Source organism: Blastopirellula retiformator (assembly GCF_007859755.1).
Classification (GTDB): domain Bacteria; phylum Planctomycetota; class Planctomycetia; order Pirellulales; family Pirellulaceae; genus Blastopirellula; species Blastopirellula retiformator.
This window is the reverse complement of record NZ_SJPF01000003.1, coordinates 403,478-461,148: the sequence shown is the minus strand read 5'-3', so window position 1 is coordinate 461,148 and position 57,671 is coordinate 403,478. Positions and strand designations below refer to the sequence as shown.

Sequence of the window (57,671 nt, the reverse complement as noted above, 5' to 3'; positions counted from 1 at the left end):
GCTCGCAGCAGCTGGAGCACGACGTTGGCGGCGTCCATCGTCATTTCGTCGGCGTTGTCCAACAGCAGAATCGCCGGGCGACGTTCGGCCGCCAGGACGGCCAGTTGATCGGCCAGGGCCATCATTGGGTATTGTCCCGGCTTCAGCCGACCTCCCCACGCTTCGACCAGCATCGCGCCCAGGTCGTAGGCGGCCAGTCCAGTCGCCGCGATTTGGGCGACGGCGACGTGCCGCTTCTCCAGCTGAGCGCCATAGTGCGACAGCAACGTCGACTTGCCGACCCCGGACGGTCCAATCACCACCGCGCAGCGGCGACTAGATTGCCAGACGTAGTCGAGCCGCGCCCAGGCTTCGGCAAACGGCGCGCTACGAAGCAGTTGCTCGTCGCTCAGGTGGTTTGTAGGAAAGTCGTGCTGCGACATGTGCGCTCAACGCAACGGAGGGTATTCGTCCACCTTCGTTATTCGGTAAAATCGGCAGGCGCCCTAAAGCCATTCTCCCAACCAATTCGAGCTAGCACATCGCCGAATGTCGCACCGATTCTTCCTAGACGCCCCAATTACTAGCGAAACCGTTGAAATCGACGGCGCCGAAGCCCATCATCTCTTGCATGTGATGCGGGCAAAAGTTGGCGATAGCGTGACTCTGTTTGATGATAGCGGCGCTCAGTTCGCCGCCGAGATCATCGCCGTCAGCCGCAAATCCGCAACCGCCAAGGTGCTGGAGCGGCAGGAGGTGAGTCGCGAACTGCCGATCACCCTCACCATCGCCGCCGCGCTCCCCAAAGGAGATCGCCAGCGGTGGCTGGTCGAGAAATGCGTCGAGTTGGGCGTCACCGATCTCGTGCCGCTCGAAACCGAGCGAAGCGTTTCGCTGAAGAAGGAAAAGTCGCTCGACAAACTGCGAGGGTATGTGATCGACGCTAGCAAGCAATGCGAACGAAACCGCCTAATGCGGATCGTCGATTCAACTTCGCTGGCGGCACTGTACGAGGCGGCCCCGGCCGACGCCCTGCGACTGATCGCCGATCCAGTCGCCACACTTGGCGTTAGCGAGATTCTGCCGAGCGAGCCGACCAACGTGATCATCGCGGTTGGGCCTGAAGGCGGCTTCTCGCCTGCCGAATACGAAACGGCGATCGCGGCCGGTTGGCGGGGGTTTCGCCTCGGGAAGCGGATCCTGCGGATCGAGACCGCCGCGCTGGCGGCGGCGGCGGCGGTGGCGGCCGCGTACGATCGGCTAGACGCCGATCCGGCCTAGCGCCAGATGCAGGAAGTGCCGCGAAGGGAGTTTCTCTGCCGGCGGTGATAGCATCGCAGCGGACCGGGCCTTGGGCGACGGCTTGGTCGGTTGCTGGCGCAGCACGTCGACGTACTGTCGCGTCGCTTCAATGCCGCACGACAGCCCCATTTTCCGCTTCAGACGATAAAAATCGATGGCGTGGCGATCCAAACCTGGCTCCCCAAGGGTTTGCTGACGCTCGATCCCGATATCGAGCGACGCAATGTTTGGTATCGTCCCGCCGCAGCGGGACGAATGAGCAAAACGATCGCGCGGCGGTTTACCCCTGATAGATCTCCCTTGCCGCTACCGGGCGGGGGCCAAATAGGGAGGCTGCTGCTGCACGCCGCTGCCAGCAACAATCTTTTCGTAGGTCGCCAGATCGAACTTATCGGCCGTCAGAACCACGTTATCGGTCTGCTCGACCGTCTCCGGCTTGGTGCTGTTGTATCGCAGCGGGGGCGTCGCCGCGTCACGGCAAACCAACACATTGTTGCGGACGAACATCTGCTCCGCCTTGTGAAAGCGAAGCGGCGAGCGAGCGATGTTGTAGATCAAGTTGCCGGCGATCGTGATCTGATCGCTCCCTTCGTCCAGGAACATCCCGTTCGATTCGGCCCGGCCGGCGTTCAGCGGAATGTCATGAATATGATTGCCGGCCAGCCGCGTCCCTGGTTGACGGCCAAGCGTGTAGATGCCGCCCCCATCGCTGAGCCGCTGCATCACATGATGAATGTGATTCGCTTCGACCACGTTCTTTTCGACCGGGGTCGGCGACGGATTCCATAGCCAACCAACCGAAACGCCGGAGTAGGGAGTGTCGGTGATTTCGTTGTGCGTGATCTGAGTCTCGGCGGCGAAGGCGACCCAAACGCCGATCGAACCGAAGAACTGTCGCCCGGTTCGCCGTACGACGCAGTTGGTCACCTTGTTGCCGCGGGCAATTTGCTCTGGCGCTGCATCGGACCAACCTTGGCCATCGACCCGCCGCGTCCGATCTTCGCCGACATTAATGCCGTTGCCGCTCACGTCTTCGACCAGACACCGCTCCACGCAGCAGTTCTTGGTGCGCGAGCCGAGCCAAACGCCGGAGCAGCCGATATTGGCGATCCGCCCATCCACGATCCCGCAGTCCTCCGCCAACTCAAACAAGATCGCCGCCGGCATGATCAGGCGCGCCCCAGATCGAATCGCCGGATCGCGGGGCTCATGCATGGTCGCTTGCGAAGAAGCGTAACCTTGCGGAGGTAGCGTCCAGGCACAGTGTTGGAATTCAATTCCGTGGAACTGCACGCCGCGAACCGGTTTCTCGTCCACTCCCCGCACAACCAGCAGTTGCTCTGCCGCCGGCGCGTAGAAGTTGGTGTTCTCCAGCGTCTGACCTTCGCGCGGCAAGTAAGTGAGCGTGCCCGACGTTTCGTCCAGATACCATTCGCCAGCCGCGTCGAGTAGCGCCGCATGGTTCTCAAGGTAGTACCGCGGGTGCTTTTCAAAGTGGTCGATCGCATAATGCTTGGCCGACGGACCGATTGAGAATTTTGTTTTCAGCGTGTGGGTTGATTCATCGACCGACGCGATATCGATCCGCGACATCGACCAGTCGTGCAAGAAGACAAGTTCGGCGCCAACCGCTTCCGCCGGCACGTCGCCCGGCTTTACGGTGAATCCGCTGCGGCGATCGGGCAGCGACTGCTCGATCCGCAGGTAGCCATCGTTCGGATGCCGGGCTCGCATCGCTGGGGCGGCGTTGACGAACAACTCGCGAAACCGCCAATCGCCGCTCTTCACTTCCGGAATCTGCGTCGTCCAAGCGCCATTGTCGGCGACTTTCCAACCGGTGATTTCCCGCCCACCGCTGATGCAGGGCCGGGCGCCTTGGGCCGCCCGAAATGTAATCGCAGCGCCCTGCGGTTGGTGCTGCGGACCAATCTCGATCGCCTGGGTCACAGGATAGACGCCGTCGTGCAGGATCACGTCGATTTCGCCGGCATCTTGCGACTTGGCCAGCTTGTCGAGCACTGCGGAAAAAGTCTTGAGCGGCGCCTCCTTCGTGCCGGCAGCGTTGTCGTCCCCTTGGGGCGAAAGATGGATCTCAGCGGCGGAAAGGAGAAGTGGCGCCGAAATGACGCAAATCAGCGATAGGAGCTGTCGCATGGTATGATTTCTGGGGTAGGCGGGGAATGTCTGGCGGGGGACTCCATTCTACCACACCGCTGCGGGACGCCAAATCGTTGAACAACGAAGCCGCGTTCTGTCGAGCCGACTATTTTCTAGTCGAGATCTGACATGACGGCAGACGATCCCAATGCGGCGCCCGCTTGGGTAAAAGCGCTGACTCTGACGGTCGGAGGCGCCTTGATCGGCGTGCTGATCATGTTAATTCAGCAACGGCTGTTTCCCGGACTAGCAATCACGCTGGTGATGATCGTGATTGGAGCGATCCTAGCGCTACCCAGCGTCTCGTCGACTCGCATCGGCAAGCTGTTCATCGCCACGACGATTGCCAGGAATGTGCCAGGCGCCGGGGAATCGGCCTACGATTGGGTCGACGAAACGGAGCCTGACGTCGTGGCTGACCCCATGATGGCGCGATTTGGAAAGTGGGTTTGCTGTCCCTGCAGTCATCCTCGACATTGGGTCGTCGTCTTGGGAGCGTTGGCCGGCGCGACGCTCTGCATTTCCCTCGCCGTGAATGACGTCTTCACCGTCCGCGCAGGCCAGCCAAGCGTGGTCTTACAAACCCAACGCGTCAGCGACACTCTCTATTGGGAAGCGGCCGCTTGGATCTTTGGCGGTATCGGTTGGGGCGCGGTTCTCGGAGGAATTGTCGCCTCGTCGCGCTATCGTCGACCGTTGCTTGTCGGCATCCCGGTGATCGCGATCATTTCTCTGCCCCCTTTTTCCGCAGTCGCGACGACTGGCAAGTCGCTAAGTTTGCTGTTTGGCGTTTGGATGGTGGTCGCAACGATTCCGATCGGCTTATTGCTGCTGGCGGTCGGCGGCCTTCATCATGCCATGGCGGAAGCGGCGCCAGAGAAACCGAAACGCCTGTTCGAGGATCGACCTCGCTAGATATAGAACATATCCTCAACCCTGCTCCCCGCCTTTTCCGCCATGTCGGCCAGGGTTGCCGATGAGAGAATCTCACGCTGGGCCGCGGCCGCTTCGCAGCAGAGGCTCTTCAGCGCCGCCGCGGCCGGGGTCGGCTTTTGCAGTGCGCCGCACGGCTGGTCGTTTTCCCCTTCGATCACGCGGTGGATATCATAGATCGAAATCTCACTCGGGTCACGAGCCAGACGATAACCGCCGGTCGAACCGCGGGTGCTTTGCACCATCCCGGCGCCTTTCAGCTGCAGCAGGATCTGCGTCAGAAAGTGATTGGGGATGCCATGCGTCGCCGCTAACTCACGAACGCGAACCGGATCGCCCGACTCGTAGAGCGACGCCAGCTCGATCATGGCGACGCATGCGTATTCGGTTTTGGCGGAGATGTTCAAGACACGATCGGCGGACCAGCCGCCGCTATTCGGTAGATTCGAGTTCGATTACTTGCTGTCGTCGTCCAGCGTATGCAGCCCGCATTCGGTCTTCGCGAAACCGCTCCAGCGACCGGCCCGTTCATCTTCGCCGGCGGCGACAGCGCGGGTGCAGGGCCAGCAGCCAATGCTGGTGTAGCCCTGATCATGCAGCGGGTTGTACGGAATATCGTGATCGGTGATCAACTTCCAGACCCACGACTTGGTAACGTTGGCCAGCGGATTGACCTTCACCAGGCCGAACTTTTTGTCCCAGCCGACGATTGGCGCCCGGGCGCGGTCTTCGCTTTGATCGCGGCGGATCGCACTGATCCAGGCATGTTTCCCTTCGGCGCCACGCTTCAGTACGGTGATCTTTCGATCGAGGCAGCACTGGGTCGGGTTTGTTTTGTAGAGGGGCAAGCCGCCGGTCTGGGCTTCGTACTCTTCGACCGACAGTTCCGGCTTCAGCAGTTCGACCTCGATCCCCAACTCTTTCGCGATGCGATCGCGCAGCTCCAGGGTCTCGCGGAACTGGTAACCGGTGTCGAGATTAAAGACCGGGGTCTCGGGGGCGATCTTCGAGAGCATGTAGAGGATCGTGCAACCTTCGGGACCGAAAGCGGTTCCCATGGTCAGCTTCGTCCCAAAGCGCTCGGCCGCCCAGGCAATAATTTCTTCCGGAGTCGCCGATTCCAGCTCCTCATTCTTGGCCGCAAATTCGGCCAGAAGCTCTTCGGTCGGCTCGAGTTTTCCGGATTCGGTTAACACTTGCGTCTTCATTGCCGGCTTCAAAATATCGGAAAGTCGTTTCTTTACAGTGGTTTGCGATGATTTGACGACTGATTTCGCCACGTCGTTACTCCAACTTCCGTGTTGAGTCTTTTCAAATCTAAACCATGTTGACCAACTTAGTCAACAATCTCTCCGATGCCAATTCAGTTCATCGGTTACAGACCGGGCAGAACTTCAGGTTGGGATGATTTTGTCGATTTTGGGCCGAGAACCCCTCTACAGAGCAGTCGGATGTAGGTTGAGTGCAGCGCAGCGTAACCCAACAATGCGCTTGCAAGCAGAAGGTGGGTTACGCAAGCGATTCCTGGCTTCTGAGCCAAGACAGCGAATTTCGCTTGCTGCACCCAAACCCTACATTATTGAAATGTACATGCCCTAGTTCGGCGACAGGTCGAGAGAGTCGACCATCGAGAGCAACGCGCTGGCGACGTGGGATTCTTCGTCGAACGCCAGATCGGCGCCCGAGGCGGTCAGCCGGCCGCGAGTTTCCAGATAGCGGCAGCGGGCCATGATGGTCGCTTTTTTGTTCAGCTTGCGGATCGAGCGGACAATCGTGACCGCCGCTTCGTCGCTGGGGACCGAGACCAGGACCAACTGCACCCGTTCGACCTCGGCCTGCTTCAGCGTCGTCATCTTGGTGGCGTCGCCGGTGACGGTGCGAAAACCGAGTTGCTCCAGCGGATAGGTGTTTACCGCGTTCATGTCGACAAAGCAGACGGCGACCCCGAGCATCTCAAACCGCGAAGCGACCTGCTTGGCGATCGGGCCGACCCCGATCACGACCGCCTCTTTCACATCGACCGGCGGCCGCTTCAGCTTTTTCACATGCTTGACCACCTCGGCCAGATGGTCGCCAACGGCGCGAATACCGTACTTAATCATCGCTGGCGTCAGCAGCAGCGTGGCGATCGCCAGCACCAGCATCTGGTTGTACTGGTCATCGTTGATCAGCTCGAGACGCATCCCTTCGGACAGGAGCAAAAAGCTCAATTCGCCCACCTGCGACAATCCCAGTCCAAAGCAGAAAGCGACTGGCCAACGTACGCCCACAGCCCGCAGCGCTAGTGCGCCGCCGACCGTCTTCAGCAGTAAAATCACCGGCAAGCCGATCAAAATCAGAGCTGGATCATGCATCGCTTCTGAGATATTCAGCAAACCGCCCAGCGAGATGAAAAAGACGGCCGCGAACGTTTCGCGAAACGGCAGGATCAATGCGTCGACTTGCTGCGTCAAACGATTGCCTGACAAAATCAGCCCAGCTGCAAAGGCGCCCAGCGCCGCCGGCAAACCAAGCTCATGCGCCAGAAAACACATTCCGCCCAAGACCGCCAGCGCGAACAGCACCAACAGTTCGCGACTCCGCAGTCGCTGTAACACCGGCACGCCAAAGCTGCGGACGATCGTGCCGGAGATCGGAATGATCGCCATGAACATCAGCGAATAGAGCCCCAGCTTCGCCAAGTCGAGCCCTGACTTGTCGCTCGCCCCGGCCAACAGCGGCACCATCAGCATCAGCGGCACGATCGCCATGTCTTGGAAAATCAGGACGCTGATCGACGAGACCCCGGCAACCGACGTCTGCACGCCTGACTCTTTGAGGGCCCGGAAGACGAGAACCGTCGAACTGAGGGCGATCGCCGATCCCAACAGAATCGCCGCTGACCAATCAAACCCCAGCGCCCGGATCAACAGCGCGGCCGGGACCGAAACCGCAAACAACTGAATCGGCCCCCCGATCAATAGGCGGAAGGCGAACTCCTGGACCTCATCGAGCGAGATTTCCATCCCGATCGAAAACAACAGGAACAGCGCCCCGATTTCGGCCAGGTGGGCCAGCACTTCGCTCTCGCTGGTGAACAGCCCCAACCCGCCGGTGCCGCAAATGGCGCCGATGATTAAATAGCCGACCAGCGACGAAATGTGAAACCGGCGGCAGAGGGCGCCCGAAATGGCCCCAGCCGTCAGAATCACAATCAGGTCGAGCACGACTTGCTCTAAGGTCGTCGGTTGCATGCATCCTCCCAGAGGTCTATCCGTCGCTAATGTAGCATCCAGTGCGGAAAAAAGCGGGGGGGCGTTGCACAGGCGCAAAGTCCGCGCGCTCCCTCGGCAGGCAAATTGCAGCCGCTTGGAATAGGCTTTAAACTGAGCCGCCAGAAGACTTAGCGCAAATCCCCCATGCAAAGCGAAGATTTCCGATGGCGACCAAAACCTATTTAGCGATCGACGTCGGCGCGTCGAGCGGCCGCGTTCTGGCTGGCGTTTTTGATGGCGAGCGGATTCGCCTGGAAGAGCTCCACCGATTTGAGAATGGGCCAACCCACGCTGCTGGCGGGATGTACTGGGACCTCCTCCTCCTTTGGAAAAACATCCAGGAGGGGCTGAAAAGCGCCAAAGCGAAATATGGCGACGACATCGTCAGTATGGGGGTCGATACCTGGGGCGTCGATTTCTCGTTCCTCGGAGACGACGGCGAACTGCTGGGCAACCCCCGCCATTACCGCGATCCACGGAACAAGAAAGCGTTTGACGAAGCGCTACAGATTGCGACCCGCGAAGAAATCTTCGCCGAGACCGGACTGCAATTCCTCGATTTCAACTCCCTTTATCAGCTTTACGCGATGCGGCAGGCTGATAGCTCGATCCTGGATGCGGCCACCGACTTTTTGATGATGCCCGATATTTTCCATTGGCTGCTGACGGGCGAAAAAGGGAACGAAGTGACCAACGTCACCACAACGCAGCTCTACAATCCGGTCACCAAGGGATGGTCGAAGAAGCTGATCGACAAGTTTCGCCTCCCCAGCGTCTTCAAAGAGATCCTGCCGACCGGGACCAACCTGGGCAAGCTGCGGGCCGAAGTCGCCGCCGCGACCGGCATTCGCACCGCCGAGGTCATTTTGCCGGGCACGCATGACACCGCCAGCGCGGTGGCCGCGGTCCCCGCCGCGCAATCGTCGGGCAAGACGCCCAACTGGTGCTATATCTCCAGCGGCACTTGGAGCTTGATGGGAGTCGAAACGACCCACCCGGTGATCAATGCCAAATGTGCGGAGTACAACTTCACCAACGAAGGGGGCGTCGGCGGTACGACCCGACTCTTGAAGAACATCGGCGGCCTCTGGCTGGTCCAGGAATGCCGCCGCATCTGGAAAGAAGCAGGCCACGAGTACAGCTGGTCGGAACTGGTTCGCATGTCAGAAGCGGCGACGCCGCTCGCTTCGCTGATCGATCCGGATCACGCCAGCTTTTCGGCCCCGGCCAATATGCCGCAGGCAATCCGCGACTTCTGCACCCGGACAGGCCAAACGCCGCCGCAGTCGGAAGGGGAAGTGATCCGCTGCGCCTTGGAGAGCCTGGCGATGCGCTACCGCCAAGTCCACACGTGGCTGCAAGAGCTGACCGGCGGCGAGATCAACACCATTCATATCGTCGGCGGCGGAGCGCAGAACGCGCTGCTCAGCCAGTTTGCGGCCGACTCGTGCAAGTGCCGAGTCGTCGCCGGACCGACCGAAGCGACCGCGGTCGGCAACCTGATGACGCAAGCGGTGGCGCTCGGCGATGTCGGCAGCTTGTGGGACAGCCGCGAGGTGGTCCGCAACAGCTTTTCGGTCGCGGAATATCAACCGCGCAACACGACCGCCTGGGACGAAGCGTACGGGCGATTCCTGAACCTACTTAACAAGTAACGCCGGTGGCCGCCGCAGCGGCCCGGCGACTGCATTACTACCTACGAAAGCTACCACAGGAGCAAGCCACCATGATTCGCGTTGGACTCGTCGGCGTCGGTTTCATGGGCTGGATTCACTATCTGGCCTACCAAAAAGTTCGTTCGATGAAACTGGCCGCCGTCAGCTCGCGCGATCCCAAACGTCTGAAAGGGGACTGGCGCGGCATCAAAGGGAACTTCGGTCCTCCTGGCGAAAAGATCGACCTGTCTGGGGTCGCTGGCTATTCGACGTACGACGAATTGCTCGCCGATGACTCAATCGACATGGTCGACCTCTGCCTGCCGCCGGCGATCCATGCCGAGTACACCATCAAGGCGTTTGAAGCAGGCAAGCACGTGCTGGTCGAAAAGCCGATCGCCGTCTCGGTCGCCGACGCCAAGAAGATGGTCAAAGCGTCGCAAAAGACCGGCAAGATGTTGTTGACCGCCCACTCGCTGCCGTTTTTCCCCGAGTACAGCTTCGCTTTGAAAGCGGCCCGTAGCGGCAAATATGGCAAGGTCCTCGGCGGCAGTTTCAAACGGATGATCTCGGACCCGACTTGGGTCGATGGTTTTTGGGACGCCGAGAAAGTTGGCGGCCCGATGGTCGACCTGCAGATCCACGACTCGCACTGGATTCGCTTGCTGTTTGGCATGCCGACCGCGGTCACCAGCCAAGGCCGGATGCGCGGCGGCGTGGTTGAATACGTTAGCTCGCAATTTGAGTTTGAAGACAAGAGCCTGGTCGTGAACCTCAACGCCGGCGTGATTGATCAACCGTCGCGCTCGTTCGCCCACGGCTTCGAGATTCACTTTGAAGAAGCGACGATGCTGTTCGACTTCTGCGTGATCGACGATCAGCCGGTCCTGTCGATGCCGCTGACGGTGATCCCGAAGAAGGGGAAATCAAAGCAGCCGAAACTGGCCGGCGGCGATCCGGTCGAAGCGTTCATCGCCGAGATGAAAGAAGCGGCTTCGTCGATCGAGTCAGGCACGCCGTCCGAGATCCTCTCGGGCGAAGTCGCCGCCGACGCACTGCTACTTTGCTACAAGCAGACCGAAGCGGTGGTCAAAGGTCGCAAGATGAAGGTGTAGTCAACCGAGCGGATCGCCCCGATAGCATCGGCTATCGGGGTGCGCTGCTGTCGCTCGCCTAGCGTGTGTCGATGCGAGCCTTGTAAGGAACATTCGCCAAATAAATGAAGCTGGGTATCATCCCAACCACGCTGGCGACAAACGGCTCGGCAAAGAAGAAGTAGCTTGAGCCGAGCAACGTCAGGCGAACGTAGCCGTAGAAATAGGCTGCGAGGACCGCGCCAAGTCCCAGCATCAATCCGGCGATCGTTCCATGCAAAGGCCACCCGGAAACGATCACCACGCTGATTGAGCCGCCGATCATGGCGATCGCCAACCAGCCCCAAAAAGGCAACACGTTCAGTTGGGGCAAAAAACCGCCAGCGATCGCGGCCGGCGGAAAGACCAGGATCACGGCGATGATAGCGCCAAATTTCTGCCCCCGGGACTCGCCGTCGCTCACCATCCCCCGATTCCCCCATCGACGCTTCAAGATTCCACTTTGCGATTTTCGCTTGGGCGAGCCGCCGCAAGCGAGCAGGACCAACAACTACCACACGTTGGAGGCAATTGCTACTAAATGCCTCTTGAGCATCTCAGGAAACGATATGACGCTTGATGAAGCCGCCGCGCTACTCGCCCAAATCTCTGGTCAAGAATTTCGCCCCTATTCGACCGTCAATTTTGGTCGCGATGAAAATGAAGCGGGGCGATCGGTCGTCGTCTCGCTCGATCGAGCGTTCGAGATCCTAGGCGAAATTCGTCCGCAGCTTGGCCCCGGCATCCTCGCCTTCGTCGGCTGCACCCGATCTCTGGATGAAGGCGCCGATCCAGAGGCGAGCGAGGTGGTCGTCGCTTGCGGAGAAAGCCAATTCGACATCCCCCGCATCGCCATGACCGACGCGGCCAACTTTGACATGGATACTGCAGATCTGGTGACGAAGCTGCAGGCGTACGATTCGCAATACGGCATCGATATCTTCCACGCCGAAAGCGACACCATCCAGTTCCGCTTTGAACAGTTGCCCGATGACATCGCGGCCTTTTGCGAGGACGTGTACGAGTTCTGTCCTGATATCGTCGATCAGGGGATCGGAACCGTCGAAGCGCTGCAGGACGCAGTTGCCCAAACCAGCGTCGTCTATCTGTGGTGGGATTAGCGCTGTCGCAGCTAGTTGCGATCGGCGACAAAATACATGTAGAGCAAACCCGGGATCGATCCCAACCCGCCGCCAATCAACAGTTCCAGCGAAAAGAAGGTCCCCCCTTCGATCAGCATCGAGCGAGCGATGATATACGCGTGGACGCCCAACACCGCTCCCACTCCGATGATCAGGCCAGCGATCGTTCCGTGCAGCCAGTTGCGGGTATAGACCGCCACGCCGATCGCCCCGCCCAAACCGGCGATCGCCAACCAGGCGACGTACGGCAAGACATTTAGCTCCGGCATGAAGCCGCCTGAGATCAAGGCCGAAAACGCAATCACGATCACCGCGATCCAGCCGCCGATTTTTTCATTCAGGGTTTCGTCATCACCGCTCATGTTTCCAGCCTTTGCTTAGAAGTGCCATACTTTTCCCGCCGGCCACACAGTCCTACAGAGGTATCCAGCCTACACGCTGAAGCCCCCAAGCCAAAGCACATTCCGCGGCTATCCTTTGAGGCGAACGCCGCCCGTTCTCTCCGGCGAATCTTACGAAGAACGCTGTGGTTTGGCTTCGACGATTCTTCACGATGTCGGCAGGCAAGCCTTGCATTCGCCTACCGGACCGGGTACAGTTAAGAGACGTGACATGAGATTCAATCTCAATACCAACAAGGCCACGCCAAGTTCATGATTCCTCTCGACCTACTACCGATCGGCCAGTCTGCCGAAATTGCCGAAGTTCTGGGCGAACAGAATGACGTCAAACGTTTGGCCGAGATGGGAATGCGCTGTGGGGCCGTCGTTCAGGTCGTGCAGCAAGGCAGCCCCTGCATCGTCCGCGTCGATGGATGCACCCTCTGTTTTCGTGAGTGTGCTCATCTGCAAGTCTTCGTTCAGCCGGCCGCAACCTTCGCATGAAGACTCTTTCCACGCTCCAAGTGGGAGATCGCGTCACCGTCAGTTCGATTGAAGGGGACGACGACATCTCGGTCCGCTTGCTCGAAATGGGACTGGTGCCCGGCGTCGAACTGACGGTCGTCGGCTACGCTCCGCTGGGCGATCCGATTGAGATCGAACTGATCGGCTATCGGTTGTCGCTGCGAAAATCTGAAGCGTCGCGCGTCGTCATCGCCGACTAACCCTCCCACCTAGCTTCCGCTTGAGTTCTCATGTCGATTCAGCAGCAGACCGAGCCGATCGCCATCGCTTTGATCGGCAACCCCAACACCGGCAAGTCGACGCTGTTCAACGCGCTTAGCGGCGTTCGCCAACGGACCGGCAACTATCCGGGCGTGACGGTCGAAAAGAAGCATGGAACCTTCGGCGTCAGCGACAAAGCGATCGAACTGATCGACTTGCCCGGCTCGTACAGTCTGGCGCCACGCTCGCCCGACGAGATGGTCGCGGTCGACGTCTTGCTGGGTCGCCTTCCGGCCGAACGCAAACCGCAAGCGGTGCTGGTGATCCTCGACGCCGGGAACCTGGAACGCAACCTCTACATCCTCAGCCAAGTGCTGGAGCTACGTCTGCCGACGGTCGTCGCGCTGAACATGATCGACGCCGCCGCCGAAAAAGGTGTGACGGTCGACGTCCCGAAACTGTCGGAAAGGCTCGGGGTGCCGGTCATCCCGACCCGGGCCAATCATGGCGAGGGCGTGCAAGAGCTGCGTGAAGCGCTCGCCAACATCGAACAACTCGCTCCGCCTGAAGCGACCAGCCCTTTTCCGCCGGCGTTTCGCGACGAAGTGGCCGGACTGCAAGGACAATTGGTCTCACGCAACGTCTCGACGCCGCGGTACCTGGTCGAGCGATTGCTGCTCGACACCAGCGGCTATCTAGAGTCGGAACTCAAACTGGGCGGCGACGATTTTCACCAGTTCATTGCCGACGCCCGCACCCGACTGAAAGAATCGGGCGCCCCGGTTCCGGCGGTCGAAGCGATGTCGCGATACGGCTGGGTCCGCGAGACGCTCCAAGGTATCGTCGAGCGGAAGCAGGTTCCGCCGCCGCTTTCGGACCGGCTCGACCGGATCATGACCCATCCGGTCTTCGGCACGATTATCTTCGCGGTGCTGATGATGGCCGTCTTTACGGCAGTCTTTAGCGACTACATCGCCGGCGTGCCGATGGGCTGGATTGAAGGCTTGTTTGAGTTTCTCGGGGGAGTGGTCGGCGACAACTTCGCCGAGGGACCGTTTCGCTCGTTGTTGGTCGACGGGGTGATCGCCGGCGTGGGAGGCGTCCTCGTCTTTCTTCCGCAGATTTGCATCCTGTTCTTCTTCATCGCCATCCTAGAAGACTGCGGGTACATGGCCCGGGCCGCGTACCTGATGGACCGCCTGTTCTCGAACGTCGGTCTTAGCGGCAAGTCGTTCATTCCGCTACTGTCTTCGTTCGCCTGTGCGATCCCCGGCGTGATGGCGACCCGCGTCATCGAGAATCGCCGCGACCGCCTGATAACGATGTTGATCGCGCCGCTGATGAGTTGCTCGGCCCGCATTCCGGTCTACGTCATCATGATCGCGGCGTTTGTACCACAATACTCGTTTGCTGGCGGTCTGCTCAATTCGCACACGCTCACCTTCGCCGGAATGTACCTGGTCGGCGTCGTCACGGCGGTGCTGGTCGCGCTGGTGCTGAAGAAGACGATTCTGCGAGGGGCGACGCCACCGTTCGTGATGGAGCTTCCCTCCTACAAATGGCCCTCGATTCAGACCGTCTTGATGCGGGTCGTCGAGAAAGGATGGGCCTTTATCTATCGCGCCGGCACGCTCATCTTTGCGTCGTCGGTGCTGGTCTGGGCCGCCGCCTACTACCCGCATAACGAGGCGATCGTCGCACCGGAGATCGAGCGTCTGGCCGCCGTCGAGACCGAGCTAGAGCAAGCGACGGACGAAACGAAAGTCGCCGCTCTCGAAGAAGAGCAGGCGGAATTGCAAAACCACATCGATGGCGCCTTGCTGCGGGATAGTTATCTGGGCCGGGCCGGACACTGGATCGAACCAGCCGTTCGCCCCCTGGGCTGGGATTGGCGAATTGGCTGCGCCACGATCGCCTCGTTTCCCGCGCGGGAAGTGATCATCGGCACGCTGGGGGTGATCTTCGACATGGGCGGAGACGACGAAGATACCGCTCCTCTCCAAGAAAAACTGCAAACCGCCACCTGGGATGGGACCGACAAGCCGCTGTTTAACCTGCCGGTTGCCCTCTCGGTGATGGTCTTTTTCGCCCTTTGCGCACAATGCGCAGCTACCTTGGCGGCGATCAAACGAGAAACCAACAGTTGGCGATGGCCGATCTTCACTTTCTTCTACATGACGGCACTGGCGTATATCGGTGCCTTTATTATCTATAGAATCGCGTCTTTTTTCACCACAACGTGATTTCGCTTCGTATAATGAAGCGCTGTTGAAAGCATCCCTTTTCTCGAGGCGCGAGCATGTCAGACGTATTTCAGAACGTCGGCGTATTGCTGTTGATCGCGGGCAGCGCAACCTATTTGGCCATCTCGATATGGCGAACCGTCCGCTCCGAAAAAGCAGGCTGCGGCGGTGGTTGCAAGGGCTGCGGCTCCAAGCAGCACGGCCCGCACATCGGCACCACGCTGATTCAGTTAGACACCAAGATCGTCGAACCGAAACGGTAAACGACGATCACCCATTCAACCGGCGCTATTGCCAGCCGGGGGGCGCGATAGCGCCCCAGGTGCGAGCGACTTTCTCCACACGAGTCGCTCACTTCTTTCGGTTTCTTCGCCGCTATCAGCCTGTTGAAAAATGCCATCGTGGCATTTTCCAACCTCGCCAGGCTCAGAGCATAGCTCTTCGCGGCTCCCAAAATAACGACTTACGTCGTTATTTTGGGATCGCATCCGTGCGATCACGCAGTCCGTCGAGAAAATCAACGGACTGCTATACCTTCTCGGCACCACGTTCCCGGATCGCGGCCAGGTCTTCGACCGCCTGGAAATAGGCGATCACCACCTCGGCGCCAATTCGCAGCAGCAAGATCTTCAGCAGGCTAATCACGCCGCCGACGACGAAGTAGGTCGCCGCCACACCGATCGCCGCCGTCAGCGGTTGTCCAGAGAACATGCCAATCAAAAGGAGGGCGGCGGTTCCCCCGAGCCAACCGAGCAAAATCAGCGTCAGCCCCACGTAAAAGACAATCTTGATCACCGAGGGGGCGATCATCGTCTTGAAGCTGAAGAGGCCGCCCAAGCCGCCACCGGAGCTCGATCCGCTGGAAGGGGCGCGAGCCGCACGCACTTTCCCTTTTTTCTTCTTTCCTTTGCCGCTCGACTTGTCGCTGGGAGCGACCGAGATCATCTCCGAGATCTCCGGCTCCTCTTCCTTCGGCGGATCGACGGCGACTGCCGCAGGGGCGGCCGGCGGAGGTGGCGGAGGCGCCGTAATTGAGGGAGGGGTCGGCGCGTCTTCGTCAAATGCCCGCGGCTCTTCTCCCACGCCTTTAACCTGCGCTTCGCCGGTACCGCCGGTCGGATCCGGCAGCCGCGACGGCAGCGAAATGCCATGGTCGTCATCCAGCGAGGTCGGAATCGACGATTTCACTTCGTCTGGCGTTTCGACCGGAATCCCCATCGGCACTTCGCCGGCCGTGGAAACAGGCGCCGCCGTGGACGGAGCGACCGTCGGCGGCGGTCCGCTGGGCAGTTCCAATCCGCGGACGCTGGTCGCATGGACCCAGGAGCTTTCCCCCCTGCGTACGAGGGTCTCGGGCGTAATCTGCCCAGCGGCGGCAAGCTGCCGCATCTTCTTCGACGAAAACGGGCCTGTCTCCGGCGCATTTTCGTTTGCTTTCAGGTAGAATTCTTCGGCCATGAGATTTCTCGGGGTGGGTCGACGCGGCCAGAATGCCGGAGCGCCTACTCTGTGTCGTCCATCCATCTTGAACGCGGCGCAGCGTCAAGTCAAACAAACGGTGGACCCGCGTAGCGTGAGAAACCCCATGGCAGTACTGCTCTTCGCCGCTGGACGCACTACCGATCGGCGGGTACGTTGAGCCGAGCGTGAGAAGATTCCGCGAGCCGTCCCACCTATGCCATTGTCGACCATGGATGATTTTTCGAACTTCTGCCTGCCCAATCCCAATCTGGATGAGGTGACGGCAGAATATGCTTCGCTCCAAACCGAGCTCGAGGCCGCACTAGGCGACTCGAAGACGTCGGACGATGCGCTGCGAGCCGTCGTGGCCAAATGGGACCAATTGCGCCGTCGGCTTGAGTCGTGGAGCAACCTGGTCGAGATCCGTTTCAATCAAGAGACGAACGACCCCAAATACAAAGCGGCGCAAGACTACCGCGACGAGATCTCCCCCAAGCTGACCGAGCTGAACGTCAACATCCAAGAGATGCTGGTCGAAACGCCGCTGCGTCCGCGATTGGAGGCGATCTTTGGCGAGCATGCGTTCAAGCTGTGGGAAGTGCAGAACAGCACCTTTGATCCCTGTATCCATGACGACCTAGTGCAAGAGTCGAAGCTCGTCTCGCGCTATAACGAACTGACCGCCGGCGCCAAGATCGAGTTCCAGGGAGAAGAGTACAACCTCTCCAGCATCGCCAAGTTTGAAGAGCACGCCGATCGCGACATTCGCTACGGCGCCGCCCGGGCGATGTGGCAATGGTACGCCGCCAATCGCGCCGATCTCGATCAGATCTTCGCCGAGCTGGTCACGATCCGGCATGGCATCGCGCAGAAGCTAGGCTACGACAGCTTTGTCGAGCTGGCCTATCGCCGCATGTCGCGAACCGACTATGGCGCCGAAGAGGTCGCCCGGTATCGGGACGAAGTTCGCGAGCATGTCGTCCCCCTGTGTCGCGAGATCCATCGCACGCAGAAAGAGACCCTGAATCTTGAGGACTTGATGTTCTGGGACGAAGGGCTGTTCGATAGCGCCGGCAATCCGGCGCCGCTCGGCGCCTACGAAGAGCAGATCGAGCTGGCGCAGCGGATGTTCAACGATATGAACGTCGACCTCGGCCAGTTCTTCCAGCTGATGTGCGACAAGAATCTGCTTGACCTGAAGATTCGCCCCTGGAAAGCCGGCGGCGGTTTCTGTTCGAGCTTGCCCAGCGAAGAGTTGCCGTTCATCTTCGCCAACTACAACGGCTCGAAGGGAGACGTCGAAGTCTTCACGCACGAAATGGGACATGCGTTTCAGTGCTATAGCAGCTTCGATGGCGCGGCCCTGCTGGAACATGTCTGGCCCACGTACGAAGCTTGCGAGATTCACTCGATGAGTCTCGAGTTCCTCACCTGGCCGCACATGGAGATGTTCTTCGGCGACGCAGCCGAACGCTTCCGCCGGATTCACCTGCTGACGTCGATCTTGTTCCTGCCGTATGGCGTGGCGATCGATCATTTCCAACATGCGATCTTCGCCGAGCCTGACGCAACGCCCGAGCGGCGGCACGCGATCTGGCAAGAGATGGAACGGCTTTACCTGCCCGACACCAACTACGGCGACCTGCCGCATGTTTCGACCGGCGGACGTTGGCAGCAAAAGCGGCACATCTATATGTCGCCGTTTTACTACATCGACTACACGCTGGCGCAGTGCTGTGCGCTGCAGTTTTGGGTGCGGTCGGAGCGCGACTTCGCCCAAACGATGCAAGAGTACGTCGACCTCTGCAAACGAGGCGGCACGCTGCCTTTCTCCGGCCTGGTCGACAGCGCCGGCCTGAAGAACCCGTTCAAGCCCGGCAGCTTGAAGGAAGTGGTCCAGCAGGCCCGCGAGTATCTGAAGCTGTAAGCCGCGGCGAGGGCGATGGACGTCGAATTTGAAACCAGCAAAGCCGATCTTGCGGCGTTTCAGGAAGCGGCGCCTCCGCTTTCGTATTTGAAGCAGTACGCCGTTTTCCTTTGCCTGTTTTTGATCTTCACTGGCCCGGCGTTTCTGCCTTACTTCGCCAGCGGTCGAACGATCGCCGGAGTTGTCTTTTTATCGATCTTCTCCGCCATCTGGATAGCGATCCTCTACCAAGCCAATCGACACGAGCGACGCAAGCTGATTACCTGCGAGCATTTGCAGCTGCGTCTTGATCCGCGCGGACTTGTCGAGCGAGAAGATCACGCCACGACCTGGGTCTCGTGGTCTTTGATTGAAAAAACCAACGCTTTTCCAAACGTGATTCAGATTCTCTTTACCTCCAATGCGCACATCCTGATTCCTGCCAGGGCATTCGCTTCCGAAGAAGAGACAAGCCGTTTCGTTCAACTTGCGGAACAATACCGAGTAGCTGCGAGTGAACTACCAGCCACTCCATTCCCATCGCCTACCGAAGAATTCTATCCCGCCTGGGCTGCTGGAATCACGCAGGCGATCGAATACCAAAACAACGCCGACGAATTGGCGTACGTGGTCGCCAACGGCGTTCCCCCTTTGAAGCGTCCCAACATTTATCTCAGCTCTTTGCACTCGCTGGCGTGGCTGATAGGCGCCGCGTTGGTACTTGCCTGGGGCATGGCGAATCCGCCGATCGACACCAATCTCGTAACGATTGCCCAAGAAAGTCGCAGATTCGATATGCCGATGTACATTGCATCGGTGATATGGTTCGTCGTTTCCTTGGTGGGCAGCTCGACGGCGATACGCTGGTACAATCGCAGTCGCATGTCGACAACATTCTTGACGCCACGTCGCCTGACGATGACCGCAAAAGGCTATCTCCTCCAGACTGCCGCGGTAACGCACTGCGGCCAATGGAAGAACCTGAAACAGGTCGATCAAAACGCCGAGTTCCTGGCGTTTAAGAACCAAATTGACCAGCATATCTGCGTCGTGCCCAAAAAAGCGTTCGCCACCCCACAACTGGCGCAGGAGTTCGCCGACGAAGCGCAGCTATACTGGCAAGACGCCCAGCAACCGGACGAAACGGAACTAGGCGACGACGTCATCCAGGCCGAACTCGCCGACGGCGACAATCCGTACCGATCCCCTCACGCCTAACCCCCTAGCCAGATGCAAGTCGAGTTTGAATATTGCCCCGAAGATTCGGTCGCCTTTGAATCCGAGACGACGCCACAGCGGAATGTGATTCTGCCGGTGATCATCGGCGGCGTCATGATCGGCATTCCCGGCATCGCGCCGGCGCTTGCGCTCGGCTACAACTGGGTCGCGTTGATGATCGCGATCGTTTACTTCAGTTGCTTGGTGCGCTACGTGCAGCGTTTGTCTCTCAAACCGCAGCCGGTCACCTTGGCCCCTGGACCGATGCAGGTTCGCCTGGAGCCGAACTATCTGGAGATGTGGACCGACCACAACCGCGGCCGTATCGCCTGGTCGCACGTCGAGCGAACTGTCGTCGAGCGGGATTTCGCGACGCTCTACGAAAGCGAGCAGCGGAAGACGCCAATCCCGCGCCGGGCGTTCGACACGCCGCACGCAATGCAAGAGTTCGTGCAACTAGCCGAGCAATATCGGCTTGCCGCCCAAGAAACGACGCCGCCGGAGATCGGCCTGTATGACGACGATTTTTTCGCCGCATGGACCCGCGACGCCGGGCTAAGCGTTGAGTACGAGAACAGCCGCGCCGATTGGTCGTACGTGATGGAAAAAGGAGCGACCGAGTACCCCTGGCAAAATCGGGGCGCTCGTATCGGCCGCAACGCCCTTTATCTGGTGCTCAGCGTCATCATGGGTGGGATGGCGTTTGGCGTCGGCCATCCTGGATTTACCGCGTTCGCCTTAGTCGCATCGGCCGCCTTCTGGTATGTCGGCTCGATCACGCTACTGACGATTTTCCGCGAAATTCGACGTGAGCAAGACATTCCCGCCGACTGGCTCTGCCGCCGGAACCTGTTTATCTCGCCCGCAGGCTTGATCAGCCTGACCCCCTTTGCCATTTTCTGCAGCGATTGGCTCACCCTCGCCGTGGTGCAGAACACCGGCTTCATCTATCTGACCGATACGGGAGGTACGGTCTACTACACGACTCCCAAGCGGGCGTTCCCGACGTTCGGCCAGGCTGAACACTTCGCCCATGAGGCCGAAAACTGGCACGAAGCGGCCTACATCGCCTATTGCGAGCGAGTCGCGGAAGAAGCCGAACAAGTCAAGCGCGACGCCGCGCCGTCCGACGAAGAAAACCCGTTCCGCTCTCCGCAAACTTGAGCCGCGCGGCAAAGTAAGGGACAATGACGCCGCTTGGTTCCTGTCCCTCTTGGCCGGTTATGGAAGTCAAATACGAAAACCAGCCCGCAGATATCCAGTACATCGTCCGTACGCGGTCGACCTGGGCGCTTGCCGAGATGTTTTTGACGGCGCCGCTGATGGTGCTGTTAGCGGCCGCGCCTGCCTGCGGAATGCTGCTGCTCTCGCGTTATTTTGTGGCTGGCGTTCTCGTCATCGCTGGCGTCATCTTCAGCGCCGGCTGGCTCTTCTGGAAAGTGCGTCAGGCAATTCGGTCTAGCAAGGTGATCCCAGGCGTGATCCGCCTGCGCATTACGCCGGCGTTTTTGGACGTGGAACATGCGGAGTATCGATCGCGGCTATCGTGGCTGGCGATCGAGTCGGTCCACCACGTCGACGACGCCCTGGTCATCCTGCAGCCAATGGGTCGCGGCTATATTGTGCGCGATTCGTTCTTCAAGTCTGCAGAAGCGGCCCAGCAGTTCTTCGCCGCGGCCAGCCAATATCACGCTTCGACGAAAGCAGTCGACCCGACGGTCAGCGATCGCTCCAGCCTGCCCGCTTGGACCGGCGATTCGTCCCGTCATTCTATTTCGTATCAAAACACGATCGCCCAATGGACCTGGGCGCTGAAGACGATCGGCGCGGCGAATAAGACGATTTTCACGTACTTGTATCCGATCCTGCTTTGCGTCGGATCGAACGGCATACTGGCCTACATGACGATCGGCGACTTTCGGCAAGCAGACGGAGGCCGGGTACCGCTTGATTCAACGTTTGAATTGTTTCTCTTGATGCTCCTGTTGCTCATCTCAATCGCCTCTTCGTTCGCGACGCTGATGCTGTTGCGAGAACTCGCCAACCGCGTTCGCATTCCGGACATCTGGCTCTTGCCCAAAACGGTCGACATCTACCCACAGGGACTGGTTTCCGGTACCAGCGTGGGAACGTCGGCGATTCGCTGGCCGGTCCTGGGCGCCGCCTACCGCCAAAAGGAACTCCTCTGCGTCGATGACCAGCAAGGGAGACCGACCGTCATTGTTCCGGCCAGCGCCTTCCCCGACGAAACGGCGGCCGAAGCGTTTCTAGCTGACATGACCGCCTGGAACGACGCCGCAATCGAGGCGTCGGCCAGCATCGACGATACGTTGATCGTCGCCGAATCGGTCGATGATCAAAATCCTTACCGATCTCCCCAAACCTGATCGCCACTTCCCGGGTATGCCTTGTGGCCCCCGTCAGGCTGTGCCGGTTACGGCGACTATGCCAACTGGGCCGGGCCGAATGTCGGGGGCGTGGGCCCTTCGCTTCGCTCCTCCGCGGCGGCGCTTCCTTTTCCATGCCATGTTGAAGATGGAAGGCGTCCGACCGCGGCGTCCGGTATTTTTCGCTTCTTCTTGGAGAATCAGCCCCTATGTCGCGACTTACTTCCCTTTCGGCCATGACGCTCGCCTTGCTGCTTGCAGCCCCTTTGACTGTTGAAGCTGGTCCGCGCGGCGGCGGCGCTCGTGGTGGTGCTCGCCCTGGCGGCGGTGGCGGCGTTCGTCCCTCGGGCGGAAACTTTAGTGGAGGAAATTTCAGCGGGGGGCAAAACCTGGGCAATCGCTCTCTGCCCAGTGGCGGCGGCGACCGCAATCTGCAGAACCTGAGCGGCGGTTCGCGTTTGTCGAGCGCCTTGGAAGGGAGCAACCTCGACAAGTTTCAAGGGAAGGGCGCGGCGCTTGGCAATGGCTCGGGCAACGGCAACGGCCGTCCCAACAACGATCAACTGAACAACTTCCTGGGTATCGACGGGTCGCGCGACAAGACGGACCTAACCAATCGCGATCTCAGCAATGTTGACCTGAACAACGTTGATCTGAAGAACCGCGACACCAACATTCGCCAGAACAACGTCAACGATCGCAACGTCAACATCAACAACAACCAGGTCAACGTCAACGCTCGCAACGGCGAGATCTATCACAACGTCAGCGGCTATTGGAACCAAGGACCCAAGCCGTTCTCGCCCGCGTGGTACACTGGCCACCCCAACGCCTGGCAGTACAAGTATCCGCATGCTGACGCCTGGGCGGCGGCCACGTTTGGCGCGGTGACTGGTTTTATCGTGGGGGCTTCGACCACGCCGACTAACTACGTCTATAGCGACTCGTACTACTACCCGGCCGGCACGACGGTCGAAGATCAAACGGCCTACGCCACTCAACAGGCCGACAACGCGTCGCAACTCGCCTCGACGACCAATGAAGTGGGCGCCGACGACAGCGAACAATGGATGCCGCTAGGCGTTTTTGCGATCGTCGACAGCCCTAACGCGACTTCGTCAAAGATGCTGTTGCAGTTGGCGGTCAGCAAGTCGGGCGGAATCGCCGGAACGTATTACCATGCGTTGACCGGTAACAGCCAGCCGGTGCATGGCGCCGTCGACCTGAAGACCCAGCAAGTCGCCTGGCAGATTGGCGACAACGAAAGCGTCACCTTCCAAACCGACCTGGAGAGCCTGACCAAGGACGAAACTCCGGTCCTGATCCACTATGCGAGCGGACAAAGCGAAAAGGTGGAAATGGTTCGCATGCCGGACGAATCGAAAAAACCGTAAGGCAAACCGCAACCCTTAAACTCGAAAGAGGAGCCATTTACGGCTCCTCTTTTTTTATTGCTCAAGTTGACGGCGTCTCTTGCCGGCTTGGCTGCGCAGCGGTTAGGCATTTTTCTCTGCGAACCGCGAAAAAGTCGCGCATTATCACTTTGGCCGATAGTGCTATCGGCCTAGGTACTGAATTTCTTATTTTCCGCAAGCCATTATCTGCTATCGGGTAACGACCGCTCTTCGGCAGCCCGCACGCGAATTGGCATAGATTTCGCCATAGCTCACTTCGCATGCGGCATTACGTCGCAAGTGACTCGCCGACCCTTCGCCGCTTATCGGAACAGGGCGAGGGGATATCCCTCAACCAAGGATGGATGAAAGGACACGAGCATGACTACTCTCATCGCTGCGAGCCTTCTTACGCTCGCCGTCGCTGGGGCCGCTCCTTTGGAACCGGCCGCTGTCGACAAAGTTGACCTGATTGAGGTCAACCATTTGTATGATCAACAAGGGCGACACGTGATCGACCAGCTCATTTTTTATGACTGGGACAGTTCACACGGCCGCTTTCAGGTACGTGCCTGGCGATTGATCAAAAGCCCTGGCCAAATGCCACAGCGAGACTGGAGCAAAGACGCCTACGTCAGCTACTGGCGCGATATGCACGTGATGCGGCGGGTTTACGCCAGTCGAATTCGCGAAACTTGGACCACCTACGATCCTGAGGTGCTTGAGCGGGAAGTGCTGCCGATTGAATACCGGCAGGAGCTAAGTCAGGGGGCGCCGACCCGACGGCGGATCGCCTCGAACTAGCGTCATTCTCGTCTGCCGTCATTCGTCCTATAATTCCGTAGGAAACGAGATATTCGCCTACGGAAAGGGGCCGATGGCCGACACCAACAAAATCCTGATCGCCGACGATAATCAAGCCAACGTCGAACTGCTGGAAGCGTACCTGGCCGGCGTCGATTGCAACGTAGAAATCGCCGTCAACGGCCAAGATGCGCTCGACAAAGCGGCGTCGTTTATGCCGGACTTGATCTTGCTCGACGTGATGATGCCGAAGCTGAGCGGTTTTGAAGTTTGCCAAAAATTGAAGAGCGACCCCGCCACCTCGCGGATCATGATCCTGATGGTGACGGCGCTCAACGAATTAGGAGACATCGAACGTGCCGTTACTGCCGGAACAGATGATTTCCTCTCGAAGCCCGTCAACAAAGTCGAGCTGCTCAAGCGGGTCTCGAACATGCTCCGAATCAAGGACATGCAAGACGAAAACGAACGGCTCCGCCGGTACATCGACGACATGGAAAGCGAATCGGGACACGACCCGAAAGCAGAATAAACCAGGTGGTTAGGGGTTAGCCCAGATAGCTCTCGCTATCCGGGGCGACACCGTCGCCAAGAGGCATCGGCCCGAGGCATGATTGCCATCGGCTGCTTCCTAGGCTAAACGACGTCGCCGACCTCCCGCAACTTCCAACTGGGCTTTGATGCCTCCTGCGGCTGCGCCGCCCAGATAGCGGGAGCTATCTGGGCTAACCAAGTGACGGTTGGCTAGAAGATCCACTCAATCGGCACGCCAACACTCTTCCGCAGCTCGTACCATCGCGCTGAGCTGAACTTCCAGTCGACGATACGCTCTACCAAGCCGGCACGAACCGGATTCTGGTGCATGTAGCCCAGCTTCTCGATCAGTTTCTCTTGAGAGTAAATCGGAAACGAGTAGAACCTTGGCGTCCAAAGTCGATCAATGGAACCGCTCTCTTTCAGGTATTGCACGTTCTGTTCAGCATACCAGCTCCGTATCTGAAAGCTGGACTGCCGCTTCCAATCTTGAATGAAGCTACTAAGCCGTCCAGTCTCAGGAAGCCAAATCAATGCATGAACATGATTCGGCATGATCACATAGCCGACGCACTTTGCCGAATATTTGAGAAGTTGCGCGTTTAGCTGGCCCAACAAGATGCGACATGGCTGCTCAAGTTCGAGCAAATTGCGACGTGCGTCGCAGCCAAAGGTAAGAAAGTGGCAGAACCGTTCATCGTCAGCAATTCGGCGACGATGTGCCATGGTCTTCTTCGCATTGGAATTAAAAGGTTAGCCCAGATAGCTCTCGCTATCTGGGGCGACATCGTCGCCAAGAGGCATCCGTCCGAGGCATGATTGCCATCGGCTGCTCTCTAGCCTAATCGACGTCGCCTGCCTCCTACAACTTCCAATCGGGCTTTGATGCCTCTTGCGGCTGCGCCGCCCTGAAAGCGAGAGCTTTCAGGGCTAACCTTATAGGGCGCCTAGCAATACGTCTCTTCATACTGCTGCCGGCGTTCCGCGATTTCCTCGTCGCTCGGCAAGCCGCCTACATCTTTGCGGCTCTTGTAGTCGATCACGAACTCTTCAATGTCGTAGGCGATCTCTTGTAGCGGCGCCGGTTGCATCCGATCGAAGAACATGATGCCGTCCAGGTGGTCGGTTTCGTGCTGCACCACGCGGGCCAGCATGCCGTCGATGCGCTTGCTGAAGAGTTGCCCCTGCAAGTTGTACGAGTCGAGTTGGATTTCGGCCGGGCGTTTGACCGGGCCGTAGACCTGCGGCAGGCTCAAACAACCTTCCTCTTCTTCCGCGTTCCCTTTCGGCCGCGAGATGACTGGGTTGATGAAGACCAGTTCTTCCCCTTCTCCCTTCGTCCCCGACAGATTGATGATGAACAGGCGAATCGGCAGGTCGACCTGATTGGCGGCCAGGCCGATACCGCGATTCTCGTACATCAGCTCGAACATCTCATCGACGATCTTGCGCAGATCGGCGTCGACCCGTTTGACCGGTTTCGATTTGTAACGAAGCGTGGGGTGCGGGTAGTGAACGACTTCAAGCGGCAACGGACGTCTCCTCAAACGGCCACTTTCCCAGTGGGGAAAATAGGGACAGTGATAATCCTTCAATTATAGGGAAAATGTCCGCTTGGGGGAGGATGCCCAGCGGTCGGCGTTGCCCGCTGCCAGCGTCCGGCAACCAATATTGCCCCCAAAAACACGAAAACGGGGCATAATAGAGAGCTGCCCGCGGTCCCCGCTAGCGGCGGCGACGGTTTATCCAACGTTGACCCACAGAAAGCGTCCCTCTAGAATCCGCGCGCTGAAATCGCGTTTCTCCTTTTCGTCCCAACTACTTACGACCACCCGATGATCACGCCTGTCCATCCGCCGGAGGCTGAAACCGACAAAGCGCCCCGCCGTTTTGCGATGCCGGCTTGGGCGATGTCGATGCTGGTCCATGTGACGATCATCGTGGTGTTGGCGATCACCATCCGCACCACGCCCCGGGGCGCCGCGAGCGAACCAAGTCGCAGCGGCGGCATTGTGCTGGCCGAGCGATCGGAAGGCCGGACCGAATATGTCGACGGCGACGCCGATGATAGCGAATCAGGGGAGAGCGCCGCGTCGACCGCTGACTCTTCGCTTTCCGAGAGCCTGCCCTCGGTCGATCAGCCGCCGCTCGACATGGCCGGCTTTTTGCCGACCGGCGACGCCAGCGACGCCGCCGCCTCCGAAATGTCCGGTCTGCCGGGCGCGAGCGGTTTGACCGGCGGCGGTGGCGGCAAAGCGGGCCTTGATGGCGCCGGCACGACGCGGGTCTTTGGCATCGAGGGAACCGGCAGTCGCTTCGCCTACGTCTTCGATCGCTCTGGCAGCATGGGCAATTCGGCCGGTCGTCCCTTGGCCGCCGCCAAAAGCGAACTGCTGGCCAGCCTCCGCGATCTCGACAAGCTGCACCAGTTTCAGATCATCTTCTACAACGAAGAGCCGCGTGTTTTCAATCCGCTCGGCGGCACGCCGCGGTTGATGTTCGCCGACGATCAAGGCAAAGCGCTGGCCCAACAGTTTGTCGGCAGCATCGCCGCGACCGGCGGTACCGATCACCTGAAAGCGCTCCACATGGCGCTGGCGATGAATCCCGACGTCCTCTTCTTTTTGACCGACGCCGACGGCGCCCCTTCCGAGCAAGAGATGGCCGACATTCGTCGCCGCAACCGCAGCGCCGTGATTAACACGATCGAGTTCGGCGTGGGCCCCTGGGATGGACGACGCAACTTCCTGGTTCGCCTGGCCGAAGAAAACGGCGGACAACACGTCTACGTCGACACCTCGAAACTGAGGCCGCGCCGTTGAACTCGCTACGCCTCAGTCTGTTCGCGCTGCTTCTAATGAGTAGCGTTGCGGTCGCGGAAGATCGCGTCTATTTGCGGTCGAGCGCTGACTCCCGAACTCCGGAGGTCTACGTCGGCCAGATCGACGACTACACCGGCCAAACCTTGAAGATGACGACGCTAAGCGGTCGCTCGATCGAGATCCCCGCGGCGAAAGTGGCGAGCGTCGAGTCAGAGTGGCCCGAGGCGATGCGCGCGGCCCAAGCCTTGTTCGCCCAAGAGAAATTTGCCGAGGCCGAAATCGCCTTTCAACAGGCGTACCGCGCCGAACCGCGCGGCTGGGTCAAACGCATGCTGATCGCCGAGACCGCCCGCTGCCGGCGAAACCTGGGCCGCAATGACGCCGCTGGCGAAGCGTTTCTCGCGTTGGTCGCCTCCGACCCTTATACGCCGTACCTCGACGCAATGCCGCTGGCCTGGAAGACCGGAGAGCCCGACGTCAATCTGCATCGTGCGGCGATCGCGTGGCTCGAGAAGACCGACTCTCCCTATGCACAACTCATGGGCGCCAGTTTTCTGCTGAGCGCCGCCGAACGCACGAAAGCAATCGCCGCCTTAGAACGCCTGAAGTCTGCCGCCCCGGCCGAACTCGCACTGCTGGCGGAGATGCAACTGTGGCGAACCGAACCGCCTGCTCGCGACGCTGACAAGACCGCCGCACGGCGCAAGCAGATCGAACAGTTGCCGGCCAACGTGCAAAGCGGGCCGCGTCTGTTGCTGGGCGACGCACTTGCCCGCGACGATCAGCATGAGCAAGCGACGATCGAGTACCTGCGAATTCCGATCCTCGATAACATCGACCGACCGCTGGCGGCCGAAGCGCTGCTGCGGGCCGGTAAACAACTCGAACTCATGGGACGCCCCGCTGCGGCGAAGCGTCTTTATCGCGAAATCATCACCGACTATCCCGCCGCTGGCGTGATCGGGCGCGAAGCCTCGTCACGTTTGGAACAAGCTGGCGGCGCCTCGCCGTAAGGAGACGAACTTGGCGAACATGACCCGCATCCTGATCTGGTCCGTAGCGATTGCGATAACTGGCGGCGGTTATTGGCTGACCTCCGGCCAAGGCTCGCAGGCGAACCTGCTGCTCGCGCAGAGCCCCGCCGCGCCGACAGGTACGACGCCGGTTGCGCCGATCCAAGCGGCGCCAGTCGAGCCGCCCCCGGAGACCGGCTTTCTCGACATCCTGCTCTCCGGCGGGATCGTCGGCAACTTGATCATGCTGCTGCTGTTAGCGCTGTCGCTGACCGCCGCTTACCTGGTGTTTGAGCATGCGATGGCGATTCGTCACAAAGAGCTTTCGCCCCCCGGCGTGGGCGACGAAGTCCGCGATCTGCTTGCCGCCGGCAACGTCAAAGAGGCGGAGAAAATCTGTCACGCCAATCCCAGCTTCCTTTCGTTCGTCTTGCTCAGCGGCATTGCCGAACTCGACAGCGGTTGGAGCGGCGTTGAGAAAGCGCTCGAAGATTCGGTCGCCGAGCAATCGGCTCGCCTGTTCCGCAAGATCGAGTATCTCTCGGTGATCGGCAACATCGCCCCGATGGTCGGCCTGCTCGGTACCGTGACCGGGATGATTTTCGCCTTCCAGCAAGTCGCCAGTACGCAAGGAGCCGCTGGCGCTGCCGATCTGGCGGAAGGCATTTACCAGGCGCTGGTCACGACGGTCGGGGGGTTGCTGGTCGCGATTCCGTCGTTGGGCGCCTTCGCCGTCTTCCGCAACTGGGTCGATGAACTGGTCGCCGAATGCGCCTATGAAGCGCAGCAAGTCTTCACCCCGCTCAAGCGGCGGCGCCGTCAGGCGGCGGCCGCGCCTTCGGGAGGCCGCAACGGATGAAAGTCCACGCCAACCTCCGGCCGGGACAATTCGACTTCAACATGACGCCGATGATCGACGTCGTGTTTCTGCTGATCATCTTCTTTCTCGTTTCCAGCCATTTGGCGAAGCAAGAAAGTCAGTTGCCGCTGCCGCTGCCGACTGCCGAAACGGGAACCGAGATCGTCGACGATCAAAGTCCTCGCGTGGTGGTCAACGTCGAGCGTGACGGCCGCATCTTGCTGGCCGGCAAAGCGGTCAGCCTGGAAGAGATCGGCCGCCGGCTGGAGTTTCAGCGCGGGCAATCAGGCGACGACCTGGAAGTTCGCATCCGCTGCGATCGCAACGTGCCGTACGAATACGTCAAACCAATCATGTTGGCCGCCGCCGAAGCAGGCGTCTGGAACGTCAACTTCGCCGTGATCCGGCAGGAGGATGCCCGCTAATGCGCCGCGTTTCTCCTTACATCGATCGCCAAAGCCTGCAGATTGCGATGACGCCGATGATCGACGTCGTCTTTCTGCTGCTCGTTTTCTTCCTGTGGACCGCCAGTTTTCAGGTTGTTGAGTATTCGCTCCCCAGTTCGATCACGCCGCCCATGGGAACCGGCGCCCAGGTGCAGCCGCCGCCCGAGATGGCCGACTTCGAGCAAGTCGTCGTTCGCCTGCAGGTCGAAAACGATCGCCTGGTCTGGAAAGTGAACGATCAGCCCCGTTTCCAATTGGCCGAGGTACGGCAGCTAATGCAGGTGCTGGCCACGATCAAAAACGACGTGCCGCTGGTGATCGATGCCGATGGCGCCGTCGGCGTGGGTGACGTTATTGACATCTATGACCTGGCCCGCGAACTCAACTTTCAAGACATTAAATTTGCCGTCGACGCGAAGAGCTGACCGATCGAGATGGGTGACAAACGGACAATTCGCCTGCTGCTTGGTCTGACGCTGCTGCTGTGCGCCAATGTCGCTCTCGGCGTAGAGTCGACCGACGTCCGGATGATCTCGGGCCTGCGTGATCGGCAATTGTTTGACCTGGCCGAGCGATACGCGGCCCAGCAGTTGGTCGCCCAGAATCAAGATCCGGCGCAGCGGGCGATCCTGGCGGGCGAGTTGATTCGCACGTTCGCCGCCCATGCTCTCAATTCGCCCACCGGCGAGCGTCAGCGGTGGTGGGACGCCGCCGAGCGCGTGCCGCCAGAGTTCGCCCGGCAGTTTGCCGGCGATCCGCGTCAAGTGTTGGTCGACGCGCAAGCCGCTCTCGCCAATCTCGCCCACGCCGAACAAATCCGCCAAGAGTCGCAACTGGGTGCTCCCGGCGCCGAGCCGGTCGAGCAAACGCAGATACTGCTGCGTCGGTCGATCGCCCAGTTGGAAGGCCTGGTCGCCGAAGCGAAACGACTTGGCATCGCCGCCGAAATGGCCCGCGGCGAACCAGGTCTGTCGGCCGAAGAGCTGACCGGCCTGTCGCGGAACCTGCAGTTTGAACTGGCCCGCGCCTTCGAAAACCAGGCCCTCACCTACCCGCCTGAGAGTCTCGATCGCATCAACTCGCTGACGATGGCGCTGAAGGCGCTCGATCCGCTGACGAAACTCGGAGACAAGTCGCCGGTCACCTGGCCCAGCCGTCTGGCGGAGATCCGCGCGCTGCGACTGCTCGAAAAATATGGCGAAGCCGACCAGGCCATCAAGCTGCTGGCCGCTGATTCGCCGCCCCCTATGGTGCTGCTGAAAGCGAAAGCGGAACAGATCTTGTTGGCGATCGACGCAGGGCAACTCGATGTTGCGAAGAAGCTGATCTCGCAGGGCCGCACGCTGCAGGGGATCACCTCGCCGGAGCTCGACTTCGCCTATTTCCAGACCTACGTCGCCCTCTGGCAAGCGGCCGCTGTAAGTGGCGACGCCGACGGACAAAAGTGGCAGGCTCAAGCGTCGGCGGTGATTCGCGATCTGGAACAGCTTTACGGTCCGTACTGGTCGCGTCGAGCGGAACTAGTCCTGACGCAGAACGCGCAGTCGGCCGGCACCAAAGATATCGACCTGCTGAAGCGAACCGCCGATGGTTACTTCCGCCGCCAACAATACGAAGACGCCATCGCCACTTATGACCGGGCGGCCGCCGCCGCGGCGGAGGAGAAAGATGCGGCGCAAGAGTTTCAGCTGCGGCAAACTTCGGCCGCCGTCTTGGCCAAGCTGCAGCGTTATGCCGAAGCGTCCAAGCGACTGCGCCAACTCGCCAATCTTTTTCCGTCGCAGGAGGGCGCCGATCAGACGCACCTGACCGCCGCTTACTACCAGTCGCTCGCAATGCGTGCTGATCCGAAGCTTGAGAGCGAAACCTACGCCGCGCAGCTGCGCGAACAGCTGATCCGCTGGCCAACGGGCGACGCTACCAACACGGCCCGCATCTGGCTCGCCCAATATCAGTTGGCCGCCGGTCATCCTCGAGAAGCGTTTGACGCGCTGTTGCCGATCCCGCCCTCTTTCGCCAAGGCGAATGATGCGGCGACTTTGGCGCTGGCAGCGCTGCGTGACCAGTTCGCCAAGAACGCGCAAGAGGGGGAAGTCTTGCCGCGCGACATCACCAAGGCGCGGCAGTTCCTGGAAAGTTACGCCCTGACGTCGCCATCGCCCGAAGCGCGCCGAACCGCCGCCGAAGCGCTCGCCGAGCTGCTCCTCTTCTACACCACCGATGGCTATCCGGCGGCGCAAACGACGATTCGTCTCGCCCTCCAGGCCGATCCCGACGCGCCGGCCGATTGGCGAAGTCGCATGCAATCGCTGTTAGTGGTCGCTTTGGCAGGCGGCGGCGATCAGCAAGGGGCGACCGCGGCGCTGGACGACGTTAGCGGCGGCGAGCCCGAGAAGCTTTTCCAGATGATTACCGCACTGCGGCAGATCGGCCAAACGGCCGGCGGCAATGCCGGGGCGAAGCTGGCCCGGCTTCAATTGCAGGCGATCAGCGAACTCAAACCGCGCGCCGCTCAACTCTCTGCGGCCCAGCAATCGCGACTGCAGAAATTTGAGGCCGAGGCGCTCGCCGCGGCGGGGGATCGCAACGCGGCCCTGACCGAGATGCGCGCCGCCGCAGCCGCGAAGCCAAAGGAAGTTCCGCTGCAAGTGGCGCTAGCCGAATTACTGGCGAAAGATGGAACCGCCGCCGAGCGCCGCGAATCGCTTGGCATTTGGCGTACGATCGGCGCTCGAATGAGCCAGCCGCAATCGGATCGCTGGTACCAGGCCAAGTACGAAACGGCTCGCCTGCAAATCTCCCTCGGAGAAACCGAAGAGGCCGGCAAGCTGCTGCTCTACCTGCAAACGCTCTATCCCGATCTGGGCGGCCCGACCTGGAAGCAAAAATTCCAGCAGCTGAGCCGATCGCTGAAGTAGTTATCGATGGTTACCAGTCCGTTGATTTTCTCGACGGACTGCGTGATCGCACGGATGCGATCCCAAAATAGCGACGTAAGTCGTTATTTTGCGAGCCGCGAAGAGCTACGCTCTGAGCTTGGCGAGGTTGGAAAATGCCACGATGGCATTTTTCAACAGGCAGCTAGCCGCGATAGCTCTCGCTATCGGGGCGGCGCAGCCGCAGGAAGCATCAACGCCCGGCCAGTTGCACATGGGGGCTGGCGACTTTGATCGATCTAGGGAGCTTCCGCTGTAACGCCCTCCTCGGATGGATGCTTCCTGCCGACGATCTCGGCCCCGACAGCAGAGCTGTCGGGGCTAACCGGGGGCGGTTGGTTTGCTTAGAAACCTGGGTCATCCCCCAGCGTTCGCGGATCGACCGCATTCACGTTCGACTTGAGCGGGCCTTCCAGGTCGATCTGCAGCGAGTCGGTCGGGCCATCGACCTTAGCTCGCAAGCCCGAGGTTCCCAGATCCTGGTATTTCTCTGGAATCAGCGACGTCGGATTTCCGCCACGGCCGATGGCGTTGACCGTCACGCTCACTTCGTGCGTACCGACCAGGGCGCCATCGCCGTCTTCATAGCTAGTCAAAGTAAAGCGGCCTGTTTCGCCGTCGATCTTGCCGATCGCTGGTCGGCCTGCTGGGGGAGCGAGCGTGACGAAACCGTCGACGCCCGCCCTCATCGGTTCTCCGTCAATCATGATCGTACCGGTGACCGGCACAATCTTTTCGGTGCGACCGCCGCAACCGATCGCCGCGACCGCGGCAAGCAACAGCGCGGCCGCCATGATGATTCGCAACATCGATCGTTCTCCCTGCTTACTTACCACGATTTGGGCACGCCCGAGTCGCGACGTCCCAGATTGCGATACACGGTCAGATTGATCGTTTCCGGGATGAACGCGACCGAACCGTCGCCGAAGCCAAAGTTGCCGCCGCCAGGGTGACGACTGGCGAACGCGGCGTTCAGCGGCGTGCCGTACGGGCTGGTCGTTTCGCCTTGACCGGGATAGGTATTGACCGGGTTACGAGTCGAACGGAGCGAATCTTCCAATCGCCCGGCGCTCGCCCAACGATTGCGGCCGCGCGAATCGTGTCCGTCGACCACTTCGCCGATGACGAAAACATTCGATAGGCCATCGGTCGCATCGGCGATCTTCTTAGCATCGCGATAGACGAACATGCCGCTGTTCAGCCATTTCACTCTCGACCCGATCCCCTGGTCCGGACCGTAGTGCCCCGAGCAAAACGCGTAGCTGGAGGTCGCCCAGTCTTTGCTGCTGAGCGTGACGGTCGGTTCCATGATCGAACTGGGGCAAACGAAGGCGTCGGGCCGCTGCGACAAGACGCTCGACGGCAGGCTACCGGGGAAGCTGTTGTTGGGGCCGTAGGGAGCGAATTGCTCGTACAGGTTCCCCTGTTCCAACTGCGGCAGCAGCAGCACAAACCCACTGGTGGCGGGACCATTCTGCGGGCTGCAGGCCCCGTCGCAACCTAGTCGTCCAGTCGGGAAGACCTTGAATGACGACTCGTAGTTATGCAAAGCCAACACAAGCTGTTTGATATTGTTGGTGCACGACATCCGACGGGCCGCTTCGCGGGCTTGCTGGACCGCGGGCAAGAGCAGGGCGATCAAGACGCCGATGATGGCGATAACCACCAACAGCTCTACGAGCGTAAAAGCGTTTCTTTTTTCCATAATCGAACCTACGGGATGAGATATGATCGCAAAAAGAAAAGGATTCGCGAAAATTATTGTGACTCGGATCGATCGCGGAAAGTCAAAAACATCAATAAATCATAATTTTTCCAGAAATACCTCGTTCGTGCGAGGTTTGGACACAAAAAAACGGGCGCCGAATTGCCCGGCGCCCGTTTTAGGGGGGATGAGAATGGTTGCGATCTTCTCTATTTCGCCGTCCGTTTGCTTTCCTTGTCGGCGGTCGGAAAGTCGCTCGGAATCGGCTGCGTCACCTTGCCGGTCGCTGCCCACTCGGCCCCGCGGCAGAGCGTGGTGATAAATCCGGCGCACTCCATCGAGTAGTCGGCGTGCCCCATCGGCGTGTGGAAGACGCGGCCATTTCCGTATTCGATCGTCATCAGCATCGGTTCATGTCGGCCGCTCCCCCCGGTCTCGGGATCGGCGTACGCGGTCGCCAGGATGTCCATGTTTTCGCCCGGCCCGCGGAGCAAGTCGTAGAGTTCATCCTTGGTGTGCATCCAGGCCTTCGGCATTCCCTTGGTGACCGGATGTTCGGCGTCGCGCACAACGATCTGAAACGGATGCTGCGCGCCATGATGACCGCCGCTCCCTTTGTCGGTATTGCGGACCAGTTTGTCCTCGTGGTCAAAGTAGACGTAGGGGCCTGACTTCTCGTTGCGTCCGCCCCAGCCCCCCAGACCAATCATCTGGTTGTACTCGGGCCAGTTGCCGAAGGCGTTGTTCGCCGCATGGACGACGACGAACCCGCCGCCGCTTTTCACGTAGTCGACGAACGCCGCTTGCGTCTCTTTCGGCCACGGTTGTCCGTTGTAGTTGCTGATCACAACGTCGTAGTTCTTAAACTCTGGCGCGAACCCGGCGGTCGACTTCGGCTCGGTCGTGGTGACGTCGACGGTGAAGAGCCCGGTGTCGATCAGATTCGCTTTCATCATCTGGGTCGTCTTTGGCCAGACGCCATGATTGTTTTGCCCGTCGACAATCAACGCCTTTAGCTTGGCGTCATCCGCCAGGCCTGTGGCCGCGAACGTGAACAAGCAAAGCAGCGTAGCAAGAGTCCGCATGAGAGAAGCTCCAAAGTGCAAAGGTAGAGGGAGGATAGCAGGCAGGCCCGCGTCGACTAGCGACGCGATCGTTTGTAGCGGATGTTGCAACCGATCGGGATCGTCTCGGTCTTCTCGGGAAGCTCACCTTTCAATGCGGCGTCGATCGCCAGTTGCACGTAGTTGGTTTTCGCTTTGTCGACGTCGGTCGAGTCGTCGAGGGCGCCCATATAAACTATTTCACGCCGCTTGTTCAGCACAAAGAACTCGGGCGTCCGCGTCGCGCCAAACTGCTTGCCGCTCTCTTGCGAGAGATCGGAAAGGTAGGCGAACGCAAAATTCCGCTCTTTCGCGCGGTCCTTCATCGCATCAAGCGAGTCCTCTTCCGTGCGATTGCAATTGATCGCCACCACGGCGACTCGGCTATCAGCGGCGGCGTACTTTTGGCCCAGTTGCTTCAGGCGCTGTTCGTAGTCAACCGCATAAGGACAGGTGTTGCAGGTAAACGCGACGACCACCACATCCTTCGCCGCGAGATCGGTCAGCGAATGCTCTTTGCCATCGACGCCTGGCAGATCATTCCAGGCCGGCGCTTTGTCGCCAACGCTTTTCACCGGGTTGTACTCACCGGCCGCCACGAGCGAAACGCAGCAGCCAACCGCAATCAAACTGAGAAAACGAACGAGCATCATCAACCTGAGGTTAGAAACTTGAACTGGAGGGCGTCCTCCTAGTTTAGCCGCTGCAAGCAACGTTTTCACCGTCGCCCAGGGTCAAGAAAGACAAAGGCCGTCCTCAGGACAGGACGGCCTTCGCCAGCAACGGGCAACACACACAGAAAGGTTGCAATTCTTCACTCTGGAGCCGGTCTCCTGGGGAGGATGGTCGACGACGACCGAAGCCGCCGCCGACCATCCGGCAGGACACGTCTCACGCTAGTTCGTCTCGATCTCGTAGACCAATTGCGGTGGCGGGACCTTGGCCGCAATCTGTGCAAACGCATCGAGGAGTTGCGATTCCATCTCGGCGACGGTGGCGCCGCCAGGAACCGCAATATGAATGCCGCCGCAAGCGAAGGCGATCGCCGTCATCAAGCCGCGGTCAGCGCCCAGGCCGACGCTCATCGTGTGAATCGTCACATCTTTCTTATGAGCCTGGATCGCTTCGTAAAAGGCGTACTGCTTCGATCGATCGTTGGTCGAGTAGTCGGCGACGCCGTCTCCGTCCATGTCGGTATAGTCGGCCCAGTCCCAGCCGTACGGCAAGCTCCATCCGCCGGGATAGCGGTTCGCCTGGCCGTCGGTCATCAGCACCATCGTTGGGCGGGCCCCATGCCGCGCGTGATCGGTCAGCAACTGACTCGCTTCGTTCACGCCGTATCCCATGCCGGTATAAGAGCCGTAGTGGCCAGCTTGTTTATGCCGCTGGATCAGGTCGAGCGTGTCGTAGTCGTCGCTGATGTTGTTGCCGCCCAGGGTCGCGTATTCGCCATGCTCATTCAGCGTATGCTCAACGCGCGACGATTCGTCGTACGAGACGATACCGACTTCGTCTCCAAAGTCGAGGTCGTCCAAAAAGGTCAGGAAGAGCGAAAAGCCGTTCTTCACCGCATGGAACGGATAGTGCGGCGCCTTCCACAGGTCCTGCGTCTTCCACGAGTTGTATCGCTTCGCGAGCCAGTAGTTGGCCAGCGTGACGCCGCCATACATGTTGCGATAGCCGGCATCGCGCACGTCGCGATCGTTGCGGCAGTAGTTGATGTAGTCGTTCCAACTGCCCGAAGCGTACGGATACGGAACGTCGTCCAGTCCGAAGGCCACACGCACTGCCTCGTTGGTGTCGTCAAACCGTTCGCCATAGCCCCGGCCTTCGCCGCTGTCGTTGCAGCCCGACTTGACCCAGCAGCGGGTGATGACGCGGTTGTAATAGCTAAACGTGCCAGTCCGACCTTGGTTCAGATTGTCGAACTTGTACTTGCTGCCGTTGCTGAACTGCACGACGACGTTCGACAGGTCCTTGCTCGATTCGACGTAGATCTCGGTCCCTTTAAAGGTGACCTGAATTTGCGGCATGCAACCTTTCGTCGGCGGAGCCCCCACCACCGTCAGATAAGTGGGATCGACCGGCAAGTTGCCAGCGTTGGGATTCATCGAGGTGAAAATATCGGCCAGGTTGTCGGTCACCGAGTCGACGCCTAGGCGGTCGATCGCTTTGAACTGGCTGTCGTCGTTCATCGAGCCGGAGAAGTCGAGCACCACCACCATGTCGCGGGCTTCGACAAAGCTGGTCGCCGAAGTGACCAGCGGCACCGAAGGAACGCCGACCGCCCAGCCAAACGCCAGCGGCACGCGGCCGTCAGGCGCCGACAGGTTTTCTTGATCGCGATGCGCCTCGACCTTTACTACGTTGTAGGGCCCTTCGTTCCAGTTGTAATTCCATTCGCCGCTGTCGGGATCAAACGAGCGTTTGCCGAAGACGATGTCGCGGTCGGGGTTTAGATAAACGCCGTTCGCCGCGGCCACGTCGACCGCCATCTGTTTGGCGTAGAAGATCGAAATCGAGTTGGGATCGCTCCCCTCGTCGCCGGCTTGTGCGACCGCCGAAGTGATCTCCTGCGAGGCGGCCAGCGCCGCGGCGTCTACGCCGTTTTGCATTTTCGATTGTTCGAGCGAAATCAGACCGGTGTCGATCCCGAACGAAATGAACCCAAACAGCATGACCATCACGACGGCGGCCAGCACGACGAACACGCCCTTACGAGCCGCTCGGCGATTTCTCCCCATTGATGCGAAACTTGGCATGGCGAAACTCTCCTCTCAGAATCAGGTATATACAAAGGACGTATTGGCGGCGCGATCACTGTACGATCGTGCTCTTGCTATTGCGAAATACGACCTTGCTCACCATCTTGAGTTGGTTTTCGTTGTCGTTGTGCGTTTCGACCAGCGGATTCAGCGGCACCTCGATTCGCAGCTCAAACAGCTCGAAATCGTTGGCCGGGTCGTCCAGGTCGAAGTCATTGCCAGGTTCGCCGGGAAACTCAATAAAGACGTCGACGTCTTCAGGATCAAATCCGGCCGCCGCCAACGTATTACGCACATCTTGCTTGATCTTGTCGTTCGAATTGATGCCTTGCGAAACCCAATCGGCGCGATCCATCGCCCCCAACCGAGCTCCATCGCGAGCGGCTTGCGCCATCACCGAATGCGAGTCGAACAACTTGCTCCCTTGCAGCAAGCCGAGCGTCAGCAGCAAAAACAGCGGCGCGACAACGGCGAACTCGACAGTTGCCGTTCCGCGGCGGGTTTCGACTCGTTTTCGATTGTGGCGTGGCATCGGACTCTCCTGAGAAAAGCGGGCGCTGGTGGCGACGACGGATCGTGCGGCTATTCGTGCCGCGTGATCGATTGGCCGCCCAGTACTACGTCGGCGAGCCAAGGCTGCGGGATGATCGTTACGTCGCCATAGCGTACGGTAGCGCGAACCAGAAACATCTGTCGCGATTCAGCGTCAGAGAGTTCGATGTCAGGCAGAGAGGCCCAGTCATCGTTGTCGGCAGGCAGATCGCCGCCATCGTCAAAAAAGCTCGCGTCTTTCACCTGGATGGTTACTCGATCGGAGTTGACCGCCGACTTCATCTGATTGCGAGCGTAGTTGGTTACTTCTTCGGTCGTCGCTCCGCTTGCCGCCCCCCAGCGCGCCGCGTTTCGGCAGGAATTCTTCATCACATTCGATACCATCGTCGCGTGGCCGAATTCCATGATCGCGAATACGAACAGGAAAAATACCGGCAACACCATGGCGGTTTCGACGATCGTCGCGCCGCGACGATCCGCAGGTCGTACTTTACGTACTGAAGGCATGCGACGTGCGTCTCAGAAAAGGTGAAAGGATCGAACAGGACAAGGTGCGTCTCTTGCGACGCCAGCGAAAACTGACCGTTATCTGAAACGTATGTCAAAGCGGCGGCGGAAGTCGGCGAACAATGCAGAAAAGTTGATAGATTTTCGTTTAGGCGGGTTGTAGCGGTTATCCAGGCCGACGATCCCGCCGGTTCCGCGCAACCGGATGTCGCTCTAGCAGTCCGTTGATTTTCTCGACGGACTGCGTGATCGCACGGATGCGATCCCAAAATAACGACGTAAGTCGTTATTTTGCGAGCCGCGAAGAGCTATGCTCTGAGCCTGGCGAGGTTGAAAATGCCACGAGGGCATTTTTCAGCAGGCAGCTAGTCAAAGTAGGGCAGGCCGTGCCTGCCGAATGCACACGGTCTCCAACGGCAGGCACGGCCTGCCCTACAAAAAAACGGCGCCAATCTGGATTGGCGCCGTTTGCGTGGTTTCGAGTTGTGAGCGACGTTTTAGCCCACCTTCTTCAGCAGCGAGACTCGCCCGCCGACGACCCATTCGGCCAGGTAGATGTTGCCATCCGCGTCAAACGTGGCGCCGTGCGGGTGAACGAACTTGCCGTCGACCCACTTGTCGCGTTGCGAGCGAATGCGGCGACCATTGGCGTTCACCTTGTCCCGCCACTCGGCGTCGTCATCCAAGTAAGTAATGACCTTGTTGTCTTTGTCGAGCAGCGTCAGCCGCGAATCGAGTTCGCCGACCAGCAAGACTTCGCCCCGCACGTCGAGCGACGACGGGTAGACCAGGTTGTCGACGTAGCCGAGATGCTCGCCATCGAGCGTGAAGTACTGTAGGCGATTGTTGGCGCGATCGGTCACGCACAGCGAAGGCTCGCGGCCTGGTCGCGTATCGACGTACAGACCGTGCGGGCAATTCAGCAGACCCGGCTTCGCGCCGCGGCCGCCAAAGCTGCGTACCCAGTTGGCGTCGGCGTCGTACTGATGCACATAGCTTTGGCCATAACCGTCGCCGACATAAAAACCGCCATCCGGCGCCAGGGCGATATTAGTTGGGGTGTACTTGCCCGGGTTGTCGTACTTGCCGGCCGCTTCCGGAAAACCCTTCTTCCAGACAACTTCGCCATTTAGATCAAGCTTGGCGATCTGGTGGTTCCGCACGTCGCTCAGGAAAAGGAATTCCTGGCCGTCTTCGGCACGCAGGTCGAGGCCATGACCGCCGCCGTGGAATTCTCTGCCGAACGAACGGACATACTTGCCATCGGCGTCGAACACGACGATCGCGTCCATCACCGTCGGACCGCCGTTTTGATGGGTGATATAGATGAGGCCGCTCTTGTCGATCGCCACATCGTGCGTCGCCCCCCATTGAATGCTGCTGGGAAGCTCGCCCCAGTAATGTTGGCACTCGTAAACGTATTCGCCCGAACCGACGCGCAGCGGGTTCGATCCCGACTTGTTTTCGGCACGCAGGAACAGCGGAGTCGCCGCAACTGTAGCAGCAGCGGCAGTCGATTGAAGAAATTGACGTCGAGTCGGTGAAGACATGCGGCGGGAATCCTCTCTGCGGATAAACTGGAAGGAGACGCCTGCTTGGCTGGGGTCGTCTCCAACCGCAAGCGTGACAGATACAATTGTAGTGGGCGGAAGCCCAGTTCGCGAACCTCCGGAAAGTACTTCTAAATGGGTCGCCGGGCGAAAAGCGAAACAAAAAAATAACTCATTGAGCTTCTTCGCATGACTTGTCGTAGAATTTGCCTCTGATTCGCCCCAGAATTTTTCTTGGCCTGTTTCGAGCCACACGGAAAGCCAGTCCCCAACGTTTCCCACTTCGAGATCCTGGTCGATGGCCCACGAACCGTTCCCGCAAGTTCGCTTTCGCGGAAAATTGCGCCCTTCCCAGCACGATGCGGTCGACATCGCCCGCAAAAGCCTCGACGCCGGCGAGCGCCAGTTGTATGTGGTCGCCCCCCCCGGTTCCGGCAAAACGGTCCTGGGCCTCTATCTGTGGGCCGAATGCGTGCAGCGGCCAGCACTGGTCCTCTCTCCCAACTCGGCCATTCAAATGCAATGGGCGGCGCGGACCGACCTGTTTGATCGGACGCCCCCCGCCGGCGAACTGGCCAGCACCGATCCACAGACGCCCGGCCTGCTCACCTCGCTGACCTACCAATCGGTCACCTTGCCGCGGCGTGGCGACGACGGACTCGACGACGCCGCCTTCGACCTTTGGCAAAATCGATTGATCGAGAAAGATGCGGCTCGCGATCCCGATGAGGCCCGCATCTGGATCCGCGATCTGAAAAAGCACAATCGCGACTACTACGACCGACGTCTCTCGGCTTACCGCAAAGCGATCCGGGACGAAGCCAGCCAGCGAGGCGAAACGCTGGAGATGCTCCATCGCTCGTCGCTGGCGACCCTCGATCGTTTGAAAACGCAACAGATCGGGCTGATCATCCTCGACGAATGCCATCATCTGGTCGGCCATTGGGGACGCGTATTGGCCGACGCCGCGGCGATGTTCAACGATCCGGTGATCCTTGGCCTGACGGCGACTCCGCCCGATGTCGACAACAAATCGCCGCAAGACTTCGAGCGGTATACCACCTTCTTCGGCCCGATCGACTACGACGTTCCGGTTCCGGCGGTCGTCAAAGATGGCTTCCTGGCGCCCTATCAAGACTTGGCTTACTTCGTCCGTCCCAGTGAAGCTGAACTGCGGTATGTCGCCAGCGCCGATGATCTGCTGCATGAGATCGTTGACCTCGCCTGCGTTGCTCGCCATGGAGACGCTCCGCTCGCTGCCGCGCAACCAGCCGAGCCAGCGAAGCCAAATCCGCCGATCGCCAGCGAGGGAGAGGTCGAGGCGCCGATCACGCTGCTCGATCTGTCCGACCTACAGGTAATTGGTTCGTCCGAAGCGGCCTACTCGGAAGAGCCCGACGAAGAGCCGACCGTTGTCACCGATCCGGTGGCGGAACCGACCGTAGAAGCGGACACGATTCCGAACGCGCCGCGGGTCGCTCCGTTGCCGACGTGGCTCTTCAACAGCCTGGCCGAGCGAAAGCATGCGGCGCAGACGTTCAACACCTGGTCGGCGTTTGAGCGTCGCGATCCCGAGTTCGCGCTAGCGGCCCGAATCTTTCTACAGATGCGAGATCGGGCGCTGCCGCCTGACGTGCCGCCGGCGCAGTGGGACCCGACGGCCGAAGCGCCCGAGATGGCGATTCTGGTGCCGGTTCTGGATCGCTATGTCCGCCACGCCCTGCGGCGGTCTCCCAACGAAGAAGACCACAAGCTCGGCCGCGACGTCATCGCCCGGCTGCGGATGCTGGGAGTGCAAATCACCGAAACCGGTTCGCAGGCCTGCGCTTCGCCGGTCGGTCGCGTGCTGGCCTATTCGCGTGCCAAAGCGCAAGCGGTGATTCCGATCTTGCATGCCGAGATGAAAACGCTCGGCGATTCGATCCGGGCCATCGTCGTCGCCGACTACGAGAAAACGGCCGCCGCCATGCCGGAAACCGCCGACTTGCTCGACGATGAAGCGGGAGGCGCCGTCGCTGCGTTTCGCACCTTACTCTCCGACGAACAAACCGACCGTTTGCAGCCGATCCTGGTAACCGGATCAAGCGTCTTGATCGATGACGACCTGCAGGCGCGGTTCGATCACGTGGCGCACAACTGGCTGCAGAAAGAAGGCTTTCAGGTCAAACTCGACTACGGCGAAGAGAAAGGTTTTTGCGTCGTCCGCGGTCAAGGCGCCGACTGGTCGCCGCGGGTTTACATTGAAATGATCACCGAGCTATTTCAGCAAGGAGTCGCCCGCTGCCTGGTCGGCACGCGGGGCCTGTTGGGCGAAGGTTGGGACGCCAACAAGATCAACGTCTTGATCGACCTGACGACCGTCACGACCAGCATGTCCGTTCGTCAGCTCCGCGGGCGATCGTTCCGGCTCGATCCGACCGTACCAGAAAAGGTCGCCAACAACTGGGACGTCGTCTGCATCGCGCCGGAGTTTAGCAAGGGCCTGGACGACTACGCCCGCTTCCGTAAGAAACATGACAACATTTTTGGCGTCACCGACGACGGCGAGATCGAAAAAGGGGTCGGTCACGTTCACGCGGCGCTGACCAACCTGCGGCCCGAGCTATTGGAAGATTCGATCCGCCTGCTCAATGGCGATATGCTGGCCCGCGCTGCCATGCGGCCGACGGCGCGTGAACATTGGAAGATCGGCGAGCCGTATCATGGCGAGCCGCGATCGACGCTGGAAGTGAAGCTCGATCGCGAAGAACGCGAAAACGGCGGCTTCCCTCCGTTCAAATCGAAAGGGGAAGTCTGGAGCGACGACTCGCTGGTGATGAGCATCGGCACCGCGATTCTGTCTGCCCTGGCCGAAACGAAACAGATCGCCCGCTCGGCTCGCCCCCACGTCAAATCGCGAGCCGGCGGCTATGTCCGGATGTTTTTGGAAAACGCGTCGGAAGAAGATAGCCAACTGTTCGCCGTTTCGCTGCGCGAGGCGCTCGGTCCCCTGCATCGCCCGCGGTACGTAATCCCCCGCAAGCTCCGCTTCTCGCGGCCGACGTTCTGGTCGAAACTGCTGCCCGAGTTCCTGGGCCAATATCTCGAACAAAAACAAGACGAGATGGTCATGCTGCACGCAGTGCCAACCGCGCTGGCAAAAAAGAAAGAAGTCGCCGAGATCTACGAAAAGTATTGGAACCAATTCGTCAGCCCCGGCCAGGCGCTCTACGCACTGCGCGGCGAAGGAGAAGATCTACGGATCCGAGCCGAAAAGAAAGGCCTCACTCCCCGCGGCACTTATCACGAGAAGGAAGTCTTTTCGTAGAAGTCAAAACTAACCCGAGGCGCGAGCCGAGGGAATATGTCCGCAAGCAAACGCGCGGTCCACGATTGGCGACCGCGGCATTATCACCGGGCAGTTTACGGCAGAGGACGTGGAAGCAATGGTGCTTATTGGCTCGCTCGGGAAATATGGAAAACTCCCGCCGCTCCGCTTTCTTTCGCGGGACAAGGTCGATCCGAAATAGGCCGGGATCCGGCAACTTCCGAATCCCCGCAGCTACGCGCTTCTTTTGCTTGATAAAGCGCACGCAATCTTTGGTCGATTGCCAGGTAGCGTCTGAAGAGTGAAGTCTCCCCAGATCGCATCACTCCGCCCGGTCTGTGGCGGAAGAAAAAAGAGGACGGTCCCGGGTCCCATGTTTGGCCAGGTCCCAAGTCCACTTTCCGCTCTCCACTTTCCGCTTTTCCCCCCAAAACATCCCCCAGCTTGGATGCGTCGTAGCGGTCAGCATGCCCCGATTGGCGGGTTCTGGCGGCGATTTTGTCTTAGTCGGGGCGTTTGCTTGTGTTGGCCATCTGGCGCAACTACGATATTGGCTGGAAGTTGCCGCGTTTTCCCTGCGGTGCAATGGATCGCTAAAGTCCGCTTTTGGGTGACTTTTTTCTCAGGATGAGTTCCACTTCCAACCTCCGGGCCGCCAACAACTTGGTCCAACTTTTCGCTTGTCTGACATGTCACATCCACTGCTCCGCTTTGAATCTGTAGGGAGATTCCTTTGATGACGAGGAACGTTGTCTCGGCGTCAGCCGTCGCCGCACTGCTGTGGTTCGGAACCCCGTGCGTGAGTTCGGCTCAAGAACCGGTCGTCGTCGAGCTCTATGGCCACGGGGTTCATCAATACAATCGCGGTCAAATGTCGGACGCGTTTACGACGTTGTCGACCGCCATCGAGCAAGGGTCGAAAGATCCCCGCGCCTATTACTATCGCGGGCTCGCACTGTGGAACATGGGCCGTCCCGAACAGGCCGAACTCGACTTTGCCGAAGGCGCCAAGCTCGAACTGAGCGCCGATCGCTCGTACAACGTCGGCAAGTCGCTGGAGCGCGTTCAAGGCGAAGCCCGACTGAAGCTGGAAGACTATCGCCAGAAGATTCGCGTTGAGCAGTTCATGGCTCAGAAAGCTTGGGAACGCCAACGGTACGAAATGCGGAAAGCGGCCGAAGAGGATGTCCTCCGTGGTAGCGGCGCCGCCAAAGCGAGCGCCAATTTACCGATCGAGCCGAAAGCTTCGGACCCGACCGATCCGTTCGGCGGCGGCGAAGCGATCGAACCCGGCTCGCCGGCCCCGGTCGAACCAGAAATGACCAGCCCGCCCATGGGTGAGGACAACCCGTTTGGCGCCCCTGCGACTCCGACCACTCCGGCCCCGGCCAGCAGCGATCCGTTTGGCGCTCCGGCGACGCCAGCGACTCCGGCCGCCGACCCCTTCGCCGCGCCGACCGAACCCGCCATGGAATCGGCTCCGGCCGCTCCGGCGACCGATGATCCGTTCGCCGCTGGGTCGAACCCGCCGCAAACGACCGAACCTGCCGCCATTGAGCCAGCCCCGGTCGACAGCACCGATCCCTTCGGCAATGGCGCTGGCGCCGACATGAAAGCGACGCCGGCGGCTGATCCGTTCGCCGCCCCCGTGACCGACGCCCCGAAAGCAGGCGAAGACGCCCTGGGCGCTCCGCTGCCGCTGAAGGACGACCCCTTCGCCGCGCCGACCGAACCCGCCATGGAATCGGCTCCGGCCGCTCCGGCGACCGATGATCCGTTTGCCGCTGGGTCGAACCCGCCGCAAACGACCGAGCCGGCCGCCATTGAGCCAACCCCGGTCGACAGCACCGATCCCTTCGGCGGTCCGATGACTCCGACCAAACCGGCCACTCCGGCTGCAGATGATCCGTTTGCCGCCCCGATGACGCCCATGACTCCGACCCAGCCGGCTGCTCCGTCCTCGGATGATCCTTTCGGCGCTCCGATGACTCCGACCAAGCCGGCGACCCCGGCTTCGGATGATCCGTTCGCCGATCCCTTTGCGGCTCCGGCCAAGCCGATGACGCCGACCAAGCCGACCGCTCCGATGACTCCCTCGGACGATCCGTTTGCCGCTCCGGCGCCGCGGACCGCTCCTTCGGCGATGAAACCGGCTCCGGCGGCCAGTGACGATCCGTTCGCGACTCCGGCCTCGCTGAAGCCGACGCCGACCGTCGAACCGGCGCTCGTTTCGCCCCCGGCGCAACCGGTGATCAACGATCCATTCGGCACCGGCGCCCCGCAGGAAGATAACTTCGGCCCGGCCGTCACCCCGGCGACCACCGAGATGGAACAGCCCGAAGACGAAGTCGCCGACAGTGAGAACGCCAGCGTCAAGGAAGCGACCGACTCCGATGAGAAACCGGCCGCCCCGGCGACCGATGATTCGGACCCGTTCGCCGATCCTTTCGCCAAATAAGCCCTCGCCATAATTTGCGGGACTCAAGGCGCCAAATCGTCTAAAATACTGGACGTCGGGATAATCCCCGGCGTCCTTTTTTTGCGCCCACCTCACTCGCCCGCCTGTCTTGGTCTTCTGCTAGAGAGCTTCCGCCATGCTGCGCGCCGCCACGCTTTCGCTCGTCTTCACGCTGTCCGCCACGCTCGCTTGGAGCGCACCGACGATCCGCAACATCACGCCGCGGGGACTCCAGATCGGCGGCGTCACCCGCGTCACCATCGCAGGCTCGAGTCTAGCGCCGCAGCCGCAGCTGTTGCTGCCCGCCGGCGGTACTGCGAAGCTGGTCGGCGACGCCAAAGCGGACAAGCTGACGTTTGACGTCACCCTGCCGGCTGACGTTTCGCCGGGCATCCAGACGCTGCGGATTGCCAGCGACGCTGGGATCTCGGCCCCGGTGAAGATCGGCGTCGACGACTTGCCGCAAGCGACGTTCGCCGAGCAGATCGATCAGCGGCCGACCGCGATGACCGGCAACCTGGCTGGCGCTCAACTGCTTAAAACGACGCTGGCCGGTAAACAAGGCGAACGACTCGTCGTCGACGTCGAATCGCGGCGGCTCGACAGCAAATTGCGGCCGGTGATTCGCTTGCTTGATGATCGCGGCGTTCAAGTCGCTTTCTCACCGCAACACGATTCGATCAACGGCGACGCCCGACTCGACTTCGTGCTGCCCCACGACGGGCAATACGTCATACAACTGCAAGACGCGCTCTACAAGGGAGGGAACCCCGGCTACTTTCGGCTGAAAGTCGGCGACTTGCGCTATGCCGATTTGGCCTATCCCTTGGGAGTCGCCCGTAAGGCAAGCGGCTACGTGCAGCCAATCTTTACCAACCTGGATAGCCAGCAGCTCACCAGCGGCAGGGCGACCAGCTTCGCCCCTACCACATCGCCCAAAATCGCTGCGTCCCATTTCACAGGCGTCGCGCCACGTTTGTTGGTCAGTCAATCGGCCGAGTTTGTCGAACAGCGGCAGAAGCCAGGCGAGCGCATCGAAACGCCTGCGGCGCCGGTTTCCATTAATGGACGCTTCAGTGGCGAGCGAGAGCGCGACGAGTACGTCGTGCCGGTCGAGCCGGGCAAGAAGTACCGCGTCGAAGTGTTGGCCCAAAGGTTGGGCGCGCCGACCGACGGCGTGCTTGAGGTTCACAAGTCGCAAGGTGGCGGACTTGGCTCGAGCGACGATCAGGCCGCCACCGCCGACCCCGGGCTGACCGTTGACGTTCCGGCCGACGTCAACAAGCTGGTCATTGCACTTCGCGACTTGCAGGGACGCTATGGCCCAGAGTTCGTCTACCGGATCGAAGTGACGCCGCTGTCGGTCGGCAATTTTACGCTCTCTGCCGACGCCAACCTCTGGAACGTCCCCGCCGGAGGCGTGCTGACCATTCCGATCCACGTCCAGCGCCGCGGCTATGGCGGGCCGATTGAACTTACCTGGGATGGCGAAGCCGGCGGGTTTGACCTCGCAGGCGCCACCATTCCCCCAGGCGCCACCTCAACGCTTCTCTCGGTCACCGCCGCAGCGCCTGGCAAGTTCGCCGTCGCTCGGCTGATCGGCAGCGCCAAGATTGGCGACCGCGATGTCGTCCGCCATGTACTTGCGCAAACCAGCGACAAAGGCTATGTCACAAACGAGCAGGTGAAAATCGGACTTGGCGTCATCGCTCAGCCCAAGCTGCGTGTGGCGCTGACTAGCGACTATTCCAGCGACAAGCTGTCGCTCGGCAAGACGATCCACGCCAATGTGCAGATTGTCCGCAGCGAAGGCGCCAAAGGACCGGTTCGCTTGAAGCTGCTGACGACGCAGATCGCGCCGCAAAAGGAAGTCGCCGATCCCAAGGACGCGAAAAAGAAGATTAAGGTCAATGACGTTGACCGCATGTTGCGCTTGGCCGAGGAAGTCGTCATCCCGGCCGATCAAACCGACGCTGTCGTCACGATTGCGGCGCCGCAGGACCTGGCCGATCGCAGTTGGGATTTGGCGATCGCCGCCGAGTTGTTGGCAGATGACAAGAAACAGGTGGTGGCGACGGCGACCACCACGGCCCAGCGATTCTCCTTATCATCACCGATCTTTCTGCAACTTGCCGGCGAATCGGTCTACCGCGTTCAAGGCAAGCTGGTTCGCTCCGCAGGCTTTCAAGGAGTCGCCAAGATCACACTGGAAGGTTTGCCGGTCGGCGCAACGGCCGCCGAAGTGGAAGTTCCCGCCGACAAGAGCGATTACGTGATCGAAATCAAGCTGCCTGCCGGCATGACGGCCGATGCCTTAGCCGACGTCAAACTGATCGCGCGCAGCGAAAAGGAAAGCGGCGAGGTGGTTAGCAACGAGGTCTCGCTTCCACTGAAAAGCCCTCGCTAGCTTGGCAAGTTTGCTCGATTTCGCCGAGGAACTAGCGAAGGTGAAGAACGCCGTCCTGCCGATCCACGTCACCCGCCCCGCTCTTCGCGGGTAACCGTCAACGGCTTGCAATAGTCGACAAAGAGGCTCAAAAACGGGAAAATCTTTGACAAACGGGTAACACTGTTTCTAGTTCTTTTTGGCAAGAAGTTGTGTACAAAAGCATGGCCTCGTGCCATGATTGATAGATGGATTTAGCCTAGAATCCGCCCCTGATGAACTGCCCCCCCGCGTTGGTAGACGTTCGTCTTCCAGCACTTGAAGTATATGCCTAGGAGCGTGTGGATGCCCTTTTCTGGAAGACTGCGGATCGCGGCCGTCGGATGTTTGCTGTTGATGGTCGCGACGTCGCTGGCTCAACGTCCGACCGCTTACAAGATGGAGATCCGTCCCCACTGGTTCGCCGATGACGCCTTCTGCTGGTACAAGAACGACCTGCCTGGCGGCAAGGCCGAGTACATCCTGATCGACGCCGAAAAAGGGGAGCGCCGCCCGGCGTTTGATCACGCCAAGCTGGCCGCCGCCCTCACCGCAGCTGGCGTCAAAGACGCGAAAGCGGACGCCCTGCCGATCCGGCGCCTCTCGTTTCGGGACGATGGTCAGCAGGTCTTCTTCCAAGTCGGAGACGACTCGTGGAGCTGCGATCTGACCTCTTACGAACTGACGCAGTCCAAGCCAGACCAACTAGCAGCCGAACTAGAAATGGAACGTCTACCGCGGCGTCTGCCGAGTGGAGGTTCGCAAACCGAAACGACGATCACCTTTCGCAATCGTCTGGAAGAGCCGGTCGAGCTGAGCTGGATCAATTCGTCGGGACGACCGGCGTCGTATGGCAAGCTTGGCCCCGGAGAGCAGCGGAAGCAACACACGTTCGTCAATCATGTCTGGGAAGCCCGGACCGCCAGCGGCGACGTGGTCATCGTGTTCCGCGCAACCGCGCGGTCCGACTTCGCTACGATCGACAACTCCAACCCTGTCGAACCTGGTCCGCGTCGCCGGCGCGGCGGGCCCGGTCGTGGTCCGCGGACGCCGCGTGATCGCTCGCCCGACGGCAAGTGGACGGTCCAGATTCGCGATAACAACGTCGTGCTCAAAAACGTCGAAAGCGGCGACGAGACGACGCTGACCACCGATGGCGACGCGAAGTCGAGCTATGGTCAGTTGCAATGGTCGCCCGACTCGCAAACGCTGATCGCGCTGAAGACGACGCCCGGCGACCGTGGTGAAGTCTATCGCATCGAATCCTCTCCCAAGGAAGGAGGCCGCGCAAAACTGCACACCAGTCGCTACGCGCTGCCCGGCGACAAGTTTGACGCCTTCGACATTCATCTATTCGACGTCGCCAAGCAGGCCGAAATCGCCTGCGACGCCGATGTCGTCGACTTCGGCATGCCGCGTTTCCGCATCCGCGGCGAAACGGCGACCTATGAACAGGTCGATCGCGGACACCAACGATTTCGCCTGGTCGAAATCAACCTGCAGACCGGAGCGGTCCGCAATCTGATCGACGAGAAATCGGAAACGTTCATCTGGACGATCCATACCGAGGGACAAGGCCTCCGTCAAATCACGTGGCTCGGCGATGACGAATTCATCTATTGCTCGGAAGAAGATGGCTGGCGTCACCTCTACCTTCACGACGCTAAGACCGGTGAGCTAAAAAACCAGATCACCCAAGGCGCGTGGGTCGTGCGCGGCATCGATCGGATCGACGAAGAGAAGCGCCAAATCTGGTTTCATGCCGGCGGCATTCATGAGGGGCAAGATCCGTACTTCGTCCATTACTGCCGCGTCAATTTCGACGGCAGCGATCTGACGATCCTCACCGAAGGAGACGGGACGCATGAAGTTGAATATTCGCCGACCGGCAAGTATTTGATCGATCGCTACTCGCGCGTCGACATGGCGCCCAAGACCGAACTCCGTCGCACCAGCGACGGCACGCTAGTTTGCCCCTTGGAAGCAGCGGACATCTCGGAGCTCGTCAAAGCAGGCTTTCGTTTGCCGGAGCATTTCGTCGCCAAGGGACGTGACGGTAAGACCGATATCTGGGGCAACATCTATCGCCCCCGCGATTACGATCCCAGCAAGAAGTACCCGATCATCGAGGATATCTACGCCGGACCGCACAACTTCCACACGCCGAAGAAATTCAACGCCAACAACTATTACCGCGATCTACACGATCTGGGCTTTGTGGTGGTGAAGCTCGACGGCATGGGAACCACCGGCCGCTCGAAAGCGTTTCATGACGTCTGCTTCCAGAACCTGAAAGACGCCGGCTTCCCGGATCGCATCGCCTGGATGAAAGCGGCGGCGGAGAAAGACCCTGGCCTCGACGTTTCGCGGGTCGGCATCTACGGCACCTCGGCCGGTGGACAGAACGCCGCCGCGGCGGTGTTGTTCCATCCCGACTTTTACAAGGCGGCCGTCGCTTCGTGCGGCTGCCATGACAACCGGATGGACAAAGCTTCGTGGAATGAGCAATGGATGGGCTATCCGGTTGGTCCCCACTATTCCGAGTGCTCGAACATCGACAACGCCGCCAAATTGGGAGGCGCCTTGATGCTGATCGTCGGCGAGATGGACAACAATGTTCCGCCCGAGTCGACGCTCCGCTTCGCCGACGCACTGATCAAAGCCGACAAAGATTTTGACCTGCTGGTCATGCCAGGCGTCGGGCATTCGGCTGGCGGAACCTATGGACGTCGCCGTCGCAATGATTTTTTCGTCGAACATTTGATGAACAAGGAACCAAGCGGCCCAAAGGCCGACGCCAAAGAGCCTAATCCCGGTTACACGATCGATCAAAGCCGGATCGAAGCGGCCGGCAATCGGGTGATTCGTCTCCGCGAACGCTTCAACGCCGATCAAGGAAGTCTGGGACGACGCTACACGCTACGCGAGTCGCCCGCTCGCCAGCAGCGGATGCTCGGCTTCTATTGCGATTGGGTGAAAAAGCTTGATGCGTATGACGCAGAATCGCTGACCTCGCCGGAACAAGAGCTGCTGGCAGGCTTACGTCAGGAGGTCGTCGATCGCTTGGCCGAAGTCGCTCAGGACCAAACAGAGTCGACTGAACTAGCCCAGTTCTTTCCCTTCGCCGAAACGATCATCCCGATGGTCGAAGCTCGGCAAGAGTTCGCCAAGATCGATCCGCAGCAGGCGGCCGCTGACGTCGTAAAAATCGCCGAGCAAACCGCCGCGGTCCACCAGCAGACCGCTCCGGAAATCGCTTCCTATGATCTAGAGCAACTGGGCGCCGCCGCCCGGCGTGCCGATCGTTTGCAGAAGGCGCTACAAGAGTGGTATCGCTTTTACGATGGTTACGACCCGCTGTTCACTTGGTGGGTGAAACAGCCGATGGCCGACGCCGAAGCGAAACTGACCGCCTACGTCGCGCTGCTGAAATCGACGACGCCAGAGCCGAAAAAAGGAGAACGCGCTCGCCGCCCCGAAGTCAAACCGCTAGACGACGCGGCGCTGCAGACGTTGATCACCGCTGCCCCTGCGGCCAGTGACGCGCCGGCGCTAGAGCCGCTTGTTTCGCCGCCGGTCGGCAAGTTGGAAGCGGCGATTCGCGTTTATCGCCAAGATATTTCGCGCTGGGGCCGCCGTCGCGAGCAGCAGCGGAGCGACAGCGACTGGGCCGAGATTTACGCCGCGTGGCGCGATTTGCTCGACCAGTACGACTTCGACTCGCTATCAAAGGACGATCAGTTCGACTACGTCTTGCTTCGGAACGAACTCGATTACCAGATCCAGCTGGCCGAGCTCAAGGCTCGCGGCGCTGACACGATTGGTTCGGAGAGCACCGACGAAAGCGGCATCAAGGGCACGCCGGTGGGCCGCGAGCGTCTGTTGCTGGAACTGCAGCACGAAATGATTCCGTACACGCCGGAACAGCTGATGGAAATCGCCGAGCAGGAATATGCGTGGTGTCGGGCCGAGATCTTGAAAGCGTCGCGGGAGATGGGCTGCGGCGACGATTGGCAAGCGGCGGTTGAGAAGGTCAAGCGGATGCATGTCGCCCCCGGCGAGCAGCCGCAACTGATCAAGATGCTCTCCGACGAAGCGATCGCCTTTCTGAAAGAGCACGAACTGATGTCGATTCCGCCGCTGGCCGAAGAGACCTGGCGGATGCAGATGATGACGCCGGAGCGGCAGCTGGTGAATCCGTTCTTCACTGGCGGCGAAGTGATCAGCGTCTCGTTTCCGACCGACACGATGACGCACAAAGACAAGCTGCAAAGCCTCCGCGGCAACAACATTCCGTTCGCTCGCGCGACCGTTCATCACGAGCTGATCCCTGGACATCACATGCAGGGGTTCATGAACAATCGGCATCGCAGCCATCGCGAGCTGTTCCGCACGCCGTTCTGGCTCGAAGGTTGGGCGCTGTACTGGGAAATGCTGTTGTATGACAAGGATTTCCCGAAGTCGCCGGAAGACCGAATCGGCTTTCTGGTGTGGCGTTCGCATCGTTGTGCCCGGATCACCTTTTCGCTCGGCTTTCACCTGGGCAAGTTGACGCCGCAGCAATGCGTCGATCTGCTGGTGGCCCGCGTCGGCTTTGAGCCGGCCAACGCCGCCGCCGAAGTTCGCCGGTCGGTCGGAACCAGCTATCCGCCGCTCTACCAGGCAGGCTACATGCTAGGCGGCCTGCAGCTTCGTTCGCTGCACCGCCAACTGGTCGACTCGGGCGAGATGACCGACAAGCAGTTCCACGACGCGATCATGCGGCAGAACTTCGCCCCGATCTCGATCGTCCGCGATATCCTGATGCAAAACGAACTGACCGCAGACTATCGCCCCGCGTGGAACTACTACGAGTTCGAGAAAGCGGAAGCGGCGGCGAACTAAGTTCGCCAGGCGCTTCGTAGGTTGGGTGCAGCGCAGCGAAACCCAACAATGCGGTCGCAAGAAGAAGGTGGGTTGCGCAAGCGACTTGCGCTCCATCAATGGAAACGGCCGGTGCGCGCTTGCTCCACCCACCCTACAAATGCGGCCCCAATCCGCTACCGCCCCAACACCGGTTCCAACCACATCGCCCAGTCGCGGGTATTGCCGTCGCCGCCATCTTCGACGACCAGTTCCAATCGAGCGGCGTCGGTCACTTCGACCCAAAAGTCGTGCAACCGGCCCGCCTCGATTTTGGGACTACGATAGAGCTCTTTTCCATCCGCGTTGATCACAAAGACGACCGAACCGTCGGTTCCGGCCAGTCCTACCGTGCCGGAGAAGTTATCCCAAGCGCCGCCCAGGTCGTAGGTGTGCTGCGCCGGAGCATGAGCCCAGATGCCGTGGGGGAAAATCCGACCGCGAGCTTCCATCAACATCTGATCGCCGGGAACGTGATCGTAGGCCACGCGGCCATACCCGACATGCGCCGTTTCGGGCTGACAATCGGAAAGCGGAACTTCGGTCACTTCCTTCGGCACGTACAGCGGCGAAATATAGGGACGCTTCGCTTTACTGGGCGCCGACAAGCGTTTGGCGACTTCGGCAACCAGCTTGTCGTCCGCAGCCGCTAGCTGTTCGCGTAGCTCGGCGATGCGCTTCTCGTCTTTCGACTTCACCGCTTCGATCAGCGGCAGCAGTTTCAGCTTTTGACGAATCGTCTTCAATTGCGGCTTGGCGTTGCTATCGGTCGTCAGGTCGAATCCCCACCGCGAATTATCGCCGGCGTAGGTCGTCGCGGCGCCATTGACCTGACACACGTCGATCCGTATCCGCCCCTGAAAATTGGGCGTCAGCGGACGATAGCGCAAAGTGAACTCGCCCGCTTCGTTGGGCACAGCAACCGCCGTGTTGGCGTCGTAGTTGCTATGTCCGTCCGGATCGAGATACCCCAGCACAGCATAGGTGGGCGGGTTGGCGGTGACGCGGCCGGTCAACTGCACGGCGCCGTCCACTTCTTCCACATCCAGGATCTCTACTTGGGCGTCGCTCTTGGAGCTAAGACCTTTGATCGAACCGGAGAACTGCGGGTGCGACGCCAACTTCAGCCCATGAGCCAGCGTCAGAAACGTACCGCGACCTTCGCCCCGCAGATCATCGCCGTAGCTGCGATTGCCCGACCCCATCAGCGCCGTACCGAACGCTTCTTTCTGGTCGGGGCGTTCCTTGCAATGGGGCAGGCCGAGCGAGTGTCCCAGTTCGTGGCAAACGCCGCCAATGAAGATCGAGTTGTACTTACCCAGCGAGATGTCGCCATACTGGCCATCGCGGACGTTGTCCCCTTTGTTGGCCAGCGACGACAACTCGAGAATCGGCGAATCGACTTGCCAGGCGTTGCCGCCGGTCGGACTGCCGCCGGCATAGTAGGGACTGTTCTGGCGAATGGTTCGCTTTTCGGGGTCCCAGTTCGACATATTGCAGAAGATGACGATCGTCTCTTCGTCAGGATTGATGCCGGCCTCTCGCAGCGTCGGGATGCACTCTTGGCGAATGCGGCGACCATCGGGCGTGTCGTACTGCTTGTACGGTCCTTCGCCGGTGACGACGTGTAGGTTGACCAGGCCGTCTTCCGCCAAGTCGAGCTGAATCGTCCGCGGCCCAAAACCAAACCGCGACATTTCCGTGGCGTAGAAGTTTTGAATGTTCAGCAAGATCTCCGACAGGCGTTCGCGGTAACGAGGCGCCGGCTCGCGATCATTGGGAGTCCAGTAGACGACGTGCAGTTTGCGATCTCCAGCGACCGGATCGGTTTGCTCCCACTGCTGCAGGATTTTCATCGCCTGGGGAACGAGCTGGTCGATCTCTTGTTGGGGAGTGAGATCTTCGGCCGCGACTAGCGACGCGAAAGTGAGAACGAGCAGGCAGCAACCGGCGAGAGACTTGACTGGCAACATGACGTTTCTTATCGAGGCGGGGGGGAATACTTCGGCAGGCAGGCGGCCAGCTTTCCGCCGCCTATCCCTTTATTCTACGTCTCGCTTCCCAGCCAGATAGCTGATTCTCAACGAGGTTTATCGCGACTTCTTCGTTAATGGGCCGAGGTTTGCGCTGATTTCGCTTGGGTTTCTCAAACGATCGGTTCGTCTTTGCGAACTTCACGCAACGTTGCGACACTAGAAGTCGACGCCGACGTGCCATTTCACCCGGTGCCGCTGCGCCGTCTGCAGCAGCGATTGCCACTCTCGCAATTCCAGCGAAATCTTGTGACTATCGGCAACGCAGTCGGGCTTAGCGGCGAGGTGTTCCAATAGAGCAGCGATCGTCGTCAATCCATCGGCCGGGGCAAACCAAACTTCAGCCGGCAGATCGAACTCCTCCCCCAACTCCTCTTCGTCATCCAAAAAGAAATCGGTCTCGTCAGCGCCCTGTCCAAAGAAAGCGGACAACGCCGTCACACCGAGCGTCTCCGCGATTTGCGTCATTTCGTGTTCGCGCTCGGTCAGCGCTTCGCCATGCACATACGGCAGCACATCGGGAATCTCACGGCGGAGCACAATCATTAAGGTGGGCATATCAGGGCGCCATTGCGAAACAATCTGGGAGGGGCCATTGCACACTTCCAAATTTACCCGATGCCTCGCTTCACGTCAGGTGGAAGCAAGAAACGGAAAAGGGCGCCCGAAAGCAGAAACTTCCAGGCGCCCAGTTGCTACAACAGGTTCACGATCCGATCGGCCAAGCCGCGCTCGCCAACCACCACGTTCAGCTTGCCCTCAGCGGCGATCTTCTCCAAGACCTCCAGCTCACGCAGTCGCATTAGCGTGGGATTATCGGCCAATAGCCGTGCGGTGTTCGCCTGGCTGCGCATCGCGGCCGTCTCTTCCCGCCGGAAGATCAGGTTCGCCTCCGCCGCCTTCTTGGCCTGCGTCACCTTGTTCAGCAGGTCCTTCATCTCGCCAGGCAAGATCACATCGCGTACGCCCACCGTGATCAACTCTAGACCAAGCGTTTCAGCCCGGCGACGAGCGATCGCGGCAATCTCGTCGGCGACGTTTTCCTTCTCCGACAAGAAGACCTCCAGTTCGCGAGCGCCGATCACCGCCCGAGCGGCGAGCTGCGTCTCGCGGTACAAGGCCTGCGCCACGTCGAGCGTTGCGGCCGCCGCCTTTAGCGGATCGACCACGCGGTAGGTCGCGACCAGGTTCAGCCGCAGCGTCACCTTGTCGGCCGTCATGATCTCTTGACCGGCGACGTCAAGCGTCTGCTCGCGCAGGTCGATCTCGACGACGCGGGCGTCGACCGTCTCGCGCCAGAACGCGTAAACGCCTGGGTCGAGCGTCTCGACGTACTTGCCGTCGTAAAACAGCACGCCGCGGTGGAACCGCTGCACTTCGCAGACGTCGAGCGCCGCGCGAACCAGTGACTCGCGGGCGATGCGCGACAGGTGGTTACGCTGCAGACGAACGTCTTGCGCGTCGTACCGCTCGATCTCGACCTTGCGCTGACCGTTCCAGTAGACGTACAGGCCCGGCTTCAGGATCCGGTCGAAACGGCCGTCGATCATCACGATGGCCCGCTCGTGCTCGGTCAGGTCGACGACCACGGCCTGATCGCCCAGCAAACCGCTGCGAGCAATCACGTCGAGCTTGTCGTGACGCAGCCACGGATCGCGCCGCGAGACGATATCGACCGTT

The 57,671-nt window shown here is 60.1% G+C and carries 48 protein-coding genes (2 of these 48 running past the window's edge); 26 read left to right on the top strand and 22 right to left on the bottom strand.

Annotation, left to right across the window (positions count from 1 at the left end; translation table 11 throughout):
• Positions 1 to 422: the 5' portion of an ATP-binding protein gene (locus Enr8_RS13595; RefSeq protein ID WP_146432376.1), read on the bottom strand. The gene continues 346 nt to the left of window position 1, outside the view; 422 of the gene's 768 nt are visible here — the first part of the coding sequence; its start codon is at positions 420 to 422; its stop codon lies off the left edge, out of view.
• Between the two features lie 106 nt (positions 423 to 528).
• Here Enr8_RS13595 and Enr8_RS13590 point away from each other — a divergent pair, with 106 nt between their 5' ends.
• Positions 529 to 1,260, top strand: a complete 732-nt coding sequence (locus tag Enr8_RS13590; protein ID WP_146432375.1) for a 16S rRNA (uracil(1498)-N(3))-methyltransferase — start codon at positions 529 to 531, stop codon at positions 1,258 to 1,260.
• Here Enr8_RS13590 and Enr8_RS13585 read toward each other — a convergent pair.
• A complete protein-coding gene (locus Enr8_RS13585) occupies positions 1,240 to 1,452 on the bottom strand; it encodes a hypothetical protein (protein WP_146432373.1) in 213 nt (70 codons plus the stop codon). The two genes, Enr8_RS13590 and Enr8_RS13585, sit on opposite strands and share 21 nt — an antisense overlap.
• Before the next feature lie 135 nt (positions 1,453 to 1,587).
• Complete coding sequence (locus tag Enr8_RS13580) at positions 1,588 to 3,435, bottom strand: right-handed parallel beta-helix repeat-containing protein (RefSeq protein ID WP_146432372.1); 1,848 nt, start codon at positions 3,433 to 3,435, stop codon at positions 1,588 to 1,590.
• A 132-nt stretch (positions 3,436 to 3,567) separates the two neighbouring features.
• Between Enr8_RS13580 and Enr8_RS13575 the strand changes: the two genes are divergently transcribed.
• Positions 3,568 to 4,353, top strand: coding sequence for a hypothetical protein (locus tag Enr8_RS13575; protein WP_146432370.1), 786 nt, complete (start codon positions 3,568 to 3,570; stop codon positions 4,351 to 4,353).
• On the opposite strand, the gene Enr8_RS13570 is transcribed toward Enr8_RS13575, so the two are convergent.
• The 3 genes from Enr8_RS13570 to Enr8_RS13560 form a co-directional block, all read right to left on the bottom strand.
• Entirely contained in the window at positions 4,350 to 4,778 is a 429-nt protein-coding gene (locus tag Enr8_RS13570) for an RrF2 family transcriptional regulator (RefSeq protein WP_146432369.1), read from the bottom strand. The two genes, Enr8_RS13575 and Enr8_RS13570, sit on opposite strands and share 4 nt — an antisense overlap.
• Positions 4,779 to 4,826: 48 nt before the next feature.
• Positions 4,827 to 5,567, bottom strand: a complete 741-nt coding sequence (locus tag Enr8_RS13565; RefSeq protein ID WP_246120078.1) for a phosphoadenylyl-sulfate reductase — start codon at positions 5,565 to 5,567, stop codon at positions 4,827 to 4,829.
• Between the two features lie 399 nt (positions 5,568 to 5,966).
• On the bottom strand, positions 5,967 to 7,604 hold the full coding sequence (locus Enr8_RS13560) for a cation:proton antiporter (RefSeq protein WP_146432367.1): 1,638 nt from the start codon (positions 7,602 to 7,604) through the stop codon (positions 5,967 to 5,969).
• A gap of 185 nt (positions 7,605 to 7,789) precedes the next feature.
• Here Enr8_RS13560 and Enr8_RS13555 point away from each other — a divergent pair, with 185 nt between their 5' ends.
• Positions 7,790 to 9,280 carry a rhamnulokinase gene (locus Enr8_RS13555; RefSeq protein ID WP_146432364.1) on the top strand — a complete coding sequence of 497 codons (1,491 nt, stop codon included), beginning with the start codon at positions 7,790 to 7,792 and terminating at the stop codon, positions 9,278 to 9,280.
• A 71-nt stretch (positions 9,281 to 9,351) separates the two neighbouring features.
• Positions 9,352 to 10,395 (top strand): Gfo/Idh/MocA family protein, encoded by a 1,044-nt coding sequence (locus Enr8_RS13550; protein ID WP_146432362.1) that lies wholly within the window; start codon positions 9,352 to 9,354, stop codon positions 10,393 to 10,395.
• 58 nt (positions 10,396 to 10,453) lie between these two features.
• Here Enr8_RS13550 and Enr8_RS25460 read toward each other — a convergent pair whose 3' ends face one another.
• Positions 10,454 to 10,837 carry a hypothetical protein gene (locus tag Enr8_RS25460; protein WP_186767641.1) on the bottom strand — a complete coding sequence of 128 codons (384 nt, stop codon included), beginning with the start codon at positions 10,835 to 10,837 and terminating at the stop codon, positions 10,454 to 10,456.
• Between the two features lie 145 nt (positions 10,838 to 10,982).
• Between Enr8_RS25460 and Enr8_RS13540 the strand changes: the two genes are divergently transcribed.
• Entirely contained in the window at positions 10,983 to 11,534 is a 552-nt protein-coding gene (locus tag Enr8_RS13540; RefSeq protein WP_186767640.1) for a DUF4253 domain-containing protein, read from the top strand.
• 11 nt (positions 11,535 to 11,545) lie between these two features.
• Here Enr8_RS13540 and Enr8_RS13535 read toward each other — a convergent pair whose 3' ends face one another.
• Complete coding sequence (locus tag Enr8_RS13535; protein WP_146432356.1) at positions 11,546 to 11,917, bottom strand: hypothetical protein; 372 nt, start codon at positions 11,915 to 11,917, stop codon at positions 11,546 to 11,548.
• A gap of 291 nt (positions 11,918 to 12,208) precedes the next feature.
• Here Enr8_RS13535 and Enr8_RS13530 point away from each other — a divergent pair, with 291 nt between their 5' ends.
• From Enr8_RS13530 to Enr8_RS13515, 4 genes are read left to right on the top strand one after another with little or no spacing between them, the layout of a single operon-like run.
• Positions 12,209 to 12,439, top strand: a complete 231-nt coding sequence (locus tag Enr8_RS13530) for a FeoA family protein (protein WP_146432354.1) — start codon at positions 12,209 to 12,211, stop codon at positions 12,437 to 12,439.
• Positions 12,436 to 12,660, top strand: a complete 225-nt coding sequence (locus Enr8_RS13525) for a FeoA family protein (protein WP_146432353.1) — start codon at positions 12,436 to 12,438, stop codon at positions 12,658 to 12,660. The genes Enr8_RS13530 and Enr8_RS13525 overlap by 4 nt, the downstream gene beginning before the upstream one ends.
• A 30-nt stretch (positions 12,661 to 12,690) precedes the next feature.
• On the top strand, positions 12,691 to 14,904 hold the full coding sequence (gene feoB / locus Enr8_RS13520; RefSeq protein ID WP_146432351.1) for a ferrous iron transport protein B: 2,214 nt from the start codon (positions 12,691 to 12,693) through the stop codon (positions 14,902 to 14,904).
• Positions 14,905 to 14,960: 56 nt separating this feature from the next.
• Positions 14,961 to 15,167, top strand: a complete 207-nt coding sequence (locus Enr8_RS13515; protein WP_146432349.1) for a FeoB-associated Cys-rich membrane protein — start codon at positions 14,961 to 14,963, stop codon at positions 15,165 to 15,167.
• Positions 15,168 to 15,432: 265 nt separating this feature from the next.
• On the opposite strand, the gene Enr8_RS13510 is transcribed toward Enr8_RS13515, so the two are convergent.
• The gene (locus tag Enr8_RS13510; RefSeq protein WP_186767639.1) at positions 15,433 to 16,362 is read right to left on the bottom strand and encodes a DUF4282 domain-containing protein; all 930 of its coding nucleotides are present in this window, start codon (positions 16,360 to 16,362) and stop codon (positions 15,433 to 15,435) included.
• Between the two features lie 232 nt (positions 16,363 to 16,594).
• Between Enr8_RS13510 and Enr8_RS13505 the strand changes: the two genes are divergently transcribed.
• From Enr8_RS13505 to Enr8_RS13475, 7 genes are all read left to right on the top strand, one after another.
• Complete coding sequence (locus Enr8_RS13505) at positions 16,595 to 18,292, top strand: M3 family oligoendopeptidase (protein WP_146432345.1); 1,698 nt, start codon at positions 16,595 to 16,597, stop codon at positions 18,290 to 18,292.
• Positions 18,293 to 18,307: 15 nt separating this feature from the next.
• Entirely contained in the window at positions 18,308 to 19,489 is a 1,182-nt protein-coding gene (locus Enr8_RS13500) for a YcxB family protein (RefSeq protein ID WP_146432342.1), read from the top strand.
• 12 nt (positions 19,490 to 19,501) lie between these two features.
• Positions 19,502 to 20,653, top strand: a complete 1,152-nt coding sequence (locus Enr8_RS13495; RefSeq protein ID WP_146432340.1) for a YcxB family protein — start codon at positions 19,502 to 19,504, stop codon at positions 20,651 to 20,653.
• Between the two features lie 23 nt (positions 20,654 to 20,676).
• A complete protein-coding gene (locus tag Enr8_RS13490; RefSeq protein ID WP_186767638.1) occupies positions 20,677 to 21,876 on the top strand; it encodes a hypothetical protein in 1,200 nt (399 codons plus the stop codon).
• 209 nt (positions 21,877 to 22,085) lie between these two features.
• Positions 22,086 to 23,270 (top strand): hypothetical protein, encoded by a 1,185-nt coding sequence (locus Enr8_RS13485; protein ID WP_146432336.1) that lies wholly within the window; start codon positions 22,086 to 22,088, stop codon positions 23,268 to 23,270.
• A gap of 381 nt (positions 23,271 to 23,651) precedes the next feature.
• Positions 23,652 to 24,074: a hypothetical protein gene (locus Enr8_RS13480; protein ID WP_146432334.1), complete on the top strand. Its 423-nt coding sequence runs from the start codon at positions 23,652 to 23,654 to the stop codon at positions 24,072 to 24,074.
• Positions 24,075 to 24,147: 73 nt separating this feature from the next.
• Complete coding sequence (locus Enr8_RS13475; protein WP_146432332.1) at positions 24,148 to 24,606, top strand: response regulator; 459 nt, start codon at positions 24,148 to 24,150, stop codon at positions 24,604 to 24,606.
• Positions 24,607 to 24,818: 212 nt separating this feature from the next.
• Here Enr8_RS13475 and Enr8_RS13470 read toward each other — a convergent pair whose 3' ends face one another.
• Both Enr8_RS13470 and def read right to left on the bottom strand, forming a co-directional pair.
• The gene (locus Enr8_RS13470) at positions 24,819 to 25,334 is read right to left on the bottom strand and encodes an REP-associated tyrosine transposase (RefSeq protein ID WP_146432329.1); all 516 of its coding nucleotides are present in this window, start codon (positions 25,332 to 25,334) and stop codon (positions 24,819 to 24,821) included.
• 221 nt (positions 25,335 to 25,555) lie between these two features.
• On the bottom strand, positions 25,556 to 26,140 hold the full coding sequence (def, locus tag Enr8_RS13465) for a peptide deformylase (protein WP_146432327.1): 585 nt from the start codon (positions 26,138 to 26,140) through the stop codon (positions 25,556 to 25,558).
• A 303-nt stretch (positions 26,141 to 26,443) separates the two neighbouring features.
• Here def and Enr8_RS13460 point away from each other — a divergent pair, with 303 nt between their 5' ends.
• From Enr8_RS13460 to Enr8_RS13435, 6 genes are read left to right on the top strand one after another with little or no spacing between them, the layout of a single operon-like run.
• A complete protein-coding gene (locus Enr8_RS13460; protein WP_146432324.1) occupies positions 26,444 to 27,430 on the top strand; it encodes a vWA domain-containing protein in 987 nt (328 codons plus the stop codon).
• 35 nt (positions 27,431 to 27,465) lie between these two features.
• Positions 27,466 to 28,443, top strand: a complete 978-nt coding sequence (locus Enr8_RS13455) for a tetratricopeptide repeat protein (protein ID WP_146432322.1) — start codon at positions 27,466 to 27,468, stop codon at positions 28,441 to 28,443.
• A gap of 19 nt (positions 28,444 to 28,462) precedes the next feature.
• Positions 28,463 to 29,302: a MotA/TolQ/ExbB proton channel family protein gene (locus Enr8_RS13450; protein WP_246120107.1), complete on the top strand. Its 840-nt coding sequence runs from the start codon at positions 28,463 to 28,465 to the stop codon at positions 29,300 to 29,302.
• Positions 29,299 to 29,727 carry an ExbD/TolR family protein gene (locus Enr8_RS13445; RefSeq protein ID WP_146432318.1) on the top strand — a complete coding sequence of 143 codons (429 nt, stop codon included), beginning with the start codon at positions 29,299 to 29,301 and terminating at the stop codon, positions 29,725 to 29,727. Before Enr8_RS13450 ends, Enr8_RS13445 begins: the two co-directional genes overlap by 4 nt.
• Positions 29,727 to 30,173, top strand: coding sequence for an ExbD/TolR family protein (locus tag Enr8_RS13440; protein WP_146432316.1), 447 nt, complete (start codon positions 29,727 to 29,729; stop codon positions 30,171 to 30,173). Before Enr8_RS13445 ends, Enr8_RS13440 begins: the two co-directional genes overlap by 1 nt.
• Positions 30,174 to 30,182: 9 nt before the next feature.
• A complete protein-coding gene (locus Enr8_RS13435) occupies positions 30,183 to 32,666 on the top strand; it encodes a hypothetical protein (protein WP_146432314.1) in 2,484 nt (827 codons plus the stop codon).
• Between the two features lie 362 nt (positions 32,667 to 33,028).
• Here Enr8_RS13435 and Enr8_RS13430 read toward each other — a convergent pair whose 3' ends face one another.
• The 8 genes from Enr8_RS13430 to Enr8_RS13395 all read right to left on the bottom strand — a co-directional run bounded on the left by Enr8_RS13430 (position 33,029) and on the right by Enr8_RS13395 (position 40,866).
• Positions 33,029 to 33,493 (bottom strand): hypothetical protein, encoded by a 465-nt coding sequence (locus Enr8_RS13430; protein ID WP_146432312.1) that lies wholly within the window; start codon positions 33,491 to 33,493, stop codon positions 33,029 to 33,031.
• A gap of 20 nt (positions 33,494 to 33,513) precedes the next feature.
• On the bottom strand, positions 33,514 to 34,389 hold the full coding sequence (locus tag Enr8_RS13425) for a DUF1559 domain-containing protein (protein WP_146433341.1): 876 nt from the start codon (positions 34,387 to 34,389) through the stop codon (positions 33,514 to 33,516).
• Between the two features lie 209 nt (positions 34,390 to 34,598).
• Positions 34,599 to 35,474 (bottom strand): ThuA domain-containing protein, encoded by an 876-nt coding sequence (locus tag Enr8_RS13420; protein WP_146432311.1) that lies wholly within the window; start codon positions 35,472 to 35,474, stop codon positions 34,599 to 34,601.
• 56 nt (positions 35,475 to 35,530) lie between these two features.
• Complete coding sequence (locus tag Enr8_RS13415) at positions 35,531 to 36,142, bottom strand: thioredoxin family protein (RefSeq protein ID WP_146432309.1); 612 nt, start codon at positions 36,140 to 36,142, stop codon at positions 35,531 to 35,533.
• A 246-nt stretch (positions 36,143 to 36,388) separates the two neighbouring features.
• Entirely contained in the window at positions 36,389 to 38,254 is a 1,866-nt protein-coding gene (locus Enr8_RS13410; RefSeq protein WP_146432308.1) for a VWA domain-containing protein, read from the bottom strand.
• Positions 38,255 to 38,309: 55 nt separating this feature from the next.
• Positions 38,310 to 38,789, bottom strand: coding sequence for a TadE/TadG family type IV pilus assembly protein (locus tag Enr8_RS13405; protein WP_146432306.1), 480 nt, complete (start codon positions 38,787 to 38,789; stop codon positions 38,310 to 38,312).
• A gap of 50 nt (positions 38,790 to 38,839) precedes the next feature.
• Positions 38,840 to 39,316, bottom strand: a complete 477-nt coding sequence (locus Enr8_RS13400) for a TadE/TadG family type IV pilus assembly protein (protein ID WP_146432303.1) — start codon at positions 39,314 to 39,316, stop codon at positions 38,840 to 38,842.
• A 497-nt stretch (positions 39,317 to 39,813) separates the two neighbouring features.
• Positions 39,814 to 40,866, bottom strand: coding sequence for an NHL repeat-containing protein (locus tag Enr8_RS13395; protein ID WP_146432300.1), 1,053 nt, complete (start codon positions 40,864 to 40,866; stop codon positions 39,814 to 39,816).
• A gap of 298 nt (positions 40,867 to 41,164) precedes the next feature.
• On the opposite strand from Enr8_RS13395, the gene Enr8_RS13390 reads away from it, so the two are divergent.
• The 4 genes from Enr8_RS13390 to Enr8_RS13375 all read left to right on the top strand — a co-directional run bounded on the left by Enr8_RS13390 (position 41,165) and on the right by Enr8_RS13375 (position 53,940).
• Positions 41,165 to 44,173, top strand: a complete 3,009-nt coding sequence (locus tag Enr8_RS13390; protein WP_146432298.1) for a DEAD/DEAH box helicase — start codon at positions 41,165 to 41,167, stop codon at positions 44,171 to 44,173.
• Between the two features lie 736 nt (positions 44,174 to 44,909).
• Positions 44,910 to 46,631, top strand: coding sequence for a tetratricopeptide repeat protein (locus Enr8_RS13385; protein WP_186767637.1), 1,722 nt, complete (start codon positions 44,910 to 44,912; stop codon positions 46,629 to 46,631).
• Positions 46,632 to 46,767: 136 nt separating this feature from the next.
• Positions 46,768 to 49,038 carry a hypothetical protein gene (locus tag Enr8_RS13380; RefSeq protein ID WP_146432294.1) on the top strand — a complete coding sequence of 757 codons (2,271 nt, stop codon included), beginning with the start codon at positions 46,768 to 46,770 and terminating at the stop codon, positions 49,036 to 49,038.
• 324 nt (positions 49,039 to 49,362) lie between these two features.
• The gene (locus tag Enr8_RS13375) at positions 49,363 to 53,940 is read left to right on the top strand and encodes a DUF885 family protein (RefSeq protein ID WP_186767636.1); all 4,578 of its coding nucleotides are present in this window, start codon (positions 49,363 to 49,365) and stop codon (positions 53,938 to 53,940) included.
• A 155-nt stretch (positions 53,941 to 54,095) separates the two neighbouring features.
• On the opposite strand, the gene Enr8_RS13370 is transcribed toward Enr8_RS13375, so the two are convergent.
• From Enr8_RS13370 to Enr8_RS13360, 3 genes are all read right to left on the bottom strand, one after another.
• Complete coding sequence (locus Enr8_RS13370; RefSeq protein ID WP_146432290.1) at positions 54,096 to 55,931, bottom strand: NPCBM/NEW2 domain-containing protein; 1,836 nt, start codon at positions 55,929 to 55,931, stop codon at positions 54,096 to 54,098.
• A gap of 219 nt (positions 55,932 to 56,150) precedes the next feature.
• A complete protein-coding gene (locus tag Enr8_RS13365; RefSeq protein WP_146432288.1) occupies positions 56,151 to 56,549 on the bottom strand; it encodes a hypothetical protein in 399 nt (132 codons plus the stop codon).
• A 137-nt stretch (positions 56,550 to 56,686) separates the two neighbouring features.
• Positions 56,687 to 57,671 carry the 3' portion of a slipin family protein gene (locus tag Enr8_RS13360; RefSeq protein ID WP_246120077.1) on the bottom strand. 131 nt of this gene lie beyond the right edge of the window, so the window shows 985 of its 1,116 coding nt (coding positions 132-1,116); its start codon lies beyond the right edge, outside the window; it ends in the stop codon at positions 56,687 to 56,689.

Coding starts and splice junctions, on each gene's coding strand:
- Enr8_RS13590 (WP_146432375.1), top strand. CDS start 529: ATGTCGCACCGATTCTTCCTAGACGCCCCAATTACTAGCGAAACCGTT.
- Enr8_RS13580 (WP_146432372.1), bottom strand. CDS start 3,435: ATGCGACAGCTCCTATCGCTGATTTGCGTCATTTCGGCGCCACTTCTC.
- Enr8_RS13575 (WP_146432370.1), top strand. CDS start 3,568: ATGACGGCAGACGATCCCAATGCGGCGCCCGCTTGGGTAAAAGCGCTG.
- Enr8_RS13560 (WP_146432367.1), bottom strand. CDS start 7,604: ATGCAACCGACGACCTTAGAGCAAGTCGTGCTCGACCTGATTGTGATT.
- Enr8_RS13555 (WP_146432364.1), top strand. CDS start 7,790: ATGGCGACCAAAACCTATTTAGCGATCGACGTCGGCGCGTCGAGCGGC.
- Enr8_RS13550 (WP_146432362.1), top strand. CDS start 9,352: ATGATTCGCGTTGGACTCGTCGGCGTCGGTTTCATGGGCTGGATTCAC.
- Enr8_RS13540 (WP_186767640.1), top strand. CDS start 10,983: ATGACGCTTGATGAAGCCGCCGCGCTACTCGCCCAAATCTCTGGTCAA.
- Enr8_RS13535 (WP_146432356.1), bottom strand. CDS start 11,917: ATGAGCGGTGATGACGAAACCCTGAATGAAAAAATCGGCGGCTGGATC.
- Enr8_RS13530 (WP_146432354.1), top strand. CDS start 12,209: ATGATTCCTCTCGACCTACTACCGATCGGCCAGTCTGCCGAAATTGCC.
- Enr8_RS13525 (WP_146432353.1), top strand. CDS start 12,436: ATGAAGACTCTTTCCACGCTCCAAGTGGGAGATCGCGTCACCGTCAGT.
- feoB (WP_146432351.1), top strand. CDS start 12,691: ATGTCGATTCAGCAGCAGACCGAGCCGATCGCCATCGCTTTGATCGGC.
- Enr8_RS13515 (WP_146432349.1), top strand. CDS start 14,961: ATGTCAGACGTATTTCAGAACGTCGGCGTATTGCTGTTGATCGCGGGC.
- Enr8_RS13510 (WP_186767639.1), bottom strand. CDS start 16,362: ATGGCCGAAGAATTCTACCTGAAAGCAAACGAAAATGCGCCGGAGACA.
- Enr8_RS13505 (WP_146432345.1), top strand. CDS start 16,595: ATGGATGATTTTTCGAACTTCTGCCTGCCCAATCCCAATCTGGATGAG.
- Enr8_RS13500 (WP_146432342.1), top strand. CDS start 18,308: ATGGACGTCGAATTTGAAACCAGCAAAGCCGATCTTGCGGCGTTTCAG.
- Enr8_RS13495 (WP_146432340.1), top strand. CDS start 19,502: ATGCAAGTCGAGTTTGAATATTGCCCCGAAGATTCGGTCGCCTTTGAA.
- Enr8_RS13490 (WP_186767638.1), top strand. CDS start 20,677: ATGACGCCGCTTGGTTCCTGTCCCTCTTGGCCGGTTATGGAAGTCAAA.
- Enr8_RS13485 (WP_146432336.1), top strand. CDS start 22,086: ATGTCGCGACTTACTTCCCTTTCGGCCATGACGCTCGCCTTGCTGCTT.
- Enr8_RS13480 (WP_146432334.1), top strand. CDS start 23,652: ATGACTACTCTCATCGCTGCGAGCCTTCTTACGCTCGCCGTCGCTGGG.
- Enr8_RS13475 (WP_146432332.1), top strand. CDS start 24,148: ATGGCCGACACCAACAAAATCCTGATCGCCGACGATAATCAAGCCAAC.
- Enr8_RS13470 (WP_146432329.1), bottom strand. CDS start 25,334: ATGGCACATCGTCGCCGAATTGCTGACGATGAACGGTTCTGCCACTTT.
- Enr8_RS13460 (WP_146432324.1), top strand. CDS start 26,444: ATGATCACGCCTGTCCATCCGCCGGAGGCTGAAACCGACAAAGCGCCC.
- Enr8_RS13455 (WP_146432322.1), top strand. CDS start 27,466: ATGAGTAGCGTTGCGGTCGCGGAAGATCGCGTCTATTTGCGGTCGAGC.
- Enr8_RS13450 (WP_246120107.1), top strand. CDS start 28,463: ATGACCCGCATCCTGATCTGGTCCGTAGCGATTGCGATAACTGGCGGC.
- Enr8_RS13445 (WP_146432318.1), top strand. CDS start 29,299: ATGAAAGTCCACGCCAACCTCCGGCCGGGACAATTCGACTTCAACATG.
- Enr8_RS13440 (WP_146432316.1), top strand. CDS start 29,727: ATGCGCCGCGTTTCTCCTTACATCGATCGCCAAAGCCTGCAGATTGCG.
- Enr8_RS13435 (WP_146432314.1), top strand. CDS start 30,183: ATGGGTGACAAACGGACAATTCGCCTGCTGCTTGGTCTGACGCTGCTG.
- Enr8_RS13430 (WP_146432312.1), bottom strand. CDS start 33,493: ATGTTGCGAATCATCATGGCGGCCGCGCTGTTGCTTGCCGCGGTCGCG.
- Enr8_RS13425 (WP_146433341.1), bottom strand. CDS start 34,389: ATGGAAAAAAGAAACGCTTTTACGCTCGTAGAGCTGTTGGTGGTTATC.
- Enr8_RS13420 (WP_146432311.1), bottom strand. CDS start 35,474: ATGCGGACTCTTGCTACGCTGCTTTGCTTGTTCACGTTCGCGGCCACA.
- Enr8_RS13415 (WP_146432309.1), bottom strand. CDS start 36,142: ATGCTCGTTCGTTTTCTCAGTTTGATTGCGGTTGGCTGCTGCGTTTCG.
- Enr8_RS13410 (WP_146432308.1), bottom strand. CDS start 38,254: ATGCCAAGTTTCGCATCAATGGGGAGAAATCGCCGAGCGGCTCGTAAG.
- Enr8_RS13405 (WP_146432306.1), bottom strand. CDS start 38,789: ATGCCACGCCACAATCGAAAACGAGTCGAAACCCGCCGCGGAACGGCA.
- Enr8_RS13400 (WP_146432303.1), bottom strand. CDS start 39,316: ATGCCTTCAGTACGTAAAGTACGACCTGCGGATCGTCGCGGCGCGACG.
- Enr8_RS13395 (WP_146432300.1), bottom strand. CDS start 40,866: ATGTCTTCACCGACTCGACGTCAATTTCTTCAATCGACTGCCGCTGCT.
- Enr8_RS13390 (WP_146432298.1), top strand. CDS start 41,165: ATGGCCCACGAACCGTTCCCGCAAGTTCGCTTTCGCGGAAAATTGCGC.
- Enr8_RS13385 (WP_186767637.1), top strand. CDS start 44,910: ATGACGAGGAACGTTGTCTCGGCGTCAGCCGTCGCCGCACTGCTGTGG.
- Enr8_RS13380 (WP_146432294.1), top strand. CDS start 46,768: ATGCTGCGCGCCGCCACGCTTTCGCTCGTCTTCACGCTGTCCGCCACG.
- Enr8_RS13375 (WP_186767636.1), top strand. CDS start 49,363: ATGCCCTTTTCTGGAAGACTGCGGATCGCGGCCGTCGGATGTTTGCTG.
- Enr8_RS13370 (WP_146432290.1), bottom strand. CDS start 55,931: ATGTTGCCAGTCAAGTCTCTCGCCGGTTGCTGCCTGCTCGTTCTCACT.
- Enr8_RS13365 (WP_146432288.1), bottom strand. CDS start 56,549: ATGCCCACCTTAATGATTGTGCTCCGCCGTGAGATTCCCGATGTGCTG.